The sequence below is a fragment of the Micromonospora sp. RTGN7 genome (assembly GCF_033804645.1).
GTDB lineage: Bacteria > Actinomycetota > Actinomycetes > Mycobacteriales > Micromonosporaceae > Micromonospora.
Map to the genome: position 1 here is coordinate 172,397 of NZ_JAPZLF010000008.1, position 56,743 is coordinate 229,139.

General features: G+C 73.7%; 52 protein-coding genes and 2 pseudogenes (2 of these 54 cut by a window edge). 13 read left to right on the plus strand and 41 right to left on the minus strand.

From position 1 onward, the window contains the following. Together SNR22_RS14290 and SNR22_RS14295 are read left to right on the plus strand one after the other, a co-directional pair. On the plus strand, positions 1-169 hold the 3' portion of the coding sequence (locus SNR22_RS14290) for a terpene synthase family protein (protein WP_320067034.1). The gene continues 767 nt to the left of window position 1, outside the view; 169 of the gene's 936 nt are visible here — the last part of the coding sequence; the start codon falls outside the window, past its left edge; the stop codon is at positions 167-169. A 125-nt stretch (positions 170-294) separates the two neighbouring features. Next, positions 295-2,118: a long-chain fatty acid--CoA ligase gene (locus SNR22_RS14295; protein ID WP_320067035.1), complete on the plus strand. Its 1,824-nt coding sequence runs from the start codon at positions 295-297 to the stop codon at positions 2,116-2,118. 57 nt (positions 2,119-2,175) lie between these two features. Here SNR22_RS14295 and SNR22_RS14300 read toward each other — a convergent pair whose 3' ends face one another. Together SNR22_RS14300 and SNR22_RS14305 are read right to left on the minus strand one after the other, a co-directional pair. After that, positions 2,176-3,477: a low temperature requirement protein A gene (locus tag SNR22_RS14300; protein ID WP_320067036.1), complete on the minus strand. Its 1,302-nt coding sequence runs from the start codon at positions 3,475-3,477 to the stop codon at positions 2,176-2,178. Between the two features lie 110 nt (positions 3,478-3,587). After that, a complete protein-coding gene (locus SNR22_RS14305) occupies positions 3,588-5,045 on the minus strand; it encodes a PLP-dependent aminotransferase family protein (RefSeq protein ID WP_320067037.1) in 1,458 nt (485 codons plus the stop codon). Between the two features lie 59 nt (positions 5,046-5,104). Here SNR22_RS14305 and SNR22_RS14310 point away from each other — a divergent pair. Both SNR22_RS14310 and SNR22_RS14315 read left to right on the plus strand, forming a co-directional pair. Next, positions 5,105-5,761, plus strand: a pseudogene (locus tag SNR22_RS14310) (YczE/YyaS/YitT family protein); the annotation flags it as partial. A 203-nt stretch (positions 5,762-5,964) separates the two neighbouring features. Next, complete coding sequence (locus tag SNR22_RS14315; protein ID WP_320067038.1) at positions 5,965-6,426, plus strand: hypothetical protein; 462 nt, start codon at positions 5,965-5,967, stop codon at positions 6,424-6,426. 46 nt (positions 6,427-6,472) lie between these two features. On the opposite strand, the gene hisF is transcribed toward SNR22_RS14315, so the two are convergent. The 10 genes from hisF to hisD form a co-directional block, all read right to left on the minus strand. Then, positions 6,473-7,240, minus strand: a complete 768-nt coding sequence (gene hisF, locus SNR22_RS14320) for an imidazole glycerol phosphate synthase subunit HisF (RefSeq protein WP_320067039.1) — start codon at positions 7,238-7,240, stop codon at positions 6,473-6,475. 133 nt (positions 7,241-7,373) lie between these two features. Beyond that, positions 7,374-8,372 carry an NADP-dependent oxidoreductase gene (locus tag SNR22_RS14325; protein WP_320067040.1) on the minus strand — a complete coding sequence of 333 codons (999 nt, stop codon included), beginning with the start codon at positions 8,370-8,372 and terminating at the stop codon, positions 7,374-7,376. 154 nt (positions 8,373-8,526) lie between these two features. After that, a complete protein-coding gene (locus SNR22_RS14330) occupies positions 8,527-8,916 on the minus strand; it encodes a RidA family protein (protein WP_320067041.1) in 390 nt (129 codons plus the stop codon). Continuing rightward, positions 8,913-9,638 carry a bifunctional 1-(5-phosphoribosyl)-5-((5-phosphoribosylamino)methylideneamino)imidazole-4-carboxamide isomerase/phosphoribosylanthranilate isomerase PriA gene (priA, locus tag SNR22_RS14335; RefSeq protein ID WP_320067042.1) on the minus strand — a complete coding sequence of 242 codons (726 nt, stop codon included), beginning with the start codon at positions 9,636-9,638 and terminating at the stop codon, positions 8,913-8,915. The genes SNR22_RS14330 and priA overlap by 4 nt, the downstream gene beginning before the upstream one ends. A 31-nt stretch (positions 9,639-9,669) precedes the next feature. Further along, complete coding sequence (locus SNR22_RS14340) at positions 9,670-9,993, minus strand: hypothetical protein (protein ID WP_320067043.1); 324 nt, start codon at positions 9,991-9,993, stop codon at positions 9,670-9,672. 80 nt (positions 9,994-10,073) lie between these two features. Continuing rightward, a complete protein-coding gene (gene hisH / locus SNR22_RS14345; protein ID WP_320067044.1) occupies positions 10,074-10,697 on the minus strand; it encodes an imidazole glycerol phosphate synthase subunit HisH in 624 nt (207 codons plus the stop codon). Continuing rightward, positions 10,697-10,876 carry a hypothetical protein gene (locus SNR22_RS14350; RefSeq protein WP_320067045.1) on the minus strand — a complete coding sequence of 60 codons (180 nt, stop codon included), beginning with the start codon at positions 10,874-10,876 and terminating at the stop codon, positions 10,697-10,699. Before SNR22_RS14350 ends, hisH begins: the two co-directional genes overlap by 1 nt. A gap of 19 nt (positions 10,877-10,895) precedes the next feature. Further along, on the minus strand, positions 10,896-11,507 hold the full coding sequence (hisB, locus tag SNR22_RS14355) for an imidazoleglycerol-phosphate dehydratase HisB (RefSeq protein ID WP_320067046.1): 612 nt from the start codon (positions 11,505-11,507) through the stop codon (positions 10,896-10,898). 44 nt (positions 11,508-11,551) lie between these two features. Beyond that, complete coding sequence (locus SNR22_RS14360) at positions 11,552-12,625, minus strand: histidinol-phosphate transaminase (protein WP_320067047.1); 1,074 nt, start codon at positions 12,623-12,625, stop codon at positions 11,552-11,554. Beyond that, complete coding sequence (hisD, locus tag SNR22_RS14365) at positions 12,622-13,944, minus strand: histidinol dehydrogenase (protein ID WP_320067048.1); 1,323 nt, start codon at positions 13,942-13,944, stop codon at positions 12,622-12,624. The genes SNR22_RS14360 and hisD overlap by 4 nt, the downstream gene beginning before the upstream one ends. A gap of 105 nt (positions 13,945-14,049) precedes the next feature. On the opposite strand from hisD, the gene SNR22_RS14370 reads away from it, so the two are divergent. Beyond that, positions 14,050-14,751, plus strand: coding sequence for an LON peptidase substrate-binding domain-containing protein (locus SNR22_RS14370; protein WP_320067049.1), 702 nt, complete (start codon positions 14,050-14,052; stop codon positions 14,749-14,751). On the opposite strand, the gene SNR22_RS14375 is transcribed toward SNR22_RS14370, so the two are convergent. The 25 genes and pseudogenes from SNR22_RS14375 to mraZ all read right to left on the minus strand — a co-directional run bounded on the left by SNR22_RS14375 (position 14,666) and on the right by mraZ (position 41,371). Beyond that, on the minus strand, positions 14,666-15,661 hold the full coding sequence (locus SNR22_RS14375; RefSeq protein WP_320067050.1) for a DUF2567 domain-containing protein: 996 nt from the start codon (positions 15,659-15,661) through the stop codon (positions 14,666-14,668). The two genes, SNR22_RS14370 and SNR22_RS14375, sit on opposite strands and share 86 nt — an antisense overlap. A gap of 59 nt (positions 15,662-15,720) precedes the next feature. Beyond that, positions 15,721-17,427: an AAA family ATPase gene (locus SNR22_RS14380; RefSeq protein ID WP_413775633.1), complete on the minus strand. Its 1,707-nt coding sequence runs from the start codon at positions 17,425-17,427 to the stop codon at positions 15,721-15,723. Positions 17,428-17,524: 97 nt separating this feature from the next. Continuing rightward, positions 17,525-18,481 (minus strand): hypothetical protein, encoded by a 957-nt coding sequence (locus SNR22_RS14385; protein ID WP_320067052.1) that lies wholly within the window; start codon positions 18,479-18,481, stop codon positions 17,525-17,527. Positions 18,482-18,515: 34 nt separating this feature from the next. Continuing rightward, positions 18,516-19,460, minus strand: coding sequence for an RluA family pseudouridine synthase (locus tag SNR22_RS14390; protein ID WP_320067053.1), 945 nt, complete (start codon positions 19,458-19,460; stop codon positions 18,516-18,518). Beyond that, the gene (gene lspA / locus SNR22_RS14395; protein ID WP_320067054.1) at positions 19,457-20,065 is read right to left on the minus strand and encodes a signal peptidase II; all 609 of its coding nucleotides are present in this window, start codon (positions 20,063-20,065) and stop codon (positions 19,457-19,459) included. The genes SNR22_RS14390 and lspA overlap by 4 nt, the downstream gene beginning before the upstream one ends. A gap of 62 nt (positions 20,066-20,127) precedes the next feature. Next, on the minus strand, positions 20,128-20,547 hold the full coding sequence (locus tag SNR22_RS14400) for a TraR/DksA family transcriptional regulator (RefSeq protein ID WP_320067055.1): 420 nt from the start codon (positions 20,545-20,547) through the stop codon (positions 20,128-20,130). 225 nt (positions 20,548-20,772) lie between these two features. After that, a complete protein-coding gene (locus SNR22_RS14405; protein WP_320067056.1) occupies positions 20,773-22,278 on the minus strand; it encodes a potassium/proton antiporter in 1,506 nt (501 codons plus the stop codon). Positions 22,279-22,300: 22 nt separating this feature from the next. Then, positions 22,301-22,600, minus strand: coding sequence for a DUF167 domain-containing protein (locus SNR22_RS14410; RefSeq protein WP_320067057.1), 300 nt, complete (start codon positions 22,598-22,600; stop codon positions 22,301-22,303). Between the two features lie 4 nt (positions 22,601-22,604). Continuing rightward, positions 22,605-23,252 (minus strand): hypothetical protein, encoded by a 648-nt coding sequence (locus SNR22_RS14415; protein WP_320067058.1) that lies wholly within the window; start codon positions 23,250-23,252, stop codon positions 22,605-22,607. A gap of 73 nt (positions 23,253-23,325) precedes the next feature. After that, entirely contained in the window at positions 23,326-24,129 is an 804-nt protein-coding gene (locus tag SNR22_RS14420; RefSeq protein WP_320067059.1) for a DivIVA domain-containing protein, read from the minus strand. Positions 24,130-24,184: 55 nt separating this feature from the next. Beyond that, a complete protein-coding gene (locus SNR22_RS14425; protein WP_320067060.1) occupies positions 24,185-24,484 on the minus strand; it encodes a YggT family protein in 300 nt (99 codons plus the stop codon). 28 nt (positions 24,485-24,512) lie between these two features. Further along, positions 24,513-25,223 (minus strand): cell division protein SepF, encoded by a 711-nt coding sequence (locus SNR22_RS14430; protein WP_320067061.1) that lies wholly within the window; start codon positions 25,221-25,223, stop codon positions 24,513-24,515. Positions 25,224-25,413: 190 nt separating this feature from the next. After that, the gene (locus SNR22_RS14435) at positions 25,414-26,160 is read right to left on the minus strand and encodes a YggS family pyridoxal phosphate-dependent enzyme (protein ID WP_320067062.1); all 747 of its coding nucleotides are present in this window, start codon (positions 26,158-26,160) and stop codon (positions 25,414-25,416) included. A gap of 8 nt (positions 26,161-26,168) precedes the next feature. After that, the gene (ftsZ, locus tag SNR22_RS14440) at positions 26,169-27,284 is read right to left on the minus strand and encodes a cell division protein FtsZ (protein ID WP_320067063.1); all 1,116 of its coding nucleotides are present in this window, start codon (positions 27,282-27,284) and stop codon (positions 26,169-26,171) included. 275 nt (positions 27,285-27,559) lie between these two features. Continuing rightward, positions 27,560-28,372, minus strand: coding sequence for a cell division protein FtsQ/DivIB (locus SNR22_RS14445; RefSeq protein WP_320067064.1), 813 nt, complete (start codon positions 28,370-28,372; stop codon positions 27,560-27,562). Further along, positions 28,369-29,850: a UDP-N-acetylmuramate--L-alanine ligase gene (gene murC / locus SNR22_RS14450; RefSeq protein ID WP_320067065.1), complete on the minus strand. Its 1,482-nt coding sequence runs from the start codon at positions 29,848-29,850 to the stop codon at positions 28,369-28,371. The genes SNR22_RS14445 and murC overlap by 4 nt, the downstream gene beginning before the upstream one ends. A 34-nt stretch (positions 29,851-29,884) precedes the next feature. Further along, positions 29,885-30,991, minus strand: a complete 1,107-nt coding sequence (murG, locus tag SNR22_RS14455; protein ID WP_320067066.1) for an undecaprenyldiphospho-muramoylpentapeptide beta-N-acetylglucosaminyltransferase — start codon at positions 30,989-30,991, stop codon at positions 29,885-29,887. Next, entirely contained in the window at positions 30,991-32,364 is a 1,374-nt protein-coding gene (locus tag SNR22_RS14460; RefSeq protein ID WP_320067171.1) for a putative peptidoglycan glycosyltransferase FtsW, read from the minus strand. The genes murG and SNR22_RS14460 overlap by 1 nt, the downstream gene beginning before the upstream one ends. A 299-nt stretch (positions 32,365-32,663) precedes the next feature. Continuing rightward, the gene (mraY, locus tag SNR22_RS14465) at positions 32,664-33,797 is read right to left on the minus strand and encodes a phospho-N-acetylmuramoyl-pentapeptide-transferase (protein WP_320067067.1); all 1,134 of its coding nucleotides are present in this window, start codon (positions 33,795-33,797) and stop codon (positions 32,664-32,666) included. After that, positions 33,794-35,194, minus strand: coding sequence for a UDP-N-acetylmuramoyl-tripeptide--D-alanyl-D-alanine ligase (locus SNR22_RS14470; protein ID WP_320067068.1), 1,401 nt, complete (start codon positions 35,192-35,194; stop codon positions 33,794-33,796). The genes mraY and SNR22_RS14470 overlap by 4 nt, the downstream gene beginning before the upstream one ends. Then, positions 35,191-36,753 (minus strand): UDP-N-acetylmuramoyl-L-alanyl-D-glutamate--2,6-diaminopimelate ligase, encoded by a 1,563-nt coding sequence (locus SNR22_RS14475; protein WP_320067069.1) that lies wholly within the window; start codon positions 36,751-36,753, stop codon positions 35,191-35,193. The genes SNR22_RS14470 and SNR22_RS14475 overlap by 4 nt, the downstream gene beginning before the upstream one ends. 52 nt (positions 36,754-36,805) lie before the next feature. Then, entirely contained in the window at positions 36,806-39,025 is a 2,220-nt protein-coding gene (locus SNR22_RS14480) for a penicillin-binding protein 2 (protein WP_320067070.1), read from the minus strand. 5 nt (positions 39,026-39,030) lie between these two features. After that, positions 39,031-39,639, minus strand: coding sequence for a hypothetical protein (locus SNR22_RS14485; protein ID WP_320067071.1), 609 nt, complete (start codon positions 39,637-39,639; stop codon positions 39,031-39,033). After that, positions 39,636-40,735 (minus strand): annotated as a pseudogene (gene rsmH / locus SNR22_RS14490) (16S rRNA (cytosine(1402)-N(4))-methyltransferase RsmH). Before rsmH ends, SNR22_RS14485 begins: the two are co-directional and overlap by 4 nt. A 204-nt stretch (positions 40,736-40,939) precedes the next feature. After that, the gene (gene mraZ / locus SNR22_RS14495) at positions 40,940-41,371 is read right to left on the minus strand and encodes a division/cell wall cluster transcriptional repressor MraZ (RefSeq protein WP_320067072.1); all 432 of its coding nucleotides are present in this window, start codon (positions 41,369-41,371) and stop codon (positions 40,940-40,942) included. Positions 41,372-41,727: 356 nt separating this feature from the next. On the opposite strand from mraZ, the gene SNR22_RS14500 reads away from it, so the two are divergent. From SNR22_RS14500 to SNR22_RS14510, 3 genes are read left to right on the plus strand one after another with little or no spacing between them, the layout of a single operon-like run. Beyond that, on the plus strand, positions 41,728-42,975 hold the full coding sequence (locus SNR22_RS14500) for a MurT ligase domain-containing protein (RefSeq protein WP_320067172.1): 1,248 nt from the start codon (positions 41,728-41,730) through the stop codon (positions 42,973-42,975). Further along, positions 42,965-43,684: a glutamine amidotransferase gene (locus SNR22_RS14505; protein ID WP_320067073.1), complete on the plus strand. Its 720-nt coding sequence runs from the start codon at positions 42,965-42,967 to the stop codon at positions 43,682-43,684. The genes SNR22_RS14500 and SNR22_RS14505 overlap by 11 nt, the downstream gene beginning before the upstream one ends. Then, positions 43,681-44,373, plus strand: a complete 693-nt coding sequence (locus tag SNR22_RS14510; RefSeq protein WP_320067074.1) for a TVP38/TMEM64 family protein — start codon at positions 43,681-43,683, stop codon at positions 44,371-44,373. The genes SNR22_RS14505 and SNR22_RS14510 overlap by 4 nt, the downstream gene beginning before the upstream one ends. Positions 44,374-44,448: 75 nt before the next feature. Here the strand turns inward: SNR22_RS14510 and SNR22_RS14515 are convergent, their stop codons facing one another. Both SNR22_RS14515 and SNR22_RS14520 read right to left on the minus strand, forming a co-directional pair. Next, positions 44,449-45,105: a response regulator transcription factor gene (locus SNR22_RS14515; RefSeq protein ID WP_320067075.1), complete on the minus strand. Its 657-nt coding sequence runs from the start codon at positions 45,103-45,105 to the stop codon at positions 44,449-44,451. Further along, on the minus strand, positions 45,102-46,322 hold the full coding sequence (locus SNR22_RS14520; RefSeq protein WP_320067076.1) for a sensor histidine kinase: 1,221 nt from the start codon (positions 46,320-46,322) through the stop codon (positions 45,102-45,104). The genes SNR22_RS14515 and SNR22_RS14520 overlap by 4 nt, the downstream gene beginning before the upstream one ends. A gap of 81 nt (positions 46,323-46,403) precedes the next feature. Here SNR22_RS14520 and SNR22_RS14525 point away from each other — a divergent pair, with 81 nt between their 5' ends. Together SNR22_RS14525 and SNR22_RS14530 are read left to right on the plus strand one after the other, a co-directional pair. Further along, on the plus strand, positions 46,404-47,369 hold the full coding sequence (locus SNR22_RS14525) for an ABC transporter ATP-binding protein (RefSeq protein WP_413775634.1): 966 nt from the start codon (positions 46,404-46,406) through the stop codon (positions 47,367-47,369). Beyond that, a complete protein-coding gene (locus SNR22_RS14530) occupies positions 47,366-48,220 on the plus strand; it encodes an ABC transporter permease subunit (RefSeq protein ID WP_320067077.1) in 855 nt (284 codons plus the stop codon). Before SNR22_RS14525 ends, SNR22_RS14530 begins: the two co-directional genes overlap by 4 nt. Positions 48,221-48,367: 147 nt before the next feature. On the opposite strand, the gene leuS is transcribed toward SNR22_RS14530, so the two are convergent. Continuing rightward, positions 48,368-51,205 (minus strand): leucine--tRNA ligase, encoded by a 2,838-nt coding sequence (leuS, locus tag SNR22_RS14535; protein ID WP_320067078.1) that lies wholly within the window; start codon positions 51,203-51,205, stop codon positions 48,368-48,370. Between the two features lie 559 nt (positions 51,206-51,764). Between leuS and SNR22_RS14540 the strand changes: the two genes are divergently transcribed. The 3 genes from SNR22_RS14540 to SNR22_RS14550 all read left to right on the plus strand — a co-directional run bounded on the left by SNR22_RS14540 (position 51,765) and on the right by SNR22_RS14550 (position 56,663). Then, positions 51,765-52,820 (plus strand): MoxR family ATPase, encoded by a 1,056-nt coding sequence (locus SNR22_RS14540; RefSeq protein WP_320067079.1) that lies wholly within the window; start codon positions 51,765-51,767, stop codon positions 52,818-52,820. Positions 52,821-52,823: 3 nt separating this feature from the next. After that, on the plus strand, positions 52,824-54,122 hold the full coding sequence (locus SNR22_RS14545; protein ID WP_320067080.1) for a DUF58 domain-containing protein: 1,299 nt from the start codon (positions 52,824-52,826) through the stop codon (positions 54,120-54,122). 69 nt (positions 54,123-54,191) lie between these two features. Beyond that, positions 54,192-56,663 (plus strand): DUF3488 and transglutaminase-like domain-containing protein, encoded by a 2,472-nt coding sequence (locus SNR22_RS14550; RefSeq protein WP_320067081.1) that lies wholly within the window; start codon positions 54,192-54,194, stop codon positions 56,661-56,663. Between the two features lie 8 nt (positions 56,664-56,671). Here SNR22_RS14550 and SNR22_RS14555 read toward each other — a convergent pair whose 3' ends face one another. Further along, positions 56,672-56,743: the 3' portion of a hypothetical protein gene (locus SNR22_RS14555; protein ID WP_320067082.1), read on the minus strand. The gene runs 96 nt beyond the window's last position; the window shows 72 of its 168 coding nt (coding positions 97-168); the start codon falls outside the window, past its right edge; its stop codon occupies positions 56,672-56,674.

The window sequence follows — 56,743 nt, forward strand, 5'->3', positions numbered from 1 at the left end:
GCTGCGGGCCGCCGCCGACCGGTTCAACCACACCCTCACCGTGTACGCGCAGCGGGAGGCGGCCCTGCTCGCCGAGGACAACCCGGCGGTGCGCCCCTTCCTTACCGCCCGGCGCAACTGGGTGCGGGCCACCTACGACTGGTCGCTGCACGCCGCCCGCTACGCCTGAGCGCCGTACCAGGGTGGGCGTGAGCCGTCGGGGCTAGCCGATGTCCGGTGGAGGCAATACCCTTCGGTAACCGCAGAACGACGTGACCCCTGTCACGCCTCCACCCTCTGAAGGCGGCTACAGCGATGGCTCTCGATGTACCGTACCGTTCCATCCCCGACATGTTCCTCAAGCGCGTGGCCGCGTCCCCCGACCGCGAGGCTTTCGCCCACCCCGCCCCCGACGACTCCGGTCCGGTCTGGTTGACCTGGAAACAGGTCGGAGACCGGGCCAAGGCGGTCGCGGCCGGCCTGCACGGGCTCGGCGTCGGCCGGGAGGACCCGGTGGCCATCCTGGCGAACACCCGGATCGAGTGGGTGCTCGCCGACTTCGGCATCATGTGCGCCGGCGGCGCCACCACCACCGTCTACCCGACCACCGAGCCCGAGGACGCGACGTACATCATCGCCGACTCCGGCTCCCGGGTGCTGTTCGCGGAGAACCCGGCCCAGGCCGCGAAGGTCGCCGGCGCGGACCTGCCGGCGCTGACCCACGTGGTGCTCTTCGACGGCACAGCCGACCCCGCCGCAGCCGTGCCCCAGCTCACCCTCGCCGACCTGGAGCAGCGGGGCGCCGGCGCGCTCGCCGCCGACCCGGGGCTCATCGAGCGGCTGGTGGACGAGATCGGGCCCGATCACCTGGCCACCCTGATCTACACCTCCGGCACCACCGGCCGACCCAAGGGCGTCGAGCTGCTGCACGGCGGCTGGTGCTGGGAGGGGGTGGCGCAGGCCGAGGTCGGGCTGCTGCGTGACGACGACCTGCAGTACCTCTGGCTCCCGTTGTCCCACTCGTTCGGCAAGACCCTGCTCTGCGGGTCCACCCACGTCGGCCTGCCGACCTACGTCGACGGGCGGGTGGACAAGCTGGTCGAACTGCTCGGCGTCATCAAGCCGACGCTGATGTGCGGGGCGCCCCGGGTCTTCGAGAAGGTCTACAACAAGACCGTCACCACCGCCCAGGGCGGCGGCGCCGCGAAGGCGAAGATCTTCGGGTGGGGGGTCCGGGTCGGCCAGCAGAAGGTCGCCCTCGAACAGGCCGGGCGGCCGGTCCCGGCCGGGCTGAAACTGAAGTACGCGCTGGCCGAGAAGCTGGTCTTCAGCAAGCTCCAGGCCCGCCTCGGCGGGCGGATCCGGGTGCTGGTCTCCGGCGCCGCGCCGCTGAGCAAGGAGATCGCCAGCTTCTTCGCCGCCGCCAACCTGCCCATCTCCGAGGGGTACGGCCTCACCGAGACCAGCGCCGGCAACTTCGTCAACCCGCCGGAGGGGCTGCGGATCGGCACCGTGGGCCGGGCGATGGGCGATCTGGAGTGCCGGATCGACACCGACGGGGAGATCCTGCTCCGGGGCCGGCCGGTGATGCGCGGATACCACAACCTCCCCGAGGACACCGCCGCGGCGTTCACCGACGACGGGTTCTTCCGCACCGGCGACATCGGCAGCCTCGAGGACGGCTACCTGCGCATCACCGACCGCAAGAAGGACCTGGTCAAGACCTCCGGCGGCAAGTACGTCGCGCCGTCGCACATCGAGGGCATGTTCAAGGCACTCTGCCCGTACACGTCACAGGCCATCGTGATCGGCCAGGCCCGCAACTACTGCACGATGCTGGTCAGCCTCGACCCGGACGCCATCACCGGCTGGGCGGCCGGCGGTCCCCTGGAGGGCCGCGGGTACGCCGAGATCGTCGCTTCCGACGAGGCCCGACTCATGGTCGAGGAGTACGTCGCCCAGCTCAACGCGAAGCTCAACCGCTGGGAGACGATCAAGAAGGTGGCCGTTCTTCCCCGGGACCTGACGATCGAGCACGGCGAGATGACCCCGTCGCTGAAGATCAAGCGCCGGAGTGTGGAGAGCAGCTTCGCGACCGAGATCGAGAGGATGTACGCGGGCACGCTCGCCGAGCTGTAGACCGCGCGGCCCGACGGCGGCCGTGTCCCCCCGTCCCGGGACACGGCCGTCGGCGTCTCACAGGTGCTCGCCTCGCCACCGGCTCTCCTCGGTCTCGGCCGCCCGCTGTTCCTCCAGCGCGAGCTGCCGGACCGGGTGCCGGCGGCGACGAGCGCCCACCGTCTCCCCGACGGTGAAAGTGACGCAGACCAGGGCCAGCAGCACCAGCGCCTGCAGCTCCGGCAACCGGGCGGCCGCCGGTGCGAGCAGGGCCAGCAGTGCCACCTCGACCAACAGCGGCCAGCGGAGCACCCGCAGCGCCACCATCCCGCACGCGACGAGGCTGAGCAGGTAGAGGGCTACCCCGCCGTAGAGGACCAGGATCCAGGACAGCCCCAGCGGATCCCCCCAGGGCGGAGACTCGGGGTCCGCCGCCTCGGCGAGCACGTCCTTGATCCCGAGGGCGAAGAAGATCACCCCGGTGATGATCGGCAGGTGCAGGTAGCTGTACACGTCGCGGGCCAGCCGGGCCCGGGCCGCCGGGTCGCGGGCCCGGTGCAGCGCCTGCTCGACGGCGGGGGCCAGGGTGTCGAAGTACGCCCACCACAGCGACGACGCCACCGCGATGCCGGTCACGGCGGCGACCACCACCGGCCAGCTCAGCGGCAGCCCGTTGACGAACCCCGGGCCGATCCCCAGCGCGATGACCGACTCGCCGAGCGCGATCAGGACCATCAGGGCGTGCCGCTCCGCCCAGTGCCCGGCGGACACCACCACCCAGTACGTGCCGCCGAGCACCACCCCCGCGCCGTACTCGACGAGGAGTGCGACGGTCCACAGCACCAGCTGCACGATCGTCGCCGTGTCACCCTCGACGGTATGCCGCACCACGGCGGAGGCGACGAGCAGGGCAGCCGCGACCACCGGCAGCAGGGCGAGCCGCAGCCACTGCCGCAGCCGCGCCCGGTCCCCCCGGGCCAACCAACCGAGGACGGCGAGCTGCGACCCGCGCACCAGGAAGTAGCAAGCGGCGAAGACCAGCGGGCCGTTCAGCCCACCTGGCAGATCCACGAACGCCCCCGGCAGGCTCAGCACGAGCAGGAAGGTGGCGGCGATGGTGACGAACCCGACCAGCGGCAGGATGCCCTGGTCGGCGCGGGTGTAGTTGGCCAGCCCGGCGAACCCGGTCCAGCACCACCAGAGCAGCCCCAGCACCAGCAGGCAGCGGTACAGCTTGGTGGCGGAGGGCTCGTTCGTGGTCAGCGCGGTCACGTTGAGGAAGGCGAAGACGAAGACGAGGTCGTAGAAGAGTTCCAGCCGGGTGGTCCGGGAGCCGGGCGCACCGGGTCGGATCCGCTCCGACCAGCCCGTGTTGCCCACTCCGGCAGTCTGTCAAGCCGCAGCCCCGTCCCGGCCGCGATCACCGACATCGCCGCGTCGGGTGCCGGGCGCGGCCCGGCCGGGACGTCGTCCGGGCGGCGGCGCGCCGCTCAGGCGATGACCGCCGGCTCCCGCCACTGCGATCGACCGGCGCGGTCCAGGTCGTACCGGACCGCGGCGAGTCGTCCGACAGCCTCGACCAGGTCCGCGGCGGGCAGGGTGAACGGCAGCCGCAGGAACCGCTCCAGCGTCCCGTCCAGGCCGAACCGGGGGCCGGGCGCCAGCCGCACGCCGACCTCCTCGGCGGCGCGGGCGAGCGCGCTGGAGATGGGCCCGTCCAGCTCCACCCAGAGCGTCACCCCGCCGTGCGGCACGGTGAACCGCCAGTCCGGCAGCCGCTGGGCGAGCGCGCCGGTCAGGGCGTCGCGCTGGGCGGCGAGCTGCGCCCGCCGGGCGGTCACGATGGTCGACGCGTCGGCCAGCAGGTGGACGGCGACGAGCTGGTCCAGCACCGGGCTGGCCATGTCCACCCCGACCCGGGCGGCGGCCAGCCGCTGCACCTGGGGTGCGGAGGCGCGGACCCAGCCGATCCGCAGGCCGCCCCAGTACGGTTTGCTCATCCCGCCGATGGAGATCACCCGGGAGTGCCGGTCGAAGGTGGCGACCGGCGGCGGCAGCGGGGTGTCGTCCAGCGGCAGGTCCACGAAGGACTCGTCGACGACCAGGTCGGTGCCGGCGGAATGGGCCACACCGACCACCTGCTCGCGCAGCTCGACGGACATCAGGTGCCCGGTCGGGTTCTGGAACTCGGGGATCAGGTAGGCCAGCTTCGGCCGCCCCTGCCGCAGGCTGCCCAGCAGCAGATCGGCGTCCCACCCGGCGCCGTCGGTGGCCAGCCCGTGGGTGGTGATCCGGGCCCGCCGGGCGGCCAGCGCGGCGAGGGCGTTCGGGTACGTCGGCGACTCGACCAGCACGCTGCCGCCGGGGGCCAGCGCCAGCCGCAGCACCAGGTCCAGCGCGTGCTGGGTGCCGCTGGTGACCATGATCTGGTCGGGCGAGGTGGGCAGACCCCGTTGGGTGTACGCGCCGGCGATCGCCTCGCGCAGCTCGATGATGCCGGTCGGGTGGTAGCCGGCCCCGCCCAGGTAGCGCGGCAGGTCCTCGGTGGCGGCACGGGCGGCGGGCATCAGCTGCGGCGGCGCGGCCAGCGCGGCCACCCCGAGGTCGATCATGTCGCGGTCGTCCTGCGGGGTCCACAGCCCGGTGCTGGCGACCCGGTGGGTGCCCGGGAGCATGGTCCAGCTCCCCGCCCCCCGTCGGCTGGCGAGGTGGCCGCTCTCCCGCAGCTGCCGGTACGCGGCGGTGACCGTGGTCCGGCTGATCCGCAGCGCCTCCGCGAGCTCCCGCTCGGCGGGCAGGCGTACCCCCAGGGGCAGGCGACCGTCGGCGAGCAGGCCCCGCACGGAGGCGGCGAGCGCCGCGTAGTCGGGGCTGCGGCGGCGGCCCGGCAGGGCATGCCACTGCCCGAGCAGCCGGGCCAATTGGGCACCACGCACCTGGCTCGTCATGGCCACTCTCCCGATATTGGCTACCCCTGGCCCGCGAATTGGATCCTAGAGTGGCACGCATGACAGCGATTGGCAATCTCCGGCACCGGCCAGCCCGACGGCTGACCCAGCTCTACGCCGGGTTACTCCTCTACGGCGTCAGCATGGCGTTCATGATCCACTCCGGGCTCGGCCTCGACCCGTGGGACGTGTTCCACCAGGGTGTGGCCCGGCGGACCGGGCTGTCGTTCGGCGCGGTCACCATCGCCGTCGGCGCGCTGGTCCTGCTGCTGTGGTTCCCGCTGCGGCAGCGCCCCGGCCTGGGCACGGTGAGCAACGTGCTGGTGATCGGCCTGGTGGTGGACGCCACCGGCGCCCTGATGCCCGGCGACATCCCGTTGCCTGTGCGGGTGGTGCTGCTGCTCGTCGGTATCGTCGCCAACGGCGCCGCCACCGCCTTCTACCTCGGCGCGAGGCTCGGCCCCGGCCCCCGCGACGGCCTGATGACCGGATACGTGGCCCGCCACCCCGGGCGGTCCGTTCGAGCCGTACGCACCGTCATCGAGATCATCGTGCTGGCCCTGGGCTGGCTGCTCGGCGGCACCGTCGGCCTCGGCACGCTGGCGTACGCCCTGGCCATCGGGCCGCTGACCCAACTGTTCATCCCCATCGCCAGCGTCGACCTGCCACCCCTCGATCCCGCGCCCACCGCCCCCACCGGGCCGCCCGCACCCGGGTCCGGGGCCGCCACGGCACCCACCGCAGGGCCGCCCGCACCGACCGCCGGGCCGGCCGGCCCGGCGGTGAGCGGTGCCCGGCCGTCCACGTATCGGAACGAACCGCCGACTGTGGACATTGGACAGCCGCGCTGAGCTGCGGCGACGCCGCCGGCGAAAAACTGGGTGTTTCCTCCGTAGGCGACGCACGTCATCATTCCTGCATGGGGGAGAACGGATGGCACTGGACCGACGCCTGGATCTTTGTCTCGCTGGTGATCGCCAACGGCGCGGGACGGCACCGCCGGGCGGCGTCGACCCGGCGGCCGGAGGGCGTCCGGCTCGCTGACATGCTCTCCACCGCCGACCACCTCAACCACGCCATTCCCGGGCGGCAGGCGGTGGAGACAGCGGTCCGGCGGCTCGTCGGCGCCGGTCTGGTCAGCGTCTCGGACGGCTGGTTCCGGCTCACCCCCGACGGGGAAAGGCTGTGGCGCACCCGGCCCAGTGCCGGCCTGGCCACCGCCGTGGACACGGTGCAGGGCGTGCTCAGCCGCCGACACACCCCCGGCAGCGCCGACTGGACGCTGGCGGAGGAGGACCACGCCGCCGCCGTGCAGGAATATCTGGTCGGCTCGATCCCGGCCCCGCGCCGGTCCCCGGAGGGCCACCCCGGTCGCGGCTGACCGCCGGACACCTAGCCCCGCGGCGGCCCGCCCGACCGGCGCGGGATCAGCGGACCGGGTGACCCGAGCCGCGCAGGGCGTCCTTGACCTCGCCGACGCTCAGCTCGCCGAAGTGGAAGACGCTGGCTGCGAGCACCGCGTCCGCCCCGGCGGCGATCGCCGGCGGGAAGTGGGCGACCTCGCCCGCGCCGCCGCTGGCCACCACCGGCACGTCGACGACCCGCCGGACCGCGCCGATGAGTTCCAGGTCGAAGCCGGCCTTCGTGCCGTCGGCGTCCATCGAGTTGAGCAGGATCTCCCCCGCGCCCAGCTCGGCGCCGCGCCGGGCCCACTCGACGGCGTCGGTGCCGGTGCCCCGGCGTCCGCCGTGGGTGGTCACCTCGAAGCCGCTCGCAGTGGTGCCCGCCGGCGCGCGCCGCACGTCGAGGGAGAGCACCAGCACCTGCCGGCCGAACCGGTCGGCGATCTCCGCGATCAGCTCGGGCCGGGCGATGGCGGCGGTGTTCACCCCGACCTTGTCGGCGCCGGCGCGCAGCAGGGTGTCAACGTCGGCGACCTGCCGGACCCCGCCGCCCACGGTCAGCGGGATGAAGACCGACTCGGCGGTGCGGCGCACCACGTCGAGCATGGTGCCCCGGTCGCTGGAGGAGGCTGTCACGTCGAGGAAGGTCAGCTCGTCGGCGCCCGCCCGGTCGTACGCCGCCGCCAGCTCCACCGGGTCTCCGGCGTCGCGCAGGTCGAGGAAGTTGACCCCCTTGACCACCCGCCCGGCATCCACGTCCAGACACGGGATGACCCGTACCGCCACCGTCATGCCGGGAAGCCTATCCTTTCCCGCCCGTGCCGATGACCGGCCCATACGGGCCGGCCACCGGCACGTGTTCCCCACGCCCACGGGGCGGGTGAGAAGGGTGCCCTTCGCTACCGGAGGCGTTAACCGCCCTTCCTTACACACGGACGAGCATCTTGCCGACGTTCTCGCCGCGGAGCAGGCCGAGGAAGGCCTCCGGGGCGCGGTCGATGCCGTCGACGACCGTCTCGTCGTACGACAGTTTGCCCTCGCGCAGCCAGCCGGCGACCTCCTGGAGGAACTGCTCGCGCAGGTGGCCGTGGTCGCTGACCAGGAAGCCGCGCAGGGTGAGCCGCTTGCCGATGACCAGCGCCAGGTTGCGCGGGGCTGCCGGCGGCTCCGTGTCGTTGTACTGGGCGATCATGCCGCAGATGGCGGCCCGGCCGTGCAGCCGCATCGAGGCGATCGCGGCCTCCAGGTGATCGCCGCCGACGTTGTCGAAGTAGACGTCGATGCCGTCCGGGGCCGCGGCCCTCAGCGAGTCGCGCACCGGGCCGTCGTGGTAGTCGAACGCGGCGTCGAAGCCGAGCGCCCTGAGCCGCTCGACCTTGGCCGCCGATCCGGCGCTGCCGACCACGTGGTCGGCGCCCCTGAGCTTGGCGATCTGACCGACCAGGCTGCCCACCGCCCCGGCGGCGGCGGAGACGAAGACGCGCTCGCCTGGCCTGAGTGCGGCCACGTCGAGCAGCCCCGCGTACGCGGTCAGCCCGGGCATCCCGAGGACGCCGAGATAGGCGCTCACCGGGGCCAGGGACGAGTCGACCTTCTGCGCGCCCCGGGCGTCGACCAGGGCGTACTCCCGCCAGCCGAGGCCGTGCAGGACGGTGTCGCCCGGGGCGATCCCGGCGGCCTCCCCGGCCACCACCTCGCCGATCGCGGCGCCGTCCAGCGGGGCGTCCAGCGCGAACGGCGGCACGTACGACTTCACGTCGTTCATCCGTCCCCGCATGTACGGGTCGACGGACATGAACTGGTTGCGGACCACGAGCTGGCCCGGGCCGGGGGTGGGCACCTCGGTGGAGACGAGGCGGAAGTTCTCGGCGGTGGGCCAGCCCTGCGGGCGGGAGGCCAGGTGGATCTCGCGGTTGGCGGTCACGGTGTCGCCCTTTCGATCGCGGGGTCGCCGACTGTGCGGCGCGGGCAGTCAGGCAGCCAGGGTCTCGCGGACGGTGCGGGTGACCTCGACGTGGCTCGCGCAGCGCCCGGCCGTCGCCGGTCAGGCGCCGCCCCTGACTGGGCGGGACGAGTGGTCAGAGGTCGCCGACGTACGCCTCCAGCTCCACCTCGACCAGGTGGTCCGGGTCCAGGAGCGCGGCCACCACGACCAGCGTCGCGGCCGGGCGGACCGCACCGAACACCGCGTTGTGGGCCCGGCCCACCTCGTCGGCGTACGCGCGGTCGGTCACGTACATCCGGGTGCGCACCACGTCCCCGCGCTCCGCGCCCACCTCGGCGAGGGCGTCCAGGGCGATCCGCAACGCCTGGGCGGTCTGCGCGGCGGCATCCCCGACGTGCACGACCCTCCCGTCGACCGTGGCGGTGCAGCCGGCCGTGACGGCCCGGTCGCCGGCCCGGACCACCCGGGAGTAGCCGTACAACTGCTCCCAGGGGCCGCCCGAGCCGAGCCGGGTGACCGTCACGCGGCGGCCAGCGCGTCGAGGGCCTGCCGCACGGTGAACGCGCCCGCGTAGAGCGCCTTGCCGGCGATCACGCCCTCCACGCCGACCGGCTCCAGGGTGGCCAGCGCCCGCAGGTCGTCCAGGGTCGAGACACCGCCGGAGGCGATCACCGGGGCGTCGGTGCGGGAGCAGACCTCGCGCAGCAGGTCCAGGTTCGGCCCGCGCATCGTGCCGTCCTTGGTGATGTCGGTCACCACGTACCGGGACGCCCCGGCGGCGTCGAGCCGCTCCAGCACCTCGTACAGGTCGCCGCCGTCACGGGTCCAGCCCCGGGCGGAGAGGGTACGACCACGCACGTCCAGCCCGATGGCCACCCGGTCGCCGTACTCGCCGCAGACCCGGTCGCACCACTCGGGATCCTCCAGCGCGGCGGTGCCGATGTTGACCCGGGCCGCGCCGGTGCCCAGGGCGGCCCGCAGCGACGCGTCGTCCCGGATGCCGCCGGAGAGCTCCACCAACACGTCGAGCCGGCCGACGACGTCGGCCAGCAGGGCGGCGTTGGAGCCCCGACCGAACGCGGCGTCGAGGTCCACCAGGTGGATCCACTCCGCGCCGTCGCGCTGCCAGGCCAGCGCCGCCTCCAGCGGGTCGCCGTACGCGGTCTCGCTGCCGGCAGCGCCCTGCACGAGCCGGACGGCCTGACCGTCGGCGACGTCCACGGCGGGCAACAGGGTGAGGCTCAACGCTCTTCTCCTCGTATCGATTGACAGCGCATCAGGACCGGCGGCCCAGGGCGATCACCACGGCCGCCGGCAGGACCAGCAGCAACAACACGACCAGCACCAACCGCAGCGCCAGGTCGTCGACGAAACTCCAGATGGCGAGCACCGCCACCCCGGTCAGCCCGACGATCGCGGCGCGCTCGCCCCGACTGCGCCGGGTCAGCCCGCCCGAGCTGCGACGCGGCCGGCGCAGCGTCAGCCGGCGCAGCACCGCGCGACGGCGCTCCCGGCGGGCCACCCGGCGGCGGCGCACCGCCCGTTCCCGCGCCAGCTGGGCCTCGCGGGCCTCCCGGCGACGGGCCCGATCCTTACTCACCGCGTGCCCCGCGCCGGCGGCGCCACCGCCGGCACCCCGGCGAGGCGGCCCGGCCGCCCGTCCCGCTCAGCCACCGACGGTCACAGCGCGGCCAGCCAGTTGCGCAGCAGCGCCGCGCCGGTGTCGGCCGACTTCTCCGGGTGGAACTGGGCGGCCGAGAGCGCGCCCCACTCCACCGCCGCCACGAAGTCCGACTCGTGGTGCGCCGTGGTCACCGTCGCCCCCGCCGCGGCCAGCGCCCCCGGGTCGGTCACCCCGTAGGAGTGGACGAAATAGAACCGGCTGTCGGCCGGCAGGCCGGCGAAGAGCGTCGAAGACGCCGGGGCGTGCACGGTGTTCCAGCCCATGTGCGGCAGTCGGGCCGCGGGCAGCCTCGTCACCCCGCCGGGCAGCAGCCCGAGCCCCTTGGTCACCACCCCGTGCTCGTCGCCGTGCGCGAAGAGCACCTGCATGCCGACGCAGATGCCCAGCACCGGACGGCCGGCGGCGACCCGCTCGGCGATAACCGGGCCGGCGCCGAGCGCCTCGATCCCGGCCATGCAGGCGGCGAACGCGCCCACGCCCGGGACGACCAGGCCCTCGGCCTCGACGGCGGCGTTCAGGTCGTCGGTCACCGTGACGTCCGCGCCGGCCCGCTCCAGGGCCCGCTCGGCCGAGCGCAGGTTGCCCGAGCCGTAGTCGAGCACCACGATCCGCTTCGCCATCACCCCTCCCCGGGCAACAGCCAGAGCACCCCGCCGGCGGTGGCCAGCACCGCGAGCACCGCGGTGATCACCACCGCGCCCCGCGACGCACCCTGGCGGTACAGCGACCAGGCCCCGCCCACCAGCACCCCGGCGAGGATCAACAGCAGCGTCGGCAGCACCGAGCTCATCAGGAGCATCCCTTCCGCGCGCCCGGCATCACAGCGCGCCCTTGGTGCTGGGAATCGCGCCCGCGGCTCGGGGGTCGATGGCGGTGGCTTCCCGCAGGGCGCGGGAGACCGCCTTGAACTGGGCCTCCACCACGTGGTGGGCGTCCGGGTGGCCACCGGGACGGGCCGCCCGCAGCACGTCCACGTGCAGGGTGATCCGGGCCGCCTGGCCGAAGGACTCCCAGATGTGCCGGGTCATGCTGGTCGGGTAGACCGGCCCGATGTACGGGGCGAGCACCGGCTCGTCGTGCACCACGTACGGCCGGCCGGAGAGGTCGACGGCAGCCCGGACGAGGACCTCGTCCATCGGCACGGTCGCCGAGCCGTACCGCCGGATGCCGGCCTTGTCCCCCAGCGCCCGGTCGAACGCGGTGCCCAGGGCGAGCGCCGTGTCCTCCATCGTGTGGTGGGCGTCGATCTCCAGGTCGCCGACGGTGCGCACGGTCAGGTCGAAGCCGCCGTGCCGGGCGATCTGGTGGAGCATGTGGTCGTAGAAACCGACCCCGGTCCCGATCTCGGCCGCTCCGGTGCCGTCGAGGTCGAGCTCGACGAGGACCCTGGTCTCCTTGGTGATCCGCTCCACCCGGGCGGTCCGGCTCATTGCTTGCCTTTCGGTCGCGGCTGCGGGGCTCGCAAGCTCACTCGTCACGCTCCCACCCGCACTGTCTCCATCGCGGTCAGGAAGGCGTCGGTCTCGGCGGGGGTGCCGGCGGTGACCCGCAGCCAGCCGGGCAGGCCGACGTCGCGGACCAGCACGCCGGCGTCGAGCAGGACGCGCCAGGCCGCCGCCTGGTCGTCGCCGACGGAGAACAGCACGAAGTTGGCGTCGCTGTCGGCCACCCGGTGGCCCCGGTCCCGCAGCTCGGCGACGATCCGGTCCCGCTGCGCCATGATCGCTGCGACCGTGCCGAGCAGGGCGTCGCGGTGGGCCAGCGCCGCACGGGCGGCGGCCTGGGTCAGCGACGAGAGGTGGTACGGCAGCCGGACGAGCTGCACCGCCGCCACCACCGCCGGGTCCGCCGCCAGGTAGCCGAGCCGGCCGCCGGCGAAGCCGAACGCCTTGCTCATCGTCCGGGTCACCACGAGCCGGGGGTGGCCGGGCAGCAGCGCCAGGGCGCTGGCCGTTCCCGGGCGGGCGAACTCCGCGTACGCCTCGTCGACCACCACCATGCCCGGGGCCTCGTCGAGCACCGCGGCGACCACCGCCGGGTCGAGCGCCGTGCCGGTCGGGTTGTTCGGCGAGCAGAGGAAGACCACGTCGGGGCGGTGCTCGCGGACCTGGGCCACCGCCTCGTCGGTGGTCAACCCGAAGTCCACCCCGCGCCGGGCCGGCACCCAGCCGGTGCCGGTGCCCAGCGCCAGCAGCGGGTGCATCGAGTACGCCGGGGCGAAGCCGAGCGCGGTGCGCCCCGGGCCGCCGAAGGTCTGCAGGAGCTGCTGCTGGATCTCGTTGGAGCCGTTGGCCGCCCACACCATCTCGACCGTGAGCCCATGGCCGAGGTAGGCCGCCAGGTCGGCGCGCAGCGCCACGGCGTCCCGGTCCGGGTAGCGGTTGAGGTCGCGCAGCTGGACCGCGAGGGCCCTGCCGATCGCGTCCACCACCGGCTCGGGCACCGGGTAGGAGTTCTCGTTGGTGTTCAGCCGCACCGGCACGTCGAGCTGCGGCGCACCGTACGCCGACAGCCCACGTAGCTCGTCGCGGATCGGCAGGTCGCTCACGGGGTCACCCCCGGGAAGCGCACGCTCACCGCCTGGCCGTGGGCGGGCAGGTCCTCCACCTCGGCCAGGGTGACCACGTGCGGGGCCACCTCACGCAGCGCCTGCTCGGTGTACTCCACCAGGTGGACGCCGCGCAGGAACGACTGCACCGACAGCCCCGAGGAGTGCCGGGCGCAGCCGCCGGTGGGCAGCACGTGGTTGGAGCCGGCGCAGTAGTCGCCGAGCGACACCGGCGACCAGGCGCCCACGAAGATCGCCCCGGCGTTGCGCACCCGCAGCGCCCACTCGCGGGCGTTCTCGGTCTGGATCTCCAGGTGCTCGGCGGCGTACGCGTCGACCACCCGCAGCCCGGCCGCCAGGTCGTCGACGAGTACCACGCCGCTCTGCTCGCCGGTGAGCGCCGTGGTGACCCGCTCGGCGTGCCTGGTCGCCGGCACCTGCCGGGCCAGCTCCCGCTCGACCGCCTCGACCAGCGCGACCGACGGGGTGACCAGGACGCTGGCAGCGAGGGGGTCGTGCTCGGCCTGGCTGACCAGGTCGGCGGCGACGTGCACCGGGTCGGCGGTGTCGTCGGCGAGGATGGCGATCTCGGTGGGACCGGCCTCGGCGTCGATGCCGACGACCCCGCGCAGCAGCCGCTTCGCGGCGGTGACCCAGATGTTGCCGGGGCCGGTGATCATGTCGACCGGGTCGCATCGCTCGTCGCCGGCCGGGTCGACCGTCGAGCCGTACGCCAGCATCGCCACCGCCTGGGCGCCGCCGACGGCGTACACCTCGTCGACGCCGAGCAGCGCGCAGGCCGCGAGGACCCGGGCGTCGGGCAGGCCACCGTTGTTCTGCTGCGGCGGGCTGGCCACGACCAGCGAACGGACCCCGGCCGCCTGGGCGGGGACCACGTTCATCACCACGGTCGACGGGTACATCGCGAGGCCGCCGGGGACGTAGAGGCCCACCCGGTCGACCGGCACCCAACGCTCGGTGACCGTGCCGCCGGGCACCACCTGGGTGGTGTGGTCGGTGCGCCGCTGGTCGGCGTGCACCTTCCGGGTGCGGGTGATCGACTCCAGCAGCGCGGCCCGGACCCGCGGGTCGAGCGTCCCCTCGGCCTCGGCGATCGCCTCGACCGGGACCCGGAGCCGCTCGGGGGAAACGCCGTCGAACCGCTCGCTGGCCTCCCGGATCGCCGGGTACCCATGCTCCCGGACCGCCTCCACGAGGGGACGGATCCTCTCGACGGCCACGGAGACGTCGAGCTGGGCACGGGGCAGCAGGCGGCGGGGGTCACGGTCGCCGCCGCGCAGGTCGATCCGATTCAGCACGCCTGCGAGTCTAGGCGGACAACGGGACTCGGGCCCGCGCCGCCCGCACGCCGGGACGTGAGGCGGGCCACGCCGGGGCGGCGCGGGCGGGCTAGGCTCGACCCCGTGACTGCACGGTTGCCGATTTTCCCCCTCGGGACGGTGCTCTTCCCCGGCCTGGTGCTGCCGCTGCACATCTTCGAGGAGCGCTACCGGGCCCTGGTACGCCACCTGGTGGGCCTGCCCGAGGGCGCGCCCCGCGAGTTCGGGGTGGTGGCGATCAGGGCCGGCTGGGAGGTAGCACCCAGGTCGACGGAGCGGCCCGTCCCCGGCGTCGGCGACGTCACCCTGCACGAGGTGGGCTGCACTGCCGAGCTGCGCCAGGTGAGCGAGCTGACCGACGGCGGGTTCGACATCGTCACGGTGGGGCGGCGACGGTTCCGCATCACCGAGGTCGACGAGCGGGCCGCGCCTTACCTGACCGCCGAGGTGGAGTGGCTGCCGGAGCCCGGCGGCCCGGACGAGGCCGCCGAACTGCTGGCGACCCGGGTGATCTCGGTGTTCCGGCAGTACCTCGGGCTGATCCGCCCCGCCCCGGAGGAGATCTCCGAGCAGCTCCCGGAGGACCCCACCGTCCTGTCCCACCTGGTCGCCGCGACGGCCATGCTGACCGTGGACGACCGGCAGCGGCTGCTCGCCATCGACGACACCGCCGCCCGGCTCGGCGCCGAGCTGCGGCTGCTCAACCGCGAGGCGGTTCTGCTGCGCCAGGTGCGGGCGGTTCCGGTGCCGCTGTCGGAGCTGGCGAGCCCGCCGGCCCCGAACTGATTCCCGGCCCGCCCGCGGGCCGGGCGTCGTCGAACGGAGCGTCGTCGAACGGAGCGTCGTGGGCCCAGGCCAGGTCCGGCTCCGGGTCCGGCTCCGGGCGCAGCGACGGCCAGCGGGACCAGCCGGCCAGCAGGGTGTACGTCACGGCCGCGGCGAACGCCGGCAACAGCAGGTTGCCGTACGGCACGGGAAGCACCTCGAGAACCCAGTGGACGCCCCCGGCCCGCAGATCGGCGGGCTTGGTGAACGCCTGTCCATCCGGGGCGCCGGCCAACAGGCGCTCGTACGTCGACAGGCCGACTTGGCGGCCGACCTGCCAGGCCACCGGCGCGGCCCCCAGCCCGCCGAGCACGCCGGCGAGGAGCCCGACCGGGCCCCGCCGCCGACGCAGCAGCACCCAGAGGGCCAGCGCGGCGAGCACGCCGAAGCCGAGCCCGAGCAGGCTGAACCAGCCGTCTGCGGCGATCGGCTGCTCCGGCTGCGGTTGGGCGTAGACGGCCCCTTCCGGGGTCTTGATCACCGGGGTGTCCGGCGCGACGACCGCCCAGAGCAGCCCCAGCGGAACGCCCAGCGCGGCCAGCACCGCTGCCGCGCCGAGCGCCACCGCGATCGACCGGCCCGGCCGACGCGCGGGTCGGCCGGCGGCCCCGAGGTGCGGGACCGGCCCGGTGAGATACGCCGGCGACGCGCCGGGGACGGCGAACGGGTCCCCGTCGGGGGCGGGGACGGCGAACGGGTCCCCGCCTGGCGCGGGGGCGGGGGCGGGGGTGCCCGCGGGCACCGGCAGGCCGGCCGACCCACCAGGGGCCTCCGGGCCTGCCGCCGGCCGGCGGTGCGTCCCGGGATCGGGTCGGCCCGGCGGATCGGCCGGGGGCACGGGGGGTTCGGGATCGGAGGCGTCCGGGCTCACCCCGTGATCCTCTCAGGCCCGGGCCGCGCCCGGGGCGTCGGTGCCGCCGGAGGAGGCCTTCAGGGGCCGAAGGGGTCGAGCATGGTCGACGCCGCGCGCAGCCAGGCCTGGCGGGTCTCGGGCTGAAGCTGCTGGTACTCGATCGAGGAGCCGGTCTCCAGTGCCGGGTCGTACGGCACCACGGCCACCGCCCGGGTACGGGTGGCGAAGTGCCGCTCCAGGTCGTCCTGGAGCGGGGACCGGCCGGGGGTCGGGCAGGAGATCAGGGTGACCGCGTTGTCGGCCAGCTCACCCATGCCCACCTCGTGCAGCAGGTCGAGCATCCAGTCCGCGCTGAACGCGGCGTCCTCCCGGGGCACGGTGGTGACCACCAGTTGGTCGGCGGCCTGCATCACCGTCCGCCAGTTGGGACTCTCCACGTTGTTGCCGGTGTCGACGCAGACCACGTCGTGGGTGCGCCGCAGCAGCTCCAGCACCCGCTTGACGGTGAACTGGTCGAGCCGCTGGGCGAACCGAGGGCTCTCCTCCCCGGCCAGCACGTCGTACGAGCCGTCGGAGGCGTGCCGCAGGTAGTCGTCCAGGCTCGCCAGCAGCTCGGCGCCCTCCCGGATCTCGATCTGGGCGAGGTCGCTGATCAGGTGCCGGATGGTCCGGGCGTGCCGGGCGCTGCCGGCGCGCAACCCGAGGGTGCCGCGTAGCTCGTTGTCGTCCCAGGCGAGCACGCCCCGGCCCCGTACGCTGCCGACGGTGGCGGCGGCCAGCACGGTCGCGGTGGTCTTGTGCACCCCGCCCTTGGGGTTGGCGAAGGCGAGCACCCGGGGGCCGCCCAACTCGCGGCGGAGCACGCCGGCGGCCCGCTCCAACTCGCTCTCCGTACCCTGCGGGCGCCACTCGAGGCGGGCCGGGTAGCCCCGGTCGACCACCGCCGGCGGCCCGGTCGGCGGCGGCTGGTACACCGGCTCCACCGGCGGTGGCGGATACGCAGGCTCCGGCGGCGGCTGGTAGGCCGGCTCCGGCGGCGGCTGATACGCGGGCTCCACCGGCGGCTGATAGGCGGGCTCCGGCGGGTGGGCGGGCTCCGGCGAGGGCTGGTACGTCGGCTCGGGTCGGTACCCACCGTTGTCCAGCAGGGCGTACCGCGACTCGACCGGTGACTCGGGCCGGTAGCCACCGTCCAGCAGGGCGTACCGGGACTGGACGGGCGGGGCGAGGTCGGCGCGGCGCACCGGCTCCAGCTCAGCGCGGCCCGGCTCGGCCCGCCACCCCGGCTCCGCCGGATAGGACGCCCCGCCCTGGTACACCGGCTCCACCGGGTACACCGGCTCGGGCTGGTACACCGGCTCCACCGGGTACACCGGGTCCACCGGATACACCGGCTCGGGCTGATACACCGGCTCCACCGGGTACACCGGCTCGGGCTGATACACCGGCTCCACCGGGTACACCGGGTCGACGCGGTAGGCCGGGTCCACCCGGTAGCTCGCCCCCGCCCGGTAGCCGCCCGGGGGCGACTCGGCCGGGTAGCCGGACTCCGCGCCGTAGGACACCTCGGGGCCGGGCCCGATCGCCGACGCTCGCCCCGCGTAGCCGTTGCCCGACACGCGCCGGGGTAGCGGCTCCGGGGCGCCCTGGGGTGCCTCCTCCGCCCGACGGTCGGCCTCGGCCTGCTCCGCGGTGCGACCGCCGAGCCTGGCCCGGTCGAGCAGCGCCCGCCATCGCGGTGCTGGCTCGGCCGGCCGACCCCAGCCGGTCTCCGTGCCGTCCAAGCTCGCCCTCCCCAGCGCCATCGATCTCCGCCTGACAGGCTACGAACGAAACCCTATTCGGACCACACCGGTCCGCGCACATCCTGGTCCGTCTTTGTCACCGGGGGACCGCCTCCGGCCCGCCGCCACCCGCGTCCGGCGAGGTCGCCGCGCCAGGTACGGCCGCTGTCGGCGCAGCCGGGTCCACAATCGGTGAGGTCACGGCCATCATCGGTGCCGCTTCCGACGTTTCGCCCATCTTGGCCGGCGCCGCTTCCGACGTTTCGCCCATTCCCGGCACCGGCCCGGTATCGGCCGGCGGTCGGGCCACGTCGCGCTGCTCGGGTAGCGGCGGGGTGACCACCGTGCGGTCCAGCCGGCGCAGCTCGGGGGCCGGGTCGACCGCCCGTACCCGGGGCCGGCCGGCCAGCGCCCGCAGCGGCTCCGGGGCACCCCGCACCACCGCCGCATACGCGCAGGCGCACCCCGTCCGGTACGCCACCGCCTCCCCCGCGGCGACCTGCGCCCCGGTTGCGTACCCCCGGCGCAGCTCGGGATCGGCGGCGCCAGCGGCCCGGGCCCGCTGGTCGGCGGCCTCGCGGTCCTTGCGGGCGGCGACCCCGGCCATCCCGGCGGTCACGTCCTGCGGCAGCCACTGGGCCGGCAGCCGGACGATCTCGGTCTGTCGGCCGGGCAGCGGCACCCGGGCCACCACCTCCGCGACGGACACGCCGTCCAGCAGCGCGGGCAGCCCGCCGGGTGCCACATACGTCGAGAACGACACCAGCGCGTATGTGTCGGCGGCCGGCAGGGCGGCCAACTCGGCCCCGGCGGCGCGCAGGTAGCCGGGAATCGGGTCGCCGGCGGCGATCCCGACCCGGGTGACCTCGCCCACCGTGCGGTCCCCCGCCGGCCGGTCCTGACGGCTCACCCAACCGGCGGCGAGCAGCACGGCCGCCACCGACAGCAGCGCGGCCGAGCTGAGCCATCGGGGCCGACGCCGGCGCACCCGGGCGGCCCCGTCGCCGGGGCCCGGCGACGGTCGGTCGGACTGCGGCGGTTCGGCAGCGCGCACCGACGCGGCCCCCCTCGTCGGAAAGAGTGTCGGGTCAGTCGCGGAGAACCCGCAGCGCCCGGTCCAGGTCGTCAGGATAGTCGCTGACGAACGTCACCTCGTCCCCCGTGCGGGGATGCGCGAAGCTCAGCGACCGGGCGTGCAGCCACTGCCGGCTCAGCCCGAGCCGGGCGGAGATCGTCGGGTCGGCGCCGTAGGTGACGTCGCCCACGCAGGGGTGGCGCAGGGCGGAGAAGTGCACTCGGATCTGGTGGGTCCGGCCGGTCTCCAGCCGGACGTCCAGCAGGCTCGCGGACGGAAACGCCTCCAGGGTGTCGTAGTGGGTGATGCTGGGCTTTCCGCCCGAGACCACCGCCCAGCGGTAGTCGTGGTGCGGGTGCCGGTCGATCGGGGCGTCGATGGTGCCGCGCAGCGGATCCGGGTGGCCCTGCACCACGGCGTGGTAGCGCTTCTCCACCTCGCGGTGCTTGAAGGCCCACTTCAACGCGGTGTACGCCTGCTCGCTCTTGGCCACCGTCATGATCCCGGTGGTCCCGACGTCGAGGCGGTGCACCACGCCCTGCCGCTCGGCCGCGCCGCTGGTGGAGATGCGGTGCCCGACGGCGGCGAGGCCGCCGATCACGGTCGGGCCGGTCCAGCCGGGGCTGGGGTGGGCCGCCACGCCCACCGGCTTGTCCACCACCACGATGTCGTCGTCGGCGTACACCACCCGCAGTCCGGGAACGGCCTGCTGCACCATGGTCGGCGCGACGATCGGGGCGGGCAGCGTCACCTCCAGCCACGAGCCGGCCTTCACCTTGTGCGAGTTGGGCCGGGCCGCGCCGTCGACCAGCGCGTCGCCGGCGTCGACCAGGGCCGCGGCGGCCGTGCGGGAGAGCCCGAAGAGCCGGGACACGGCCTGGTCGAGCCGCATGCCGTCCAGCCCGTCCGGCACCGGCAGGGAACGGTGGTCGCCGCCCGCGGCGGACGCGGCGCTCACGCGCGCTCCCGCTGCGTGGCGGGGGTCTCGTCGGTGGTCTTCTCCCGGCCGAGGCGGGAGCCGTCGCGCTGACGGCCGGTGAGTTCCAGCACCACGGCCAGCACCACGCCGCAGACCAGTGCGCTGTCGGCCAGGTTGAACACCGGCCAGACCTGGCCGTACGGGTCGAACAGGCTGATCATGTCGACCACGTGGCCGACGAAGTGACCAGGAGCGCGGAAGATCCGGTCCACCAGGTTGCCCAGCGCCCCGCCGAGCACCAGGCCGAGCGAGACCGCCCAGGGCACCGAGCGCAGCCGCACCGCCATCCAGCAGATCCAGCCGATCACCGCCAGGGTGATCAGCGGGAAGATCCAGGTGTGGTCGGCGCCGATGCTCCATGCCGCACCGCTGTTGCGGGTGAGGCTGAGGTAGACCGCGCCCCCGAGCAGCCGCACCGGCTCCCGGTCGCTGAGCCCGAGCAGGGCGAGGTGCTTGGTGAGCAGGTCGGCCAGGAACGCCACCAGGGCGACCGCGGCGAGGATCACCACCGCCCGATGCCGGAGTCTGCCTCCGCCCGGCTCGGCGGTGCCGGTATCGGTTCCGGCGGGCGGTGTAGCCGTCATCTGCTCCCCATCGACGCTCTTGGCGGTGATCGCTCACCGTCTGATCGGCCGGGGAGCGCCGGTCAGCGCCGCTCCTCCAGCTGCTTGCACTTCACACAGAGGGTCGCCGCCGGAAACGCGGCGAGCCGCTCCACCGGGATCGGGTCGCCGCACCGCGCGCACCAGCCGTAGCCGCCCTCGTCGAGCCGCTCCAGGGCCCGCTCGACCTGCGTGACCCGTTCCCGGATGCTGTTGGCGAGTGAGATCTCCTGCTCCCGCTCCAACGTCTTGGCACCGGTGTCGGCCTGGTCGTCCCCGGCCGAGTCCGTCAGCCGGTCGCGCTGCAGCTCGGTGATCTCGCTCAGCGTCTGATCGTACTCGGCGCGCAACTCGTCGCGCCGCGCCGCCAGGGCAGCCCGGATCTTCTCGGTCTCGGCGGCGCTGCGGGTGGCCTTGACCACCGGCTTGCGGCCGGCGGTCCTGGTGTCGGCTGGCTTCGCCATCGTCGCTCCCTCGCGCCGCGGCGCCGCGGCGGCGCCGCGGCCCCTGGACAGGGATCGCCGGCCTGGCGCTCCCTGAGTAACAAAACGGGCGCGCGGCAAAGGACGCCGCGCACTCCGGAGATTGGCAAGAATACGGAACGTACCGGCGTCCGACAACGTGCCGCACCGCCGCATCGTCATTCCGTCCCGAAAAGCCCTCAAATGGGCAAAAGGAACGCTAGCAGATCAACCCTCACGATCCTCGCCGTACTCGCCAAACCATCGAGCTAGGCGACCCCGGCGGCTGACCGCACGCAGCCGCCGCTCGGCGGCGTCCCGCGCCCCGGCCGTCGCGACGATCAGCAGGCTGTCGCCGGCCTTCAACCGGGTGTCCGGGCCGGGCACGAAGCCCGCGCCGTCGCGCAGCACCAGGGTCACCGACGCACCCACCGGCAGCCGCAGCTCGTCCACGTGCACCCCGGCCAGCCGCGACTGCGCGGGCACCTCCACCTGGAGCAGGTCCGCCCGCATCCGCTCCAGCGGCGCGATCTCCACCCGGATCTCCGCCGGCTCCGCCGGAGCGGTCACCCGCAGCCAGCGGGCGGCCGGGGCGAGGGTGCCCGCCTGGAGCAGGGTAAAGATCACCACCAGCACGAACACCGCGTCGAAGAGCCCCTCCGCCCCCGGCACCCGTTGCGACAGCGGGATGGTCGCCAGCACGATCGGCACCGCCCCGCGCAGCCCCGCCCAGGACAGAAACGCCTGTTCGCGCAGGCCGAACCGGAACGGCCAGGCGGAGACCGCCACCGACAGCGGGCGGGCAACCAGCACCAGCGCCAGCCCGGCGACGATCGCCGGCAACAGCGCCGCGTCCAGCCGGCCCGGCGAGGCCAGCAGCCCGAGCAGCACGAACAGGCCGATCTGGGCCAGCCAGGCCAACCCGTCGGCGAAGCCCAGGATGGCCTGCCGGTGCGGCAGCCGGGCGTTACCCAACAGCACCCCCGCGACGTAGACGGCCAGGAAGCCGGAGGCGTGCAGCACCGCCCCGGCGGCGTACGCGAGCACGGTGAAGCCGACCGCCGCGATGGGGTACAGCCCCGCCGAGGGCAGCGCCGCCTTGCGCAGCGCCGCCCGGCCGGCGAGCCCGACCCCCACCCCGACCGCGGCGCCGACACCCAGCTCGTAGCCGAGCAGCAGCACCTCGTACCACCAGGAGTGGCCGGCGTCGGTGGCCGAGCGGGACAGCAGCACCACCAGCAGCACCACCGGGGCGTCGTTGATCCCGGACTCGGCCTCCAGGGTGGCGACCAGCCGGGGCGGCAGGCGCAGCCGACGCAGGGTGGCGAAGACGGCGGCGGCGTCGGTGGAGGAGAGCACCGCGCCGTAGAGCATGGCCAGCCGCCAGTCCAGCCCGAGCAGCAGGTGCACCGCCAGACCGACCACCAGGATGCTCACCACCACCCCGACGGTGGAGAGCACCGCGACCAGGCCGAGCACCGGGCGCAGGGTGCTCCACCGGGCGGTCAGCCCACCCTCCGCGATGATCACCACCAGGGCGCAGAAGCCGAGGGTACGGGTCAGCTCGACGTCGTCGAACCGGATGCCCAACCCGGACCTGCCGATCGCCACGCCGAGCGCCAGGTAGACCAGGAGGCTGGGCACGCCGAGTCGGGTGGAGAAGCGGACCGCGCCGACCGCCACCAGCAGCACCGCGGCACCGAGCAGCAAGGCGAGGTCGAACCCGGGGGTCATGCCGACCCGAGGCGGGCAGCCGTCACCGGGCGGACCCGTCGCGCAGCAGGCGCAGCGCCTCGGCCAACTCCGGCGTCGGACGCTCGACGACGAAGAGCTTGTCGCGGCTGGCCGCGCCGGTTCGCAGCGACACGGCAGCCGGCCGGACGCCGAGCGCCTCGGCCAGCGCCCGCCGGGCCGCCTCGGTGGCCCGGCCGTCGAGCGGCGGGGCGTTCACGGCGATCACCAGGGCCGGCCCGTGCGGGCCGTCGTGCCGGCCGCCAACCCGGGCCCGGGCGACACCCGGTTTCACCCGTACAGCGACGGTGAGCGAGTCGTCCATGAGGTCAGCGCGGCCCGGCGTCGGCGAGGAGGACGGTGTCCGGGGCGCAGCGCGCGCACGGGGTGAAGCCCAGCCGCACGGCCGCGGCCACCGGCAGCGGCTCGGACTCCCGGCCGAACAGGTGCGGGCAGTCGGCCAGGTGGTAGCGGGGCCGCCCGTCGACGACCTGAACCTCGGCGTCGAGCCCGGCGACCAGCGCCGCGTCCGCCGGGGACACCCGCAGGGCGGGCGGCTCGTCGGACGGCGTGGCCCGGTCCGGCCCGGCCGCATCGGCGTACGGGGCCAGCGGGTCGTCGGCGGCGGGCACGTCGTACGTGCCCTCCCCGACGGCCGGCGACCCGGGCGGTTGCCGCCGCCCGGTGCCGATCGTCGGGGGAACGTGCTGGACGGGGATCCCCGGCCTGGCCGGGGAGGTGACCCCGCCCTCCGGGTCGTCGCCGGCCGATGGCCGGCGTACCCGGGTGGCGTCCGGGTCGGGCCGCTCGGCTGCCGCCCGGATGGCGGCCGCCTGGCGGGCACCGACCACCAACGCGACGGCGGCCAGCAGGCTGGCCGCGATTGAGGCGGTCAGCAGCAGGCTGGAGCCGCCAGTGAGGCCGACCACCAGGAGCACGACGGCGACGAGGATGAGCAGCAGACTTGCGACTATCACGGCTCACCCCCGCCGCGTCGGATTCAGGTTGGCGCGATCGGCGGCCGTCCCCATGACGGCCGCCGAAACGGGATCAGCGGCCCGACTCCAGCGCGCCGGAGCGACCGCCGCCGTACGAGCTGGCGAGACCCGCAGCGGCAGCGAGGCCGTTGCTGCCGCCGACGGCGCGGCCGCCCTCGCGGGTCATCTCGACCTCCAAGCCCTGGCCGCGACCGTCGAGGTCGCGCAGCTGGCTCTCCAGGTACGCCTTGAGCCGGGTGCGGTACTCCCGCTCGAACTGCTTGAGCTCCTCGATGTGCTTCTGCAACGCGGTGCGCTTGGCGTCCAGGCCGCCCATGGCCTCCTGGTGCCGCTGGCGGGCGTCGCGCTCCAGGGCGTCGGCCTTGGCCCGCGCCTCGTGGGTGACTTCCTCGGCCTTCGAACGGGCCTCGGAGAGCAGCTGGTCGGCCTCGCGACGCGCGTCGGAGACGTGGTCGTCGGCGGTGCGCTGGGCCATCATCAGCACCCGCAGCGCCTGCTGCTCACCGTCACCGGTCGCGGCCGGGCCGCCCTGGCTACGGACCTGCTCCAGCTCGGCCTGCATCGCGCGGGCGGCCTGCTCGGCCGCCGCCTTGTCGCGCTGCACCCGGTCGAGCTGAGCCTTGACGTCGTTGAGCTCTGCGGCGAGCCGGGCGTCGCCGCCGGGGCCGGCGGGGGCACCGCCACGGCCACCGCGCTCCACCTGGGCGCGCAGCTCGTTGTTCTCCTCGATCAGACGGGCAAGCTCGCGCTCGACCTCGTCCAGGAAGGCGTCGACCTCCTCCTCGTCATACCCCCGCTTGCCGATCGGCGGCTTTTTGAAGGCGACGTTGTGGACGTCGGCCGGGGTCAGCGGCATCGAAACTCCTCGGGTCAGTTGCGGCCGCGTAGCGGGCTGGGCCTGCGGGCGTCAATCACCCGAGGATCAGCCGCTTCAACACGAACTCCATCAGCACGGACAGGATAACCAGGAGCACAAGGGAGGCCAGGTCGATGCTCACGGTACCAATTCGCAGTGGAGGGATCACACGCCTCAACGCCTTGAGAGGCGGATCAGTGACGCTCCACACGGATTCCAGTCCTGCTGCCGCCCCCCGCCCAGGCTGCCAGCGGCGACCGTACGCGAGGACCGCGCTGAGGACAAACCGGGACAGAAGAAGGATCAGAAAGACATACAGAATCAGGTACAGAACTTGCAGCAGGATCGACAACACAGCAGGCGACGTCCCTCTGTCGGGCGGGCTAACTCAGGCTGAAGAACCCGCCCTCGGCTATTTTGGCCTTGTCCTCCGCGGTGACCTGGACGTTGGCCGGTGAGAGCAGGAACACCCGGTTGGTCACGCGCTCGATCGTACCGCGCAGGCCGAAGGCCAGCCCGGCGGCGAAATCAACCAGACGGCGGGCATCGGCCTCGTCCATCTCGGTGAGGTTGATGATCACCGGGACGCCGTCGCGGAAGTGCTCCCCGATCGTGCGGGCCTCACGGTAGGTGGTCGGGTGCAGCGTGGTGATCTGGTACCGCTGCTCCTCCTCGGCCGGCGCGACCCGCTCCCGCGTCGAGGACTGCGGGGCCAGGGCCAGGTTGTCCCGAGTGTGGTACGACAGCGAGCCCGAGCCGTCACCGGCGGAGCTGCGGGTGATCGACCGCACGCTGGAGCGGTCGGGGCGCTCGCGCTCGGCCCGCTCCGGCCGATCGGGGTCAGCCCGGTCACTCTCCCCCGACCGACTGGCGGAGCGCTCGGTCAGCCGACCCCGCTCCCCCATCCGGGGCCGGGGCGTCGTCGGCTCGTCCGACTCGTCGTCATCGTCGTCGGCGAACTCCTCGGCGTACCGGCCCTGCCGGTAGCGCGACTCGCGGTAGTCACCCTTGTCGTAGCCACCGTCGTCGTAGGCCCGCTCGTCGTCCTCCTCGACCAGACCGAGCCAGACCCCCGCCTTGCGCAGTGCACCCATCCCGCGCCCTTCCGTCCGCCGTGCGGCACGCGCCCCCGTGCCGTGTCGCTTCTCTCGGGTGGACAACTGCCCCCCGGAGCGGAACGCCAATCCCCCGGCCCGCGATTCGCGATCACGGGCCACGCCCCCTAGCGTCGGGACCGCCGCTCCTGAAACAACACTGATGTAATTTGCTTCTCTCGTCGTCAGGCTACCGCAGCGTGGAACGCATTCCGAGCAACGCGCTACCGACGCGGACATGTGTCGCGCCGTACCCGATCGCGGTTTCCAGATCCCCGCTCATTCCGGCGGAGAGCGCGACCGCCTCGGGATGCGCGGCGCGGAACCCCCGCGCCACCTCGGCCAGCCGGGCGAACGCCCGCTCCGGCTCCCAGCCGAGCGGGGCCACCGCCATCAGCCCGGCCAGCCGCAGCCCGTCCGCGCCGGCCACCGCCTCGGCCACCGGGTACAGCCCGGCGTCCGGATCGGCGGAGCCCGGCAGCGCGCCGCCCCGGACCGGGTCGGCGTCGATGCTGACCTGGATCAGCACGTCGAGGGGCCGGTCCCGGCCGGCCACCGCCGCGAGGCCCAGCGCCCGGACCAGCCGGACGCTGCCGACCGACTGCACGACGTCGGCGTACCGGACCACCGAGCGGCACTTGTTGCGCTGCAACTGCCCGATGAAGTGCCACCGGGGGTCCGCCCCCGCGGCGGCCACCTCGGCGGCCTTGCCCGCGGCCTCCTGGTCCCGGTTCTCCCCCACGTCGCTGACCCCGAGGCCGGCCAGAGCCAGCACGTCGGAGGCCGGGTAGGTCTTGGTGACGGCGACCATGGTGACCTCGGAGCGGTCCCGCCCGGCGGCGACGCAGGCGTCGGCGATCCGGGACCGGACCCAGGCCAGCCCGGCCGCCAGCTCGGCCCGGCGGTCCGGGCACCCGGTCGGGTTCGCGTCGGGCATCGGGGCGCTCAGGATCCGTTCTTGAGGAAGTCCGGCACGTCCACGTCGTCGAAGAGCACCCGACGCGGCGACTGGGTCGGCGCGGGCATCGTGGCCGGCGGCGTGGACGGCGTGCTGGGCTGAGCCGGCTGGTTCCGGTTGGCCTTGGGGCCCGTCTCGACGGCCTTGTACGCCGGCGTGCCGCCGTCGAAGCCTGCCGCTATCACGGTGACCCGCACCTCGTCGCCGAGCGCGTCGTCGATGACCGCGCCGAAGATGATGTTGGCGTCCGGGTGAGCCGCGTCGGTGACCAGTTGGGCCGCGTCGTTGATCTCGAACAGGCCGAGATCGGAACCGCCGGCGATGGAGAGCAGCACGCCACGTGCGCCGTCCATGCTCTGCTCCAGCAGCGGGCTGGAGATGGCCGCCTCGGCCGCCTCGACCGCGCGGTTCTCGCCCCGGGCGCTGCCGATGCCCATCAGGGCGCTGCCCGCGCCACTCATCACGCTCTTGACGTCGGCGAAGTCCAGGTTGATCAGGCCCGGCGTGGTGATCAGGTCGGTGATGCCCTGGACGCCGGAGAGGAGCACCTGATCGGCGGTGCGGAACGCGTCCATCATGCTGATGTTGCGGTCGCCGAGCGCCAGCAGCCGGTCGTTGGGGATGACGATCAGCGTGTCGCACTGATTGCGGAGTTCGTCTATTCCGGTCTCGGCCTGCACCTGCCGGCGCTTGCCCTCGAACGAGAACGGGCGGGTGACCACGCCGATGGTCAGCGCGCCGAGCTTGCGGGCGATGTTCGCCACCACCGGCGCTCCGCCGGTGCCGGTGCCGCCGCCCTCGCCGCAGGTCACGAAGACCATGTCGGCGCCCTTGAGCACCTCCTCGATCTCGTCGCGGTGGTCCTCGGCGGCATTCTTGCCGACGTCCGGGTTGGCGCCCGCGCCGAGCCCACGGGTCAGCTCGCGGCCCACGTCCAGCTTGACGTCGGCATCGCTCATCAGCAGCGCCTGCGCGTCGGTGTTGATCGCGATGAACTCGACGCCCTTGAGCCCAACCTCGATCATCCGGTTGACGGCGTTGACGCCGCCGCCCCCGATGCCGACGACCTTGATGACCGCCAGGTAGTTGTGCGGAGGTGTCATCTCCGGTCCTTTCCCTTCGAGATTGGCATGGGCCGACCCCACACGGCTTTGCCAGACCAGCACCGACGTCAGCTGTTCCCCGGGAGGTCGAGAGGTGAACTCTCACCCTCTACTAGAGGCTTACAGTTATGTCAACTACTGATCCTCTTCGGGGCAACGTAAGCGGCCCCACGCCCGGAGCCAAGGACCCGCCCGGCGTGTCGCCCTCGGAGAGGCCCATACCTCACTCCCAGCGGCCCCACCGGCTGCTTCCAGACAGCCACCTGACCGGCCGGTCACTTGAAGGTGACGACCTCCGGGGCACTGACGTCGATCGTGTCGGCTTCCCGACCGAGCAGCGCGGTGGCCACCCGGGCCTTGTCCGCGGCCCGGGTGGCGTCCCCCCAGACCACGGTCCGGTCGCCACGCAGCGTAAGGCTGATCCGGGCCAGCCCCTCCACGGTCACCTCCACCAACTGCGCGCGCAACTGGGGGGTCAGGGCGGCCAACACCTCCAGCCCGGCCCGGGTCCCCGGGTCGTCCGGGCCCGGGCTGCCGACCCGGATCACCGGCAGGCCCTCCGGCTGCCGGGGCAGCGACCGGAACACCACCCCGGAGCGGTCGACCACGGCGAACGCCTGCCCCTGCGGCACCACCGCCGCGGGCGTGCGCTCCACCACCCGCACCACCAGCGTGTCCGGCCAGTCCCGGGACACCGTCACCCGCTCCACCGGGGCCAGCCCGCCGATCCGCCGGGCGGCGGCGGCCAGGTCCACCCGGGACAACGGGTGGTCGTCCGGCACCGCGGCGGCCTCCCGGACCTGGACCGGCGTGACCAGTTGGGCGCCCTCCACCCGGACCTCACGCACCCCGAACAGGCCGGTGCCGAGCACCGTCCAGGCGACCAGCGCGGCCAGGGCGGCCACGCCCACGGCCACCGCCCAGGGCAGCGCCGCGCGCATCCGACGCTGCCGGGCCCGAGCCATGAACCGCCGGGTGGACGGCGGCACCGCGTCGGTGCCGGCGCGGACGAGATGCCAGCGGCGCACCGGGCCGCGCCGGCCCCCGCCCGGGTCCGCGGTGCGACCGCGCGCCGGCCCGGGGCTCATCCGGCGGTGGTCGCCGAGCCGTCCGGGTCGACCGCGGGGCCGACGCCGGTGGCGTCACCGGTACGGGCCGTCAGGGCGTCCAGCAGTTGGTCGCCCAGCAGCGAGATGGGCGGAGCGCCCATGGTCACCACGACGTCGCCGGGGCGGGCCCGGCGGGCCACCTCCACCGGCACGTCGTCCCAGGCGTCCACGAAGACCTTCCGGTCGGCCGGCAGCGGCACCGCCTCGACCAGCGCGGCCGATCCCTCCCCGGGCGCGCGCAGCTCACCGGGACCGAAGACCTCCAACAGCACCAGCTCGTCGGCAATGCCGAGCGCCGCCGCGATCTCCGCCTGGAGTTCCCGGGTGCGGTAGAGCCGGTACGGCTGGAACACCACGATCAGCCGCCCGTCGCCGGCCACCTCGCGCAGCGTCTGCAACGCCAGGGTCATCGAGGTCGGGTGGTAGGCGTACTCGTCGTAGACCAACACCCCGTCGGCGACCCCCTTGCGCTCGAAGCGCCGCCGTACGCCCGGGAACGTGCCGAGCGCGGCCTCGGCTGCCTCGACCGGCAGCCCCAGCAGGTGCGCGGTCAGCACCGCCGAGGCGCTGTTGAGCCCCATGTGCCGCCCCGGCATTGGCAGCCGGATCTCGCCCAACGAGCGGCCGTCGATCTCGGCCAGGAAGCGCACCCCCTGCGCGGAGGAGACGACGTCGCGCAGCCGCAGGTCCGCATCGGGGGCCTCGCCGTACGTGTGCACCCGGCGGCCCTCGGCGCGCAGCGTCTCGGCCAGCCGCCGCCCGCCCGGGTCGTCGGCGCAGGTGACGATGAACCCCTCGGGGTCGGTGAGCCGGGCGAACTCGGCGAACGCCGCCTCCAGGGTGGCCAGGTCGCCGTAGGTGTTGAGGTGGTCCGCCTCGACGTTGGTGATCACCGACAGGTACGGGCGGTAGATGAGGAACGAGCGGTCGCTCTCGTCCGCCTCGACCACGAAGTGCTCACCGGTGCCGTGGTGCGCCCCGGAGCCCACCTCGGAGATCTCCCCGCCGATCACGAAGGACGGGTCGACGCCGGCCTGCTGGAGCACCATGGTCACCATCGACGTGGTGGTGGTCTTGCCGTGGGTGCCCGCCACCGCCACCGTACGTCGGCCGGTCATCGCCGCGGCCAAGGCCTCGGAGCGGTGCAGCACCCGCAGCCCGCGCCGCCGTGCCTCCACCATCTCCAGATGGTCCTGCGGGATGGCCGAGGAGTAGACCACGGTGTCCACGCCGTCGAGGTTGGACGCCTCGTGGCGGGAGTGGACGGTGCCGCCCAGCGCCCGCATCCCGGCCAGCGACGGCCAGTCCCGCAGCTCACTGCCGGAGACCGGCAGGCCCCGGGTGAGGAAGAGCCGGGCCAGCCCGCTCATCCCGACGCCGCCGACCCCGATCAGGTGGATCCGGCCCAGGTCCTCGGCGGTCAGGGTGCCGGCCGGGGTGAACTGCGCGGTGTTCATGACGGGTACCTTCCGGTCGCGACGGTCGGGCCCCTCATCGAGCCACCGCCTCGTAGACGAAGTTCAGCAGCGCCTCGTCGCCGTCGCGCCGCCCGTACGCCGACGCGGCGACGCCCATCGCGGCGAGCCGGTGCGGGTCGCGGATCAGCGGGATGATCGTCCGCTCCACCCAGGCCGGAGTCAGCTCGGCGTCGTCCACGAGCAGCCCGCCGCCGGCCTCCACCACGGGCAGCGCGTTGCGCTTCTGCTCCTGGTTGCTGTGCGGGTACGGCACGTAGACGGTGGGCAGGCCGATCGCGGCGACCTCGGCGCAGGTCATCGCTCCGCCGCGGCCGAGCATCAGGTCGGCGGCGGCGTAGCCGATCTCCATCTGGGACAGGTACGGCAACGTCACGTACGGCACCGGCAGGTCGGTGGGGACGGGCACCGGCTCGTTGCGGGCGCCCATCACGTGCAGCACCTGCACGCCGTGCCGGGCCAACTCCTTGGCGGCCCCCGCGACGGCGAGGTTGATCGACCGGGCGCCCTGCGAGCCGCCCGCGACGAAGAGCACCGGCAGGTCGGGGCGGAGTCCGAAGTGGGCACGGGCGGCGGCGGCATTGGCAGCCCGGTCCAGCCCGGCGATGCCCCGGCGCAGCGGCACGCCGACGACCCGGGCGTCACGCAGCGCCTCGGCCTGCGCCGGCTGGTGCGGGAAGCCCACGGCGACGTTGTTCGTGAACTTCATCCCGAGCCGGTTGGCCACCCCCGGCGGCACGTTCACCTCGTGGATGACGATCGGCAGTTCGCGCCGCCAGGCGGCGAGGTAGCCGGGCACCGAGACGTACCCGCCGAAGCCGACGACCACGTCGGCGGCGACCTCGTCGATCACTTTGCCCGCCCCGCGGGCCGCCTTCCACATCCGGTCCGGGGTGCGGACCAGACTCATGTTCACCGACCGGGGCAGCTGGTACGCCGGGATCTGCCGCAGGTCGTAGCCGGCCGGCGGGATCAGCTCGTTCTCCAGGCCCTTCGGGGTGCCGAGGCAGGTGATCCGGACGCCCGGGTCGTGTCGGCGCAGGCAGTCGGCGAAGGCGAGCAGCGGGTAGATGTGTCCACCCGTGCCTCCTCCGCATAACACCACCGAACGCAGCGGACCCATCAGCGTCTCCTCTCGTTCGCCGTCCCGCCCCGGCCCCGGTTCGGCCGGGCGCCACGGGATGCGGCCTGGTCGTCCTCACGCCGCGCCCGGGACCGGGGTACGGACCCACGGTCCGCCTGCGGCGGCACCGGTCGACGGCGCCGGCCGGGAAGCGGCGGCAACGGGGCCCAGAGTAGTCGGACCCATCGGGCGGGCGGACGGGCATGCAGGGCTCGGGCCGCGTCGGGTTCCGCGCGGGCGAACGAGGCGAGCATCCCGATGGCCCCGAGGGTGACCACCAGCGCACTTCCGCCGTCGGAGATGAAGGGCAGCGGCACCCCGGTCAGCGGCATCAGGCCGATCACGCCGCCGATGTTGATGATCGCCTGGCCGACCAGCCAGGTGGTGGCCCCGGCCGCGGCGAGCCGGCGGAACGGGTCCTCCACCCGGCGGGCGATCCGCAGGCCGGTGTAGCCGAGCACCGCGAAGAGGGTGATCAGCACCACGCAGCCGACCACGCCCAGCTCCTCGGCGAGCACCGCGAAGATGAAGTCGTTGTGCGCCTCGGGCAGCCAACCGAACTTGAGGCTGCTCTTGCCCAGCCCGACGCCGAACCAGCCGCCGTGCTCGATGGCGTTGCGGGCCTGGGCGAGCTGGTAGCACTGCTCGGCGAAGCACTCCTGCGGCGGCGGCGGGTTGACGAAGTTGGTCAGCCGGGCCAGCCGGTAGTTCTCCTGCCCTTTCTCCCCCGACCCGGCGCCCAGTGAGGCGGCGGCGACCAGCAGCCCGATGCCGACCAGCCCGATCACCGACAGCACCGCGAAGACCTTCATCCGCACCCCGGCCGCCCAGAGCAGCCCGACGACCAGGGCGAGCAGGCAGAGCATGGTGCCGACGTCGTTGTAGCCGACCAGCACGAACAGCAGGCCGACCACCGGGAAGAGCGGGGTGGCCAGCTCCTTCCACCAGCCGAGCCGGGCGCCCTTGCGGGCCAGCACGTCGGCTCCCCAGAGCACCAGCGCGAACTTCGCCAGCTCGGAGGGCTGGAGCTGAATGCCGCCGACGAAGAGCCACAGAAGTTTGGCGCGCAGCGGTCCGACCTGCTCGATCCCGAAGAACGAGTCCAGGGCGAGTAGCAGGTTGAGCAGCAGCAGCAGCGCCACGGCGACCCCGAGCGCCGTCCGGGCGACCGACCGGTAGGTGCTCGCCGGCAGCCGCTGGCAGGCCCAGAACGCCACCACCCCGATCACCGCGAAGATCGCCTGTTGGGTGGCATCGGCGAAGGCGTTGCCCTCCTCGGCGTAGTTCTTCACGCTGGTGGCCGAGAAGACCATGGTCAGGCCGATCACCAGCAGCAGGCCGGTGCTGGAGATCAGCAGGTAGTACGACGCCATCGGCCGGGCCAGCAGGCCACGCAGCGCGGCCAACCCCCCGGCGGCGTCCAGGCCGAATCTCGACGTCGGGGCCGGCGGGTCGGCGGCGCGCCCCACCCCCGCGACCCGTCGCGGCGCGGTGTCGGTCGTTGTCGTGCCGGTACCTCGGTCCTCCCCCACCCGCCCATCATCGCGAATGCGAGCGGCCCATTCCCGCCGAACGCCGTGCTCGGCGTGTCGGACCGGGAAACGGAAGGGCCCCCCTGCTATCGCGTCGCGCGCAGCGGGAGGCCCTTCGGAGCGCCTGGGTGGACCCGGCTTCAGCCCATCGCGGCCAGGAAGTCGCTGTAGAAGAGCCCCAGCGCGACGGCCACGCAGATCCCCGCGATGATCCAGAACCGGACCACGATGTTGACCTCGCTCCAGCCGGCGAGCTCGAAGTGGTGCTGCAGCGGTGACATCCGGAACACCCGCTTGCCGGTGGTGCGGAACGAGATGATCTGGATGACCACCGACATGGTGATGATCACGAAGAGCCCGCCGATGATCGGCAGCAGCAGAATGGTCCGGGTGGACATCGCCATGCCGGCGATCAGGCCGCCCAGGCCGAGCGCCCCGGTGTCGCCCATGAAGATCCGGGCCGGCGAGGTGTTCCACCACAGGAAGCCGACGCACGCCCCCGCCGCCGCCGCGGCGATCAGCGCGATCTCCAGCGGATCCCGGACCGCGTAGCAGTAGTTTTCCGGGTTCGCCGTGTACGCCGGGTCGGCACACCAGTGCCGGTACTGCCAGAACGCGATCAGCGCATACGCCGCGAGGACCATCACCGAGGCGCCGGTGGCCAGGCCGTCGAGGCCGTCGGTGAGGTTCACGCCGTTGGTCGCCGCCATCACCACGAAGATGAAGATGACCACCGCGCCGATCTTGCTGATTTCCAGCACCGGGATGTCCCGGATAAAGCTCAGCGTGCTGGCGCCCACGGTCTCGGTGTTGGTGGCCGTGCCGCTGGCGTCGGTCATGCTGCTCGGGAAGTACAGCGCGACGATGCCGAAGAGCGCGCCGACGAGGATCTGCCCGGCCAGCTTGCCCCGCTTGTTGAGCCCGCCGCTGTGCCGCTTGCGGACCTTGAGGAAGTCGTCGATGAAGCCGACCGCGCCGGAGAAGACCATCAGGCCGAGCAGGAACAGCGCCGTGATGGTCGGCTCGACCTGGGCGATCTGCGCGTCCGGCAGGGTGGTCAGGGCAAGGTGCCCCGCGACGTACGCGATGACCGTGGCCAGGATGAAGACCATGCCGCCCATCGTGGGCGTGCCCTTCTTGCCCTGGTGCATCGCCGGGCCTTCGGCCCGGATCGGCTGGCCGGCCTTGAGTTTGGTGAACACCTTGATCGCGATCGGGGTGCCGAAGAGCGAGACGAGGAAGGCCACCCCGATGGCAATGATCACCGCCCTCATGCGACGGCCCCCTCGCCGGCGGCGTCCGCGCGCAGCGCGTCGGCCACCTCCCAGGTGCGGTACCGGGAGCCCTTCACCAGGACGACATCTCCTGGTCGTAACTCGCCCCGCAGCACCTCGACGGCCGCCGCCTGATCGGTGAGCAGCACCGACTCTCCTCCCCAGTTCTCTACCGCTGTCGCGCCCTCATGGATCGGCGCCGCCGGCTCGCCCACCACGAGCAGCCGGTCCACACCCAGCTCGGCCGCGAGCCGGCCGACCTCCAGGTGTCCGTCCCGTTCGTACGCCCCCAGCTCGGCCAGGTAGCCGAGCACCGCCACCGTGCGCCCGGCGCCGCGCATGCCGGCCAGCGCCCGCAGCGCCACCGCCACCGAGGCCGGGTTGGCGTTGTACGAGTCGTCGATCACCGTCACGCCGTCGGGGCGCTCGAAGACGTCCATCCGACGGGTCGAGACCAGGCCCAGCTCGCCCAGCGCGGCGGCCAGCTCGGTCAACGGCATGCCCAGCTCCCGGGCCACCGCAGCGGCGGCCAGGGAGTTGGAAACCTGGTGCCGGCCGCTCAGCCGAAGCCGGACGGCCGCGCTCCCCTCCGGCGTGATGAGGGTGTACGAAGCCCGCCCCCGCCCGTCCAGGGTCACGTCCCCGGCCCGGACGTCGGCGTGCGCGGCCTCGCCGTACCGGACGACGCGGGCCGACGTGCGGTCGGCCATCGCGTCGACGAGCGGGTCGTCGGCGTTGAGCACGGCCAGCCCGTCGGCCGGCAGCGACTCGACCAGCTCCCCCTTGGCCAGCGCGATGTTCTCCACCGAGCCGAACTCGCCGAGGTGCGCCACGCCGACGTTGAGCACCACCGAGATCCGGGGCGGCGCCACCTCGCAGAGATAGCGCACGTGCCCCACCCCCCGGGCGCCCTTCTCCAGCACCAGGAAACGGGTCTCCGGGCCGGCCCGCAACGCCGTCCACGGGTGCCCCAACTCGTTGTTGAACGACCCGGGCGGCGCCACGGTGGGGCCGAGCCGCACGGTGAGTTGGGCGATCAGGTCCTTCGTGCTGGTCTTGCCCGACGAGCCGGTCAACCCGATCACGGTCAGCTCGGGCAGCCGGTCCACCACGGCCCGGGCCAGCGCGCCCAGCGCGTCGAGGGCGTCGGCGACCAGCACCATCGGCACACCGGGCAGCTCCCGGGTGCCGAGCACGGCCACCGCGCCGGCGGAGACGGCGGTGGCGGCGTAGTCGTGCCCGTCCACCTTCTCCCCGGGGAACGCCACGAAGAGGGTGCCGGCGGAGACCTTGCGCGAGTCGAACTCCACCGGGCCGGTGACCCGGGCGTCCGGGTCGGCGACGAGTAGCCGGCCGCCGACCGCCTCGGCCACCTCGGCCAGCGTCAGCGGGATCACCGCTGCCCCGCCAGGTCCCCGAAGCGGGCCCGCAGCGCGTCCGCCAGCTCGGTCCGGTCGTCGAACGGCAGCACCTCGCCGCTCACCTCCTGGCCGCGCTCGTGCCCCTTGCCGAGCACGGCGACCACGTCCCCCGGGTCGGCCAGCCGGACCGCCTCGTCGATCGCCGCCCGCCGGCCGGGCACCTCGACGATCCGGGCCGGCGTCGCCGCCTGGTACGCCCCCACCAGCACCTCCGCCCGGATCGACCCCGGGTCCTCGGTGCGCGGGTTGTCGTCGGTCACCAGCACCACGTCGGCCCCCCGGGCGGCAGCTGCCCCCATCGTCGGGCGTTTGCCCCGGTCCCGGTCGCCGCCGGCACCGATGACGCAGATCAGCCGCCCGGCGCTCAGCTCGCGCAGCGCGGCCAAGGCGGCCACGATCGCGTCGGTCTTGTGCGCGTAGTCGACCACCCCGCGCACCGGACCGGCCGTGGAGACCAACTCGAGCCGGCCGGGCACCCCACCGCAGGCGGACACCCCGGCGGCGGCGGTCTGAGCGTCCACCCCGGCGACGACCAGCGCGGCGATGGCCAGCAGGGCGTTGGCCACGTTGTGCCGCCCCGGCAGCGCCACCCCGGCCGGCATCCTCAACCCGTCGGGGCCGTGCGCGGTGAACCGCTGCGCGTACCCCTCGCCGTTGACGTCGGTGGCGTACCAGGTGGCGGTGGAGTCGCCGGCGGCCGAGTAGCTGACCGTGGCGGGCTTGAACAGCGGGCGCAGCGCCGGATCGTCGTGGTTGAGCACCTCGACCGCGCAGCGGCCGTCGAAGAGCTGGGCCTTGGCGGCGAAGTAGTCCGCCGAGTCGGCGTGGAAGTCCAGGTGGTCGGAGCCGAAGTTGGTGTACCCGCCGACGGTGAACCGCACCCCGCCGACCCGGCCCATCGCCAGGGCGTGACTGGAGACCTCCATGACCAGGGCGGTGACCCCGCGCTCCCGGGCGGCGGCAAGCATGGCGTGCAGGTCGGTGGCCTCCGGGGTGGTCCGGACGCTGTCGACCACCAGGTCGCCCAGCCGGGTCTCCACCGTGCCGATCAGCCCGGTGACGTGGCCGGCGGCGCGCAGCCCCGACTCGACCAGGTAGGCCGTGGAGGTCTTGCCGGCCGTGCCGGTGATGCCGATGACGGTCAGCCCGTCGGTAGGGTCGCCGTAGACCGCGGAGGCGAGGGCGCCGAGGACCGCGCGGGGGTCGGGCACCACCAGCGCAGGCAGGCCCGCCGCGGCCACCGCCGCCGCGCCCGCCGGGTCGGTCAGGGCGGCCACCGCGCCGGCGGTCGCCGCGCCGACGGCGAACTCCGCGCCGTGGCGGCGGGCGCCGGGCAGCGCGGCGTACAGGTCGCCGGGGCGAACCTCCTGGCTGGCGTGGGTCGCCCCGGTCACGGTGACATCGGCTGCCCCCTGCGGGGCTTCGACGGCGATCCGGTCGGCGAGGTCGCCGAGCCGGAGTCCGGTTACGGTACGGGGGCGTGGATTGCCGGGCACGGCGTCAGACCCTACCCGGTCGCCCGGTTCCGACCGCACAGCCGCCCCGGTGGTTCGTCGCCACCCACCGATGATGTCCTCCCGCGCCCGGTCAGCGCGGAAAGACCTCGAACTTGGGCGCCGGGCCGGCGGACGGCGGCACCCGGTACCGGCTGAGGGTGAAGCCCATGATGTCGCGGAACGCCGGGGCGGCGACCTGCCCGCCGCCGCCGCCGGGGCTCCACACGAAGACCGCCACCACAAAGCGCGGATTGTCCGCCGGGGCCATCCCGATGAAGGAGCCGACCTCGCCGGGCTGCTGCTTGCCGTCGACGAAGCGCAGGCCGGTGCCGGTCTTGCCGGCCACCTGGTAACCGGGCACCGCCGCAGCCAGCCCGGTGCCGCCGGGGACGGTGGTGACCGCCTGCAGCAGGGTGCGCAGCGCCGCCGCGTTCTGCGGGCTGAGCACCGAACGGGTGACCGGCGCCTTGCCCGGGGTGCGGCTGCCGTCCTTCCCGCTGATCACCTCTTTGATCAGGTGCGGCTGGATGTAGGTGCCGTTGTTGGCGATCGCCGCGTACGCGGCGGCCATCTGCAGGGGCGTGGCGTCGACGCTGTGCCCGATCGGCACCGACCCGGCCGACGACTCGCTCCACTCGCTGGCGGGCAGCAGCCGGCCGGCGGCCTCGCCCGGCATGCCCTCCCCGGTGGGCTGGCCGAGCCCGAACCGCTTCTGGTAGTCGATCAGCCGGTCCCGGCCGAGCTTGTCGGCGATCTCGATGGTGCCGACGTTCGACGAGTACGCGAGCATCCCGGCGAGACTCATCCGCCGCCCGTTCGCCGGGTGGGTGTCGGTGAAGACCGTGTCGCCCCTGCGGATGGTGTTGGCGATCGGCAGGGTGGTGTCCGGCGTGACCACGCCCTCCTGGAGCGCCGCGCCGAAGGTGATCGCCTTGTGGATCGAGCCAGGGTCGACCACGAAGCTGGTGGCGGCGTCCTCCCGGTCGGTCCAGTCGCTCTCCCCGGGCTTCGCCGCGTTGAAGGTGGGGTGGCTGGTCTGCGCCAGCACCTCGCCGGTGGGCACGTCGAGGACGATCGCCGCCCCGACGCTGCCCTGGACCTTGTCCATCTCGCCCTTGAGCACCTGCTGCGCCTTGAACTGGAGATCCCGGTGGATGGTCAGTTCCAGCGAGCTGCCCGGCTTGGGCGGGGTGGTGCTGCTGTAGCCGCCGGGGATCGGGGCGTCCAGCTTGCCCTGCCCGGCCTCGTACACCTTGCGGCCGATCTCGCCGCGCAGCAGGTCGTCGTAGCGGGCCTCCAGCCCCTCCAGGCCGACCATGTCCTGGCTGGTGAAGCCGAGCAGGTTGGCGGCCAGGTCGCCGCCGGGCACCTCGCGCCGCTCGTCGCGGTGCACGCCGATGCCGGCCAGGTCCAGCGCCATGATCTTCTTGGCGGTGGGGATCTCGACCCCCCGGGCCAGGTATTCGAACTGGGAGGCGACGCCGTTCTCCAGGGTGCGCGGCTTCATCCGCCCGGCCAGCTCCGAGACGGGCAGGCCGAGCAGCGGCGACAGCGCCCGGGCCGTCGCCGTGCGGTTCTTGACCCGGGTGGGGTCGGCGAAGACGTACCGGGCCTCGACGCTGTTCGCCAGCGGGGCGCCGGTGCGGTCGTGGATGGCTCCTCGGGGAGCGGGCAGGTCGATCCGGGTCAGCCGGTTGGCGAGCCCACCGCCGGCGTACGCCGGGGTGTCGACCGCCTGGAGGAAGACCAGCCGGATGCCGATGGTGACGAAGAGCGCGAGGACGAGCAGGGTGCCCAGGCGCAGTCGGCGCCGGGAGTCGGCCAGCCGGGGCGGCTTGCGCGGCCTGCGCGCCGACCGTCGGCCGGCGGGCCGGTCCGGCCGGCGCGGGCCGGTCCGGCGGCGCGGCGGGGGTGGTGCGTCGACATCGTCGTCGTCGAACGGCCCCCGGGACGGCCGGGCCGCGACGGTCCGGACCACTGCGGAACGCCCGGCCGGGGCCGTCTCCCGGCGGCCGGCGCGGGCCCCGCCGGCCCGGCCGCCGTCGAGCACCTGCAACGCCGGCCGGAACGGGTCGCCCGCCCGGGTGCTGCGCGGGGTACGCCGTTGCTCGGCGCCGCCGGCGGTCGGCCGGCCGACCGTGCCGCGCTCCTCGCGGATGGTGCGCCCCCGGGGGGTGTACGCCCGTGCGTCGGAGATGCCCCCCACGCCGGGCTCGCCGGACCGCGACTCGCCCCGACCGCCGCCGGCACGTGACGAACCGCGCCGGGAGCCCGTGGCGTCCCGGCGCGGTTCCTCCGATCTCGGGGGCACCCGCCTCAGCCCCCCGCGCCCTGCTGGCTGGTGACCGAGGGCTGGCCGTTGGCCGGCTGCGGCACACCGATCATCCGGCCGTCCGGCAGGCGGATGTACGCCGGCTGCTCCGACTCGACCATGCCGAGCTTGCGGGCCAAGGCGGTCAGGTTGCCCGGCGCCTTCTTGTCGGCGATCTCCTTCTTCAGCTGCTGCTCGTCGACGTCGAGCTTGGCCTGCTGCTGCTGGAGCTTCTCCAGCCGGAACGAGTTCTCATTGATCTTGGTATTGACCAGCAGAATGCCGAGCACCCCGCCGACCACCAGCACCACGATCAGCGCGGCGAAGGGCGCCCGCGGCACCGAGACGGGCGGCGGCGGAGCGACCCGCAGCCGCGGCGGCGGGGTCGCCGCCGGGCGAGCCCGCTCGGCCGGACGCAGCGCGGCGCTGCCGTTGGTCGGGAACTCGCGCGCCCCCCGGGCGCGAGTCTCCCCCTGCTGGTCGAGCCGACCGGCCCTCGTCGTCGCCGCCGAAATCCCGGCCCGGGTGGTCCGCTGCGCCGCGGTCCGGCCCCCCGACCGCGGTGTGCGCTGCCCGACGCCGGTGTCCCGGCCATCGCGCTTGCCAACGTTCATCTTCTTCCCTCCCCCTCTTCGTCCGTCCCTGCGTCGTCTCCCCGGGATCCGCCTGTCACGCCGACCCCGTCCCCGGTTGGTGCATCGCCCTGACCCGTCGGCGGGACCGTTCGCGGTCGGCCCGCCCCTGCTGCGCCGCCTCCGGGTCGATCCGTTCCGCGGCCCGCAGGCGCACCGAGGCGGCGCGCGGGTTCGCGGTGACCTCCGACTCCCCGGGCAGCTCCGCGCCCCGGCTCAGTAGCCGGAACGTCGGGGCCGAACCGGGAAGTTCGACCGGAAGTTCGACCGGGCCCTTGCTGCGGACCCGGTCGGCGAGGGCCGCCTTGGTGAGCTTGTCCTCCAGCGAGTGGTAGGACAGGACCACCATGCGACCACCCACGGTGAGTGCGTCGAGAGCAGTCGGCAGCGCCGTCTCCAGCGCTGCCAACTCCTTGTTTACCTCGATCCGTAAAGCCTGAAACGTTCTCTTGGCGGGGTGTCCGCCCGTCCGTCGGGCTGCTGCCGGAATGCTCTCCCTGACCAGTTCCGCCAGCCGCGCCGACGAGGTGATCGGGGTCCGTTCGCGCTCCCGCAGGATCGCCGAGGCGACCCGCACGGCGAACTTCTCCTCGCCGTAGACCCGCAGCACCCGCGCCAGGTCCGGATGGGCGTAGGTGTTGACCACCTCCTCGGCGGTCACCCCCCGGGTCTGGTCCATCCGCATGTCCAGGGGCGCGTCCTGCGCGTAGGCGAACCCGCGGTCGGGCGCGTCGAGCTGGAGCGAGGAGACGCCCAGGTCGAACAGGACACTGTCGATCGCCGGGTAGCCGAGGCGGTCCAGCACCTCGGGCAACTCGTCGTAGACGACGTGCTCCAGGTGCACCCGATCGGCGAACCGGGCCAGCCGGACCCGCGCGTGGGCGAGGGCCTCGGTGTCCCGGTCCAGCCCGATCAGCACCGTGCGCGGGTGCCGTTGCAGCACCGCCTCGGCGTGACCGGCCAGGCCCAGCGTGGCGTCGACGTGAATCGTGCGCTCGCCCCTGTCCAGTGCGGGGGCCAGCAACTCGAGACACCGCTCGAGCAGCACTGGCACGTGCGTGCCGCGAAGCTCCCCCATGTCGACCCCCACTGGTTGAACCGTCCGTTTCTTTTTGCGCCTGCCGTCGACACGACGCCTCCGTCGTACCGCCAGATCCCCATCCGCTCCCGCCCGCCGGAGGCCGCGGCCCTCCGATGAGATCGTGCGCCTGGCACCGGGGAAGGGGTGCCAGGAACTCGAAAGCGGCTGGAGATCTCGCAGTACGTCGGACGCCGTCACGCCCTACAGACCGCCGGGCAGCACCCCCTCCTCGATGTCGGCGAAGTCGTCCTCGCTCTCCGAGAGGTAGCTCTCCCAGGCCGCCCTGTCCCAGACCTCCACCCGCGTGCTCGCCCCGATGACCACCAGGTCCCGGTCGAGCGCGGCGTATGCCCGCAGGTGGGGCGGGATGGTGACCCGCCCCTGCTTGTCCGGGACCTCGTCGTGCGCGCTGGCGAAGAAGACCCGGCTGTAGGCACGGGCCGCCTTGTGCGTCATGGGTTGCGCGCGCAACTGGTCGGCGATGTGCTGGAACTCGGGCATCGGGAAGACGTAGAGACAGCGATCCTGCCCTTTGGTGATCACGACACCCCCCGCCAGCTCATCCCGGAACTTCGCCGGAAGGATCAACCGGCCCTTGTCGTCCAGGCGCGGAGTGTGGGTGCCGAGAAACATCCGGCCCAACCCCCCTCGCCCTTGCAGCAGCGTTCGCGGCGCCGCTTCCCCCCGGGCCGGTGGGCCCTCCCGGCCTCACCATCGGGCTCCACTCTACTCCACTTCCCTCCACCTGCAACCAGATTCGTCGGCGCGGCGCGGCGTTTCCGCCCGCAAAACCGCACGTCAGAGGGGGTGGAGTGGAGTGGAGGGCCCGCGTCGGCCCGCCGGGACGTCCGCTACCCGACATAGATCGACACCATAGGTCCGGCAGGCGATGGCCGTCCCGTCGGCGTCCCCGGCCGAACGGTTCGCCGTCGGCGGCGATCTGGCGGGCGGAGCGGTCCGGTAACCTCGCTCGGGTGACCGACGCGAAGATGCCCCTGCGGGCGAAGGTGGCCAGCTCCGTGTCTCGGACTGCGGCGGCGCTGTCGCGGGCCGCGGGTCGTGGTGACGGCTCGGTGATCGGCGGATGGATCGGGCTGAAGATCGACCCCGACCTGCTCGCCCACCTCTCGGCCGGACGCGCCATCGCGCTCGTCTCCGGCACCAACGGCAAGACCACCACCACCCGGCTGGCCGCGGCGGCGGTCGGCGTCCTGGGTCGGGTGGCCACCAACTCCTTCGGCGCCAACATGCCCAGCGGCCACACCTCGGCGCTGGCCAAGGCCGGCAGCACCCCGTACGCGGTGCTGGAGGTCGACGAGCACTACCTGGCCCAGGTCCTGGCGGCCACCGAGCCGCACGTGGTGGCGCTGCTCAACCTCTCCCGGGACCAGCTCGACCGGGCCAAGGAGGTCGCCATGATGGCGCAGCTCTGGCGGGCCGCGCTGGTCAACCACCCCGACGTGCGGGTGGTGGCGAACGCCGACGACCCGATGGTGGTCTGGGCCGCCACCCCGCCCGGCGACCCGGCCCGCGGCATCCGCCCGCCGCACGTCACCTGGTTCAGCGCCGGTCAGCGCTGGCACGACGACTCGTGGGTCTGCCCCGAGTGCGGCCACACCATCCAGCGCTCCGGCGAGCAGTGGTGGTGCAGCGGCTGCCCGCTACGCCGCCCCGACGCGCAGTGGACGGTCGAGGACGACGGCGTGCTCGACCCGACCGGGGCCTGGCACAAGACGACCCTCCAGCTCCCCGGCAAGGTCAACGTGGGCAACGCGGCGACCGCCCTGGCCGTCGCCGCCGAGTTCGGTGTCCGCCCGGTCGACGCGGTCTCCCGCCTGGGCAGCGTCACCTCGGTCGCCGGCCGCTACGCGCAGGTCGACCGGGACGGGCGCAACATCCGGCTGCTGCTGGCCAAGAACCCGGCCAGTTGGCTGGAGGCGTTCGAGATGGCCGACGTGGCCCCGACGCTGCTGTCCATCAACGCCCGGGACCCCGACGGGATGGACACCTCCTGGCTCTTCGACGTCGACTTCGCCCCGCTGCGCGGGCGGCAGGTGCTGATCACCGGTGACCGCGCGTACGACCTGGCGGTCCGCCTCGACGTCAACGGCGTGCCGTTCCAGCACGTACGGACGTTCTCCGAGGCGCTCCGGGCGGTCCCGCCCGGCCGCCTGGAGGTCATCGCCAACTACACCGCCTTCCAGGACATCCGAGCGGAGCTGGACCGTGTCAACTGAGAGCCTGCGCATCGTCTGGATCTACCCCGACCTGCTCTCCACCTATGGCGACCGGGGCAACCTGCTGATCCTGGCCCGCCGGGCCCAGCAGCGCGGCATGCCGGTCGAGGTGTTGGAGGTCCGCTCCGACCAGCGGCTGCCCGCCACCGCCGACATCTACCTCATCGGCGGCGGCGAGGACGGCCCGCAGGCGCTCGGCGCCCAGCGGCTGCGCACCGACGGCGGGCTGCACCGGGCCGCCGCCCAGGGGTCTGTCGTCTTCGGCGTCTGCGCCGGCTACCAGCTCCTCGGCACCTCGTTCTTCGCCAAGGGCGTCCAGTGCGCCGGGCTGGAACTGCTCGACCTCTCCTCCGACCGGGGGCCCAACCGGGCCGTCGGCGAGCTGGCCGGCGACATCGACCCCCGGCTCGGTGTGCCGGCGCTCACCGGCTTCGAGAACCACGGCGGCCGGACCCGGCTCGGCCCGGGGGTCGCCCCGCTGGCCCGGGTCACCGCCGGAGTGGGCAACGACGGCGCCACCGAGGGGGCCTGGCGGGGCAAGCTGCTCGGCACGTACTCGCACGGCCCGGCCCTGGCCCGCAACCCCGCCCTGGCCGACCTGCTGCTGCGCTGGGCCACCGGCGCGCACCAACTCCCGCCGCTCGACGACACCTGGGCCGATCGGCTCCGCGCCGAACGCCGCGCCGCGGTGGCCGCCGCCCGGACATGATCCAGGCCGCCCGGCGGCTGCTCCGGCAGCCGTCGGCGCGCCGATTCGCCCTGCTGCTGCTCCTGCTCGCCATCCTCGGGGTGGCGCTGCTCGTCATCGGCCCGCCCGAGGCGGACGAACTACCCCGGCTCGCCGACCGGCTGGGCGGTCTCGCCCCGGTCGCGGCGATCCTCGGCGGGGCGCTGTTGCTGGTCGCCCTGGTCCCCCGCACCCTCGTCACCCTCGCCACCGGCGCGGTCTTCGGCCCCCTTGAGGGAGCCGGGTACGCCCTCGGCGCGGCGCTGCTGGCCGCGGCGCTCGGCTTCGCCGTCGGCCGGGCGCTGGGCCGGCAGTTCGTCGCCGAGCGGGTCCGCGGCCGGCTGGCCCGCCTCGACGGCTGGTTCGCCCGGCAGAGCGTGTTCGGGGTGATGACGGTCCGGCTGCTGCCGATCTCCGGCTACGGGCTGGTCAGCTACGGCTACGGCACCACCGGCGCCCGGGTACTGCCCTTCCTGACCGGCAGCCTCCTCGCCTCCGCCCCCACGGCCTTCGGCTACGCGGCGCTCGGCGCGGCGGCCACCTCCCCCGGCACCATCAACTGGTACGCCGCCGCCCCCGCCAGCCTCGGCCTGATCGCCAGCGCGGTGCTGATCCACCGCTGGTGGCGCGCCGAACGCCAACGCCGCCCCCACGTGGCGCCGCCCCCCTGACCGACCCCACGGTCAAGATCCACGCACTTTCCGTGAAAGTGCCCCCGCTGGGTGGCTGGGGGTGGGGTCTGCGGCTCATCTTGGCGGGTACACCAAACCCGCCTCGTAGGCGGCGATGACGAGGTGCACGCGGTCGCGGGCGCCGAGCTTGGCGAACAGCCGGGCCACGTGCGCCTTGGCGGTGGCCGCGCTGATCACCAGCTCGGCGGCGATCTCGCCGTTGGACAGGCCCCGGCCGACGAGGGTGAGCACCTCGCGCTCCCGCTCGGTGACGCCGTCGAGGGCCCGGGGCGGGGCGGCCGGGGCGGGCCGGCGGGCGAACTCGGCGATGAGCCGGCGGGTGACCCCGGGGGCGATCAACGCATCCCCGGCGGCAACCACCCGGACCGCGCCGAGGATGTCGTCCAGCGCCATGTCCTTGACCAGGAACCCGCTCGCGCCGGCGCGCAGCGCGGCGTGCACGTGCTCGTCGTCGTCGAAGGTGGTGAGCACGAGCACGCGGGTGGCGCCGCCATGCGCGACGATCGCCCGGGTGGCCTGGATGCCGTCCATGCCGGGCATCCGCAGGTCCATCAGCACCACGTCCGGCACGACCTCGCGGGCCAGCCGCACCGCCTCGGCCCCCGTGGCCGCTTCGGCGACGACGTCGAGGTCGGGGGCGTCGGCGATGAGCACCCGCAGGCCGGCGCGGATCAGTGGCTGGTCGTCGACGAGCAGCACCCGGACGGTCACCGCTCCCCCGTCCCGGCCCGCGATCCGACCGGCTCCTCGGCCGCCGGTGGCACCGGCAGCCATGCCGCCGCCCGGAACCCGCCCTCCGGGCGCGGCCCGGCGTGGAACCGGCCGCCAGCCAGGGCGACCCGCTCGCGCATGCCGACGATGCCATGCCCCTCGCCACCGACCGTGCCGCCCCGGCCGTCGTCGACGACCTCCACCGCGACCTCGTCGGGGCCGTACGTGACGGTGACCCGGCACCGGTCGGTGCCCGCGTGCCGTACCACGTTGGTGAGCCCCTCCTGGACGATCCGGAACGCGGCGAGGTCGAGGTCGGCCGGGACGGGTCGCCGCTCGCCGCACTGCCGCAACTCCACCCGCACCCCGGCGTCGGCGGCGGCCGAAACCAGCCGGTCGAGATCGCCCAGCCCGGGCGTCGGATCCAACGAGGCCGACTCCGACTGCGGGCGGCGCAGCGCGCCGAGCGTACGCCGCAGGCCGGCGAGGGTGTCGCGGCTGGTCGCCTCGATGGTGGCCAGCGCGGCGCGGGCCTGCGCCGGTTGGGTCTCGATGACCCGGGCCCCCACGCCGGCCTGGATGGCGATCACCCCGATGCTGTGGGCGACCATGTCGTGCAGCTCGCGGGCGATGCGCAGCCGCTCGGCGGTGACCGCCTCGGAGGCGGTGTGCGCCCGGACGGCCTCGGCGTAGCCGCGTCGGGCCCGCACGGAGTTGCCGACCGTCCACGCGGTGACGACCGCCAGCACGGAGAACGTAGCCCGGTTCACGGGGTCGCTGGAGGGGTTCACGAAGCCTGCGACGATCTGCACGACGAGCGCCCCGACGGCCACCGGCACCGAGACGCGGCGGGACCGGTTCGCCGCGATCAGCGCCACCACCAGGTCGATCGCCAGGAACTGCGCGTACCAAATGTCGGTCAGGTAGCCGTCCTCCGGGACGTTGACGGCCGCGGTCACCACGCACGCCGCGACGAGCATCAGCGCCAGGGCGAGCACCGGCCGGCGCCGCAGCAGGCCGGCGGGCGGGCCCACGGCCAGCAGCGGCACCAGGTAGCGCTCGGCGATCCACCAGTCGCCGAACCCCACGCCGTTTCGGCTCCACGCCATCGGCAGGGTGAGGAGCACGGTGACCGGCAGAAGCGCGACGCCGACCCAGGGCAGGGCCGCCCGCGCCAGCGATGAGGCTCGGCGCGGCAACCGCACGGAGGCGTCCATCCGCCCACGGTAGCCAGCCGGCCGCCGCCCGGGCATCGGCCCGGGGGCGTACGCCCCGGGGCGGGTGTCCGCCCACCGGATATGGCCGCCGGGGCGACGCTGCCCCGGCCGCCGCCCGGCAGCGTGGGGCAGGTGATCGAACTTCAAGCCCTGACGAGACGGTACGGCCGCACGACGGCCGTGGACGACCTCACCCTTACGGTGCGCCCCGGCCACGTCACCGGATTCCTCGGCCCCAACGGGGCCGGCAAGTCCACCACGCTGCGGATGATCCTCGGACTCACCGCGCCAAGCAGCGGCACCGCCACCGTGAACGGGGTCCGCTTCGCCGACCGGCCACGCGGGCTTCGCCACGCCGGCGCGCTGCTCGACGCCGGTGACGTGCACGGTGGACGAAGCGCCGCGGCCCACCTGTCTGCCCTGGCCCGCAGCAACGGCATTCCGCGCGTCCGCGTCGACGAGGTGCTGCGGGACGTGGGGCTGACCAGCGCCGCGCGGCGACGGATCGGCGGCTTCTCGCTCGGCATGCGGCAGCGGCTCGGCATCGCCGCCGCGCTGCTCGGCGACCCGCCTGTGCTGCTCTTCGACGAGCCGTTCAACGGCCTCGACCCGGAGGGGGTGCGCTGGGTACGGGACCTGTTCCGGCGGCTGGCGGCCGAGGGGCGCACGGTCTTCGTCTCCAGCCACCTGATGAGCGAGATGGAGCACTGCGCCGACCGGCTCGTGGTGATCGGCCGGGGCCGGCTCATCGCCGAGCAGAGCCTCGCCGAGTTCGCCGCCCGGAGCACCCGGGCCAACGTGGCCGTCCGTACGCCCGACCCGACGACGCTGGCCGCCGTGCTGGAAGCCGAGGGTGCGGACGTCCTCCCGGCCGATGCCGGGGCGCTCGTCGTGACCGGCCTGACGGCCGCCCGGATCGGTGACCTCGCGCTCGCCCACGGCATCGGGCTGCACGAGCTGACCACCCGTACCGCCTCGCTGGAGGAAGCCTTCATGGAACTCACCGCCGACAGCGTCGAGTACCTCGCCGGGGAGGGGACCCGATGACGGCCGTGACCGAGCTGACCCGCCGACCGACCCTGACCGAGGCGCCGGCCCGCTTCCACGACCTGTTGGCCGCCGAGTGGATCAAGCTGTGGTCGCTGCGCTCGACCCGGTGGACGTTGCCGCTGGTCTTCCTGTTCGTGCTCGGGGTCAGCGTCAACGCCAGCCTCGCCGACCACCGGAACTGGCCGGCGTACGTCGAGGAGCGGCGGGAGATGTTCCGCATGTACGGGCCGGTGCGCGACGCCTTCCCCGAGGCCGGCTACCTGCTGCTGATCCTCGCCTCGGCCACCATCGGCGCCCTGACCGTGGTCGGTGAATACCAGAGCGGGCTGATCCGGGCCACGTTCGCCGCCGTACCCGCCCGCCGGTCGGTGGTCGCGGCGAAGGCCGCCGTGCTGGCCGGGGTCATGCTCGTCTTCGGTGCGGTGACTGCGGCGACCTCGTTCTGGGTGTCCCAGGCGATCCTCGCCGACCGGAACGCCGGCTGGTCGATCAGCGATCCGGGGGTGCTGCGAGCCGTCGTGGCGAGCGCCGTGCTGGTGCCCGTGTGCGCGCTGGTCGGGATGGGTCTGGGCGCGCTCACCCGACACGCCGCCGCAGCCGTTTTCGCGGCCACGACAGTGCTCGTGCTGACGCCGCTGGTGGTGGACAGCGACGAGCACCGGTGGATCGCCGAGCTGTACAACGCCCTGCCCCTCACCGCCTGGCTGCGACTGATCGAGGTGCACCCCGACATCATCAACCGGGACCCGTACCCGGCCACCGTCACCGGCTCCTGGCTGACCCTCGCCGCCTGGTCCCTGGCCGCAACCCTGGCCGCCATCACCGCCATCCACCGCCGCGAGCCATAACCACCCCACCACCCCCACCCCACTCGCCCTGCTCGCACAAATTCACGGAAAGAGTGGTCATTCCACGCGTGGAAGCCACTCTTTCCGTGAATTTGCCGCCCGCCGCCCGCTTCCCGCAGGGAGCGGGCGGCGGGCGGCGGGGAGGGGTCAGGCGACGACGGAGACCATGCGGTCCTTGATCACGATGACCTTGCGGGGGGTCTTGCCGGCCAGCGCGGACGAGACCGCCTCCAGGGCTGCCGCGCGGACGGTCTCCTCGGAGGCGTCGGCGGCGACCTCGATCCGGCCGCGCACCTTGCCATTGATCTGCACCGGGTACGTCACCGTCTCGGCGACCAGCAGGGCCGGGTCGGCGACCGGGAAGTCCGCGTACGCCAGCGAGGTGGCGTGGCCCAGTCGGCGCCACAGCTCCTCGGCGACGTGCGGGGCGAACGGGGCGAGCATCAGCACCAGCGGCTCGGCCACCTCGCGGGGGGTGGCCGCGAGCCGGGTCAGCGCGTTGGTCAGCTCGATCAGCTTGGCGATCGCGGTGTTGAACCGGATCGCCTCCATGTCGCCGCGGACCCCGTCGACGACCTTGTGCAGCAGCCGCCGGGTGGCGGTGTCGGCCGGGTCCTCGGTGATCCGCAGCTCGCCGGTCTGCTCGTCGACGACGGCCCGCCAGACCCGCTGCAGGAACCGGTACGACCCGACGACCGCCCGGGTCTCCCACGGACGGGACACCTCCAGCGGGCCCATCGACATCTCGTACACCCGGAAGGTGTCCGCGCCGTAGACGGCGCACATGTCGTCGGGGGTGACCACGTTCCGTAGCGACTTGCCCATCTTGCCGTACTCGCGGCGCACCTCCTCGTCGCCCAGGAACCAGGCGCCGTCGCGCTCGACGACCTCCTCGGCCGGCACGTAGGAACCCCTGGCGTCGGCGTACGCGTACGCCTGGATCATGCCCTGGTTGAACAGCTTGCGGTACGGCTCGAACGACGACACGTGCCCCAGGTCGTAGAGCACCTTGTGCCAGAAGCGGGCGTACAGCAGGTGCAGCACGGCGTGCTCGGCGCCGCCGACGTACAGGTCGGTGCCCCCGCAGTCGCCCTCACCGCGCGGGCCCATCCAGTACCGCTCGTTCTCCGCGTCGACGAAGCGCTCGGTGTTGGTCGGGTCCAGGTAGCGCAGCTCGTACCAGCAGGAGCCGGCCCACTGCGGCATCACGTTGGTCTCGCGGGTGTAGCGCTGCGGCCCGTCACCCAGGTCCAGCTCCACCTCGACCCAGTCGCGCCGCCGCGACAGCGGGGTCTCCGGGTTGCTGTTCGCGTCGTCGGCGTCGAACGTCTTCGGCGAGAAGTCGTCGACCTCGGGCAGCTCGACCGGCAGCATCTCCTCCGGCAGCGCGATGGCCGCCCCGGAGGAGTCGTACACGATCGGGAACGGCTCGCCCCAGTAACGCTGCCGGGAGAACAACCAGTCGCGCAGCCGGAAGGTCACCGCGCCGACACCGTGCCCGTTCGCCTCCAGCCAGGCGGTGATCGCCGCCTTGGCGTCGGCGACCCCCAGGCCGTCCAGGTCCAGGCCGCGTTCGGGCGCAGCGCTGTTGATCGCCGGGCCGTCCCCGGTGTACGCCTTGCCGTCGAAGCCCTCCGACGGCTGCACGGTGCGCACGATGGGCAGGCCGAAGACCTCGGCGAACGCCCAGTCCCGCTCGTCCTGCGCCGGCACCGCCATGATCGCGCCGGTGCCGTAGCCGGCCAGCACGTAGTCCGCGATGAAGATCGGGATCGGCTTGCCGGTGACCGGGTTGGTGGCGTACGCGCCGACGAAGACGCCGGTCTTCTCCTTCGTGTCGGCCTGCCGCTCCATCTCGCTCTTGGCCGCCGCCGCCTTCCGGTACGCCTCGACGGCCGCCAGGGGGCCGGCGTGCCCGCCGGTCCAGGCGTCCTGAGTCCCCTCCGGCCAGGCCGCCGGCGCCAGCGCGTCGACCAGCTCGTGCTCGGGGGCCAGCACCATGTAGGTGGCGCCGAAGATGGTGTCCGGTCGGGTCGTGAAGACGCGCACCGGGGCGACGGCGGTGGGGAAGTCGATGTGCGCACCGGTGGACCGGCCGATCCAGTTGCGCTGCATCATCTTGATCGGCTCGGGCCAGTCCAGGCTGTCCAGGTCCTCGATCAGCCGGTCACCGTACGCGGTGATCCGCATCATCCACTGCTTCAGGTTCCGCTTGAAGACCGGGAAGTTGCCCCGGTCGGAGCGGCCGTCGGCGGTGACCTCCTCGTTGGCCAGCACGGTGCCCAGCCCTGGGCACCAGTTCACCGGCGCCTGCGAGACGTACGCCAGCCGGTGGTCGTCGACGATCGCCCGCTGCTCGGCGACGGTCAGCTCGGCCCAGGGGCGGCCGTCCGGGGTGGGCCGGGTACCGCCGGAGAACTCGGCGATCAGCTCGGCGATCGGACGGGCCCTCTTCGCGTCGGCGTCGTACCAGGAGTTGAAGACCTGCAGGAAGATCCACTGGGTCCAGCGGTAGAAGTCGGTGTCGATGGTGGCCACCGAGCGCCGGTCGTCGTGGGCCAGCCCCAGCCGGTGCAGCTGCGCCTTGTAGCGGGCGATGTTCGCCTCGGTGGTGGTACGCGGGTGGGTGCCGGTCTGCACCGCGTACTGCTCGGCAGGCAGGCCGAATGCGTCGAAGCCCATCGCGTGCAGCACGTTGCGCCCGGCCATCCGCTGGTAGCGGGCGAAGCAGTCGGTCCCGATGTAGCCCAACGGGTGCCCGACGTGCAGGCCGGCCCCCGAGGGGTACGGGAACATGTCCAGCACGTACAGCTTCTCCGCGCCCGCCCGGGGGTGGTCGGGGTCGGCCAGCGGCCCGGTCGGGTTGGGGGCGTGGAAGGTGCCCTCCCGTTCCCAGGTGGCCTGCCAACTCTGCTCGATCTTCTCGGCCAGGGCCGCGGTGTACCGGTACGGGGGCGTGTCGCCCACCGGTGCTGCCTCACTCATGGCGTCTCCTCGCTTCGCTCGTCGCCGCCGGCCGCGCCACGGCCGGGCTGGGTGCTGACCTCGCTCGGCGCGGTCATGTCGGTATGGGGGGTGCGTCCGCTCGCGGTACCACCGCCGGCCGCCCGGCGGGGGACGTGCCGCCTGCCGGGCCGCGCCGAAGAGGACCCGACCGACGGAGGGCACGAAAAAGCCCCTCGCACAGGAGGGGCCGCCGTGCTGTCGCGCGTCAGCGCATCAGCACGGCCCGGTAAGGAGCAGGAAGACTCCGGCCATGCCGGGGAGTCTACCCCGCCGTCGGGTCGCGCACGTCGCCCCGTGCCGGGAGGCGGGACACCGACCGGCCCGCTCAGTCCCGGGTGGCCGGTCTCCCCCGTCCGGCGAATCTTCCGGACGTAACCGACCGACTTCCTGCGGGGGTCGGCGATCACGACAAACATGGTTAGCCTGAGAGGCCAATGAGTTTCCTGTGGCAGATGAAACTCTTTCCCGTCGCGAACTGAATGACGGGTCCAGGTGCTCTTGTCAGAGCTGCCGTTTCACCCGACTGAGGAGGAGGCCCGTGACACAACAGACCTGGGACGAGGTGGGCGGCCTACTGCCGCACGACGAGTTCCGTGCCGCCAGCGAGGCCATCGTGACCAACATCGAGCAGGTCATCGAGGGTAAGACCGCCACGGTCCGACTCGCCCTCGCCGTCCTGCTCGCCGAGGGTCACCTCCTCATCGAGGACGTCCCCGGCGTCGGCAAGACCAAGCTGGCGAAAGCCCTCGCCCGGTCGATCGACTGCTCGGTGCGCCGCATCCAGTTCACCCCGGACCTGCTGCCCAGCGACGTCACCGGGGTCAGCGTCTACAACCAGGAGACGCACGACTTCGAGTTCCGCCCCGGCGCGGTCTTCGCCAACCTGGTCGTCGGCGACGAGATCAACCGGGCCTCGCCGAAGACCCAGTCGGCGCTGCTGGAGTGCATGGAGGAACGGCAGGTCACCGTCGACGGGGTCACCTACCCGCTCGAGACCCCGTTCATGGTGATCGCCACCCAGAACCCGATCGAGATGGAGGGGACGTACCCGCTGCCCGAGGCGCAGCGGGACCGGTTCACCGCCCGGATCGCGATGGGCTACCCGGACCCGGCGGCCGAGCTGGCCATGCTCGACGGGCACGGCTCCTCCGACCCGCTCCAGGAGCTGCGGGCTGTCTCCGACGCCGACACGGTCCGCCGGTTGATCGCCACGGTCCGCGAGGTGCACGCTGCCGACGTGGTGAAGCAGTACGCGGTGGACCTCGTCACCGCCACCCGCGAGGCCCCCGACCTGCGGCTGGGCGCGTCCCCCCGGGCCACCCTCCAGCTGCTGCGCACCGCCCGGGCCGTCGCCGCGCTGGAGGGGCGCGACTACGTCCTGCCCGACGACCTCCAGGCGCTCGCGGTGCCGGTGCTCGCCCACCGGATCATCCCGACCGCCGACGCCCAACTGGCCCGGCGCACCACCGACGCCATCGTCTCCGAGCTGGTGCACCGGCTCCCGCTGCCGCAGGACCGGCAGCGTTCCCCGTACGACAATCGGCCGGCTGCCGAGGGCAACGGCCGAGCGTCGTACGAGCCACGGCGGCGGTGAGGCGTGCGCGACGGGTTCCGGGGCCTGACCACCCGCGGCCGATCCTTTCTGGCCGCCGCGGTGGCGGCGGGCATCTCCGCCGCCATCCTCGGCGAGAAGGACCTGCTCCGGGTGGCGGTGCTGCTGGCCGTCCTGCCACTGCTCGCCGCCGCGTACGTCGGGCGCAGCCGGTACAAGCTGGCCTGCAACCGATCGCTGCAGCCGCACCGGGTGCCGGTCGAGGCCAGCTCCCGGGTGGTGCTGCGGCTGCAGAACATGTCCCGGCTGCCCACCGGCACCCTGCTGCTGGAGGACCGGCTGCCGTACGCGCTGGGCAGCCGGCCCCGGGTGGTGTTGGAGCGGCTCGGCGCACACCAGGCCACCTCGGTGGCGTACACCGTCCGCGCCGACGTGCGCGGCCGGTACGAGGTGGGCCCGCTGGTGATCCGGCTGACCGACCCGTTCGGGCTCTGCGAGCTGAGCCGGGCCTTCCCCAGCACCGACCGCCTCACGGTGATCCCGCAGGTCACCCCGCTGCCCTCGGTCCGGCTCCCCGGCGAGTACGCGGGCAGCGGCGACAGCCGGGCCCGCTCGGTGGCGGTGCACGGCGAGGACGACGCGGCGACCCGGGAGTACCGCAGGGGCGATGACCTGCGCCGGGTGCACTGGAAGTCGACCGCCCGCACCGGCGAGCTGATGGTCCGCCGCGAGGAGCAGCCCTGGGAGAGCCGGGCGACCGTGGTGCTGGACACCCGCGGGTACGGCCACCGCGGCGACGGCCCGACGGCGAGCTTCGAGTGGACGGTCTCCGCGGCGGCCAGCATCGCGGTGCACCTGCGCCAGGCCGGATACCGGCTGCGCCTGGTCACCGGCGACGGCGCCGACGTCGACGCGACCGAGGCCGCCGGGGACGGTGTGCTCCTCGATCAGCTCGCCGAGGTCCGGCTCGACCCACGCGGCGAGATCACCTCACTGGTGCAGCAGGTCCGCCAGCGCGCCGACGGCGGCCTGATCATCGGCCTGTTCGGCTCGTTGAGCACCGCCGAGGCCGAACTGCTCGCCGGGCTGCGGGGCAACGGCGCGACCTGCGTCGCCTTCCTGTTGAACAGCTCCACCTGGTTGAACCTCCCGCCCCGGGCCCAGGGCGAGGCCGACCACGCGCACGGCGCCGCCGCGCTCGCCCTGGTGCGCAGCGGGTGGCGGGTGATCGGGATCGATCATGGCGCCCGGCTGCCGACGCTGTGGCCGCAGGCCGGCCGGGGCTCGCAGGGGTTCGCCCTGCGGGCGGCGCTGGCCGAGACCGTAGCGGCTGGCGTGAAGTGACACTCCCCGCGTGGGAACGTGCGACGGGCCCGGCACGCCGGGCGTGACAGAGACCGGAAGGGTGGTCCCGTGACCCCGACCCGCAACCTCGGCTTCGTGGCCGCCGGCGCGACGCTGCTGTCGGCGGCCCCGCTGTCGGCCATCTTCGAACGCTGGACCTGGCTGATCCAGGCGACCATCGCGGTCGGGGTGGTGGCCGGGGTGGCCGCGCTGGCCCGGCTGGTCCGGGCGCCGCTGTGGGGGCAGGTGCTAGGCATGCTCGCCGGGCTGGTGCTCGCGCTGACGTGGCTCTTCCCCAGCGGCGGCGAGCTGGTGGCGTTCCTGCCCGCCCCGGGCACCTTCGCCCACTTCGGCGGGCTGCTCTCGGCGTCCGTGCAGGACATGCGCACGTACGGGGTGAAGGTTCCCGACACCGACCCGCTGCTGTTCGTCAGCGTGCTCGGCATCGGCGCGGTGGCGGTGGTGGTGGACGTGCTCACCGTCGGGCTGCGGCGCCCGGCGCTGGCCGGCCTGCCGATGCTCGCCATCTACTCGGTGCCGGTCGCGGTGTACGTCGACAGCGTCCCCGCCGTGCCGTTCGTGGTCGGCGCCGCCGGCTACCTCTGGCTGCTGGTCACCGACAACGTCGACCGGGTGCGCCGGTTCGGCCGCCGGTTCACCGGCGACGGCCGGGACGTCGACGTGTGGGAGTCGTCCCCGCTGGCCGCCGCCGGCCGGCGACTGGCGGTGGTGGGGGTGGCGTTGGCGGTGGTCCTGCCGCTGGCCGTGCCGGGGATGACCGGCGGCCTGCTCGACACCTTCGGCACCGGGACGGGCAACGGCACGGGCCGTCCGGGGCAGGGCGGCAACCCGGGCAAGGTCGACCTGTTCGCCGCGCTCAGCGGCCAGCTCAACCAGGCCGAGGTCTTCGAGATGGTCAAGGTGACCACCGACGAGCCGGACCCGTTCTACCTGCGCTACGGCGTCGCCGACGTGCTCAAGGCGAACGGCTTCGGGGTGGACGAGCCGACCGGCCGCCCGGTGACTCAGGACTTCCCCGACCCGATGCGGCCGGCCGGGGAGGGCGTCACGCAGAGGCGGTACCAGGCCACGGTGGAGGTGACGAAGAACTTCACCATGCCCCTGCTACCGGCCTACGCCGAACCGGTACGGGCCGAGGGCCTGGGCGGCAACTGGCACTACGACTCCGACCGCCAGGTGCTCTTCTCCAAGCGGGAGGACTCCCGCGAGAAGCGCTACTCGTTCAACTACGTCCGGTCGACGTTCAGCCCGGCGGCGCTGCGCCGGGCCCCCTCCCTGCCGGCCGACCACCCCCTGCGGGTCAGGCAGACCGACACCCCGCCGGTGTCGCAGGTGGACGCCCTCGTCTCCGACCTTGTCCGGAGCAAGCGCACCGACTACGACAAGGTGCGGGCCATCTACGACTACTTCTCCTCGGACAACGGCTTCACCTACAGCCTGACCACCAAGGGCGGCACCAGCGGAAAGGAGATCGTCGACTTCCTCAACAACAAGTCCGGCTTCTGCCAGCAGTACGCGGCGGCGATGGCCTGGCTGGTCCGGGCGGCCGGCATCCCGGCCCGGGTGGCGTTCGGCTTCACCAACGGCAGCGGCCGCACCGATCGGGGGTACGTGCTGACCAACCGCAACCTGCACGCCTGGACGGAGGTCTACTTCGACGGGATGGGCTGGGTGCCGTTCGACGCCACCCCGGCGTACGGGGTGCAGGGCTTCACCCGTTCGGCGTGGGCGCCGGACACCGACGCCCCGGAGTCCGCCACCCCCGACGCCGACTCGCCGGTCACCCCGGACGACGCCAACCCCTCGCCGGGCGCGGCCGGCCCGGACCGGGCCGACCGGGACATCGACGCCGGCCTGGCCCTCGGTGGCGATGACCCCACCAGGCAGGCCCCGGTCTGGCCCTGGTGGGCGGCGGGCGTGCTGGCCCTGCTGGTCCTGCTCGCGGTTCCGGCGCTGCGCCGCACGGCGCTGCGCCGGCGTCGCGGTGGCCGGGCGGCGGTGGTCGCCTCGTCGGCACCGGTGGACGCCGGCACCGGCCTGGCCGACGCCGGGCGGACGGTCGTGGTCGGGGTTGACCCCGACCAGGCCCGGTCCGACGCGCACGCCGCCTGGGACGAACTGCTCGACACCCTGGTGGACTACCGGGTCCGGGTGGACCGGACGGAGACTCCCCGGGCGACGGCCGAGCGGTTGGTCACCGACGCCCTGGCCGAGGACGCCGGTGCCGCGGCGGCGGTGCGGCTACTCGGGCGTGCCGAGGAGCGGGCCCGCTACGCCCGCGATCCGCTGACCGGTGAGGCACTGCACCCGGCCCTGCATAGCGTCCGCGGCGTGCTCGCGGCCAAGGCGGACCGACGGACCAGGCTGCTGGCCGCCGTGCTGCCGCCGTCGGTGCTGCTGCGCTGGCGCAAGACGGTGGGCGACACGTCCTCACGGATGGTGGTCACGACCGGCGACGCCCGTTACCGGTTGCTGCGCTGGAGCCCGCGCCGGCTGCTGTCCGCCCGCTCCGGCCGTTGACCCACCGATCAGAGCACCGCCCCCATCTCGTCGGCCAGGCGTAGGACGTCAAGGCTCACCGCCGGTGAACGGCGGAGGAG

What these genes read in the sequence shown, in the direction of transcription:
- SNR22_RS14295 (WP_320067035.1), top strand. Translation starts at nt 295, where the DNA reads ATGGCTCTCGATGTACCGTACCGTTCCATCCCCGACATGTTCCTCAAG.
- SNR22_RS14305 (WP_320067037.1), bottom strand. Translation starts at nt 5,045, where the DNA reads ATGACGAGCCAGGTGCGTGGTGCCCAATTGGCCCGGCTGCTCGGGCAG.
- SNR22_RS14315 (WP_320067038.1), top strand. Translation starts at nt 5,965, where the DNA reads ATGGGGGAGAACGGATGGCACTGGACCGACGCCTGGATCTTTGTCTCG.
- hisF (WP_320067039.1), bottom strand. Translation starts at nt 7,240, where the DNA reads ATGACGGTGGCGGTACGGGTCATCCCGTGTCTGGACGTGGATGCCGGG.
- hisH (WP_320067044.1), bottom strand. Translation starts at nt 10,697, where the DNA reads ATGGCGAAGCGGATCGTGGTGCTCGACTACGGCTCGGGCAACCTGCGC.
- SNR22_RS14350 (WP_320067045.1), bottom strand. Translation starts at nt 10,876, where the DNA reads ATGCTCCTGATGAGCTCGGTGCTGCCGACGCTGCTGTTGATCCTCGCC.
- hisB (WP_320067046.1), bottom strand. Translation starts at nt 11,507, where the DNA reads ATGAGCCGGACCGCCCGGGTGGAGCGGATCACCAAGGAGACCAGGGTC.
- lspA (WP_320067054.1), bottom strand. Translation starts at nt 20,065, where the DNA reads ATGACGGCTACACCGCCCGCCGGAACCGATACCGGCACCGCCGAGCCG.
- SNR22_RS14400 (WP_320067055.1), bottom strand. Translation starts at nt 20,547, where the DNA reads ATGGCGAAGCCAGCCGACACCAGGACCGCCGGCCGCAAGCCGGTGGTC.
- SNR22_RS14405 (WP_320067056.1), bottom strand. Translation starts at nt 22,278, where the DNA reads ATGACCCCCGGGTTCGACCTCGCCTTGCTGCTCGGTGCCGCGGTGCTG.
- SNR22_RS14410 (WP_320067057.1), bottom strand. Translation starts at nt 22,600, where the DNA reads ATGGACGACTCGCTCACCGTCGCTGTACGGGTGAAACCGGGTGTCGCC.
- SNR22_RS14420 (WP_320067059.1), bottom strand. Translation starts at nt 24,129, where the DNA reads ATGCCGCTGACCCCGGCCGACGTCCACAACGTCGCCTTCAAAAAGCCG.
- SNR22_RS14430 (WP_320067061.1), bottom strand. Translation starts at nt 25,223, where the DNA reads ATGGGTGCACTGCGCAAGGCGGGGGTCTGGCTCGGTCTGGTCGAGGAG.
- SNR22_RS14435 (WP_320067062.1), bottom strand. Translation starts at nt 26,160, where the DNA reads ATGCCCGACGCGAACCCGACCGGGTGCCCGGACCGCCGGGCCGAGCTG.
- ftsZ (WP_320067063.1), bottom strand. Translation starts at nt 27,284, where the DNA reads ATGACACCTCCGCACAACTACCTGGCGGTCATCAAGGTCGTCGGCATC.
- SNR22_RS14445 (WP_320067064.1), bottom strand. Translation starts at nt 28,372, where the DNA reads ATGAGCCCCGGGCCGGCGCGCGGTCGCACCGCGGACCCGGGCGGGGGC.
- murC (WP_320067065.1), bottom strand. Translation starts at nt 29,850, where the DNA reads ATGAACACCGCGCAGTTCACCCCGGCCGGCACCCTGACCGCCGAGGAC.
- murG (WP_320067066.1), bottom strand. Translation starts at nt 30,991, where the DNA reads ATGGGTCCGCTGCGTTCGGTGGTGTTATGCGGAGGAGGCACGGGTGGA.
- SNR22_RS14460 (WP_320067171.1), bottom strand. Translation starts at nt 32,364, where the DNA reads ATGGCGTCGTACTACCTGCTGATCTCCAGCACCGGCCTGCTGCTGGTG.
- mraY (WP_320067067.1), bottom strand. Translation starts at nt 33,797, where the DNA reads ATGAGGGCGGTGATCATTGCCATCGGGGTGGCCTTCCTCGTCTCGCTC.
- SNR22_RS14485 (WP_320067071.1), bottom strand. Translation starts at nt 39,639, where the DNA reads ATGAACGTTGGCAAGCGCGATGGCCGGGACACCGGCGTCGGGCAGCGC.
- mraZ (WP_320067072.1), bottom strand. Translation starts at nt 41,371, where the DNA reads ATGTTTCTCGGCACCCACACTCCGCGCCTGGACGACAAGGGCCGGTTG.
- SNR22_RS14500 (WP_320067172.1), top strand. Translation starts at nt 41,728, where the DNA reads ATGCCCCTGCGGGCGAAGGTGGCCAGCTCCGTGTCTCGGACTGCGGCG.
- SNR22_RS14510 (WP_320067074.1), top strand. Translation starts at nt 43,681, where the DNA reads ATGATCCAGGCCGCCCGGCGGCTGCTCCGGCAGCCGTCGGCGCGCCGA.
- SNR22_RS14520 (WP_320067076.1), bottom strand. Translation starts at nt 46,322, where the DNA reads ATGGACGCCTCCGTGCGGTTGCCGCGCCGAGCCTCATCGCTGGCGCGG.
- SNR22_RS14525 (WP_413775634.1), top strand. Translation starts at nt 46,404, where the DNA reads ATGGCCGCCGGGGCGACGCTGCCCCGGCCGCCGCCCGGCAGCGTGGGG.
- SNR22_RS14530 (WP_320067077.1), top strand. Translation starts at nt 47,366, where the DNA reads ATGACGGCCGTGACCGAGCTGACCCGCCGACCGACCCTGACCGAGGCG.
- leuS (WP_320067078.1), bottom strand. Translation starts at nt 51,205, where the DNA reads ATGAGTGAGGCAGCACCGGTGGGCGACACGCCCCCGTACCGGTACACC.